Raw genomic sequence first — 57,671 nt, forward strand, 5'->3', positions numbered from 1 at the left:
TTCTGCAACGGCTGGCAGGAGAGGTGCAACGTCAACTCGCTTCCCGTCGCCGTTAATCCGGCCGGAGGGATGAATAGCTACTGGCAAATGCCGTTCCGGAAAGCGGCGCGTCTGACCGTGGAAAATACGTCGGGGGAGAAGGCGGTGCTCTATTACCAGATCGATTATACGCTGACCGACGTACCGGAGGATGCGGCTTATTTTCACGCTCAGTGGCGCAGAAGCAGTCCTGTGCCTTACAAGGACGTTCATACGATTCTTGATGGCGTTAAAGGGAAGGGCCATTATGTGGGCGTGTATCTGGCCTGGCAAGTGAACAACACGGGCTGGTGGGGAGAAGGAGAAATCAAGTTTTATATGGACGGAGACCGCGATTTTCCGACGATCTGCGGCACAGGAACGGAGGACTATTTCGGCGGGGCGTGGAACTGGGAGCAGCCCCAGGGCGAGTACGGCACCTATTCCACTCCGTATCTCGGCATGCACCAGGTCATTAAGCCCGATGGACTGTATCGCAGCCAGCAGCGCTTCGGCATGTACCGCTGGCATGTCATGGACCCGATCCGTTTCGAGTCGGAGCTGAAGATAACGATTCAAGATCTAGGCTGGCGCTCCGGCGGACGTTATCTGCCGCAGCAAAGCGACATCGCCTCAACGGTGTTCTGGTATCAGTCGGAGCCGCATGCCTCATTCCCGGCGCTTCCGGGCAATGACGAGCGGGAAGTCATCTGATTGCAGCTTGACAAGGAGCTGGCTCCCCGACAATAATAATGGCAATAACATATTGATTCGACCGGTCGTGAAGCACACCCGGCAGCGCCTTTTGGGCGTCTGTGGGTGTGCTTTTTTATATTCGGACGAGTCGGTGGAGACGAGGTGCAGGTCATGGAAGAAGACAAAGAGCGCAGTGAGCCAACGAGAGAGTATACACCACACGACGAAGCGTTCAAGAAGCTGCTGCAAACCTTTTTCGCGGAGTTTATCGAATTGTTTTTTCCTCATGTGCATGAGCTCCTGGACTACAGTCAAACACGGTTTCTGATGCAGGAGCAGTTGGTCGATGTAGTGGGAGAGCAAGCGCTGACACTGGATTTGTTGCTTGAGACAAAGTACAAGGGGGAGGACGCGTACGTCCTTGTTCATTTGGAACCACAGTCCTACAGAGGCAGCCGTTTTCATGAACGGATGTTCGTTTATTTCAGCCGCCTGTTTGAACGGCACCGGAAACGGCATAAGCTGATCATTCCGATCGCGATTTTTACAATGGATCATGCAAGGGATGAGGTCAATTCGTTAAAAATGGCGGTATCAGGCCGGACGGTGCTTTATTTTCGCTTTTTGAAGGTAGAATTGAGCAGCCAGCATTGGCGCCGGTTTATCGACTCGGACAACCCGGTCGCCGCTGCGCTGCTTGCGAAGATGAGGTATAATGAGAGCGAGATCAGAGAGGTGCGGTTCGCTTATTTGCGAATGCTGTTGCGCCTGCGGAGGAAGCTGGATGATGCTAAGCTGGCACTGATCATGTCGGTAGCCGATCTGTACAATAAGTGCGATATCCGCGAGGATGAGTCGCTGCTGCAGGAGCTTGGCGAAAAATATCCGGAGGAGGGAGATATCGTGGACAAATTGATGCCGGCATGGAGCAGGGAAGGGTATGAGAAGGGGATTAAGGAAGGTATTGAGCAGGGAATGGAGCATGGCGTGGAGACCGTAGCCATCAACATGCTGCGTGAAGGGATGGATCCCGACTTTGTCAGTAAAGTGACGGGATGGCCGGAACAGAAAATTGCCGAGCTGCGCAAAAGGTTTACCAAATGAAGATCAGGCAAGCGAAATCTAACAACATATCGAGCGGGTGACATCAGGTGGAAGTAAACTATTGTTCCGCATGCGGCGGCAAAATGGAAACAAGAGAAGTGGACGGCACGCCGAGAAGGGCCTGCACGCAGTGCAGCTTCGTCCATTGGGGCAATTATAGCATCGGCGTGGGCGCGCTTGTCGTGAAAGACGACAAAGTGCTGCTCGTGCGCAGGGCGCAAGAGCCGGGCAAGGGTTATTGGACCAATCCCGGCGGATACATCGAGCAGCTCGAGCCGATTGAGGAGACGATTGTCCGGGAAGTGCGAGAGGAGAGCGGCGTCGAGGCCCGTGTGAAGGGAATTATCGCGCTGCGGGATCAGCCTAGAAGCATTCATAACGTCTACATTGCGTTCGAGATGGATTACGTCGGCGGAGAGCCGATTCCGGACGGGGTCGAGGTCGACGCCGCCGGGTTTTACAGTATGGAAGAGATGGAAGCGATGAACGTCGCGCCTTTCACGCAATGGCTCGTTGACGTGGCGCTGCACGGCAGTATGGACGGACTGGCGATCGACAGGGAGCCGGTCGTTCCGTTAAACGGGAACGGGTTGTTTCGAGTGTAATCGGACGGATGGGGGATGGGCGATGGGGACGAGACGGTTTCAAGGAATGAGACGGGAAGCGGACAGCCAACGCGCAAGCGACAAGTCGACAGGGAGTTCTCGCGGATCGCACGGCATGCAAGCGGATCAGATGTTTGCCCTGCAGGCGTCGATCGGCAATCAGGCGACGATGGACATGATGGAAGCGACTCCTTCCGAACCTCAGGACAACCTGAAGAGCGGGATTGAAAATTTATCCGGCTACTCGATGGACGATGTGAAAATCCATCGTCATTCCGATAAGCCTGCGCAGCTCAACGCTCATGCATATGCGCAAGGAACCGACATACATGTCGCCTCAGGCCAGGAGCAGCATCTGCCTCACGAGGCCTGGCATGTCGTGCAACAGAAACAAGGTCGGGTATAACGGCTTTGACATCCCCGGTGAGAGGTGCGGCAGTGGAAGGATCAAGGAAAAAGCCGACGATGCAGCACATCGCGGATAAATTGGGCATATCGAAGTCGCTTGTATCCAGAGCGTTGTCGAACGACGCGCAGATCAGCGACAGAACGAAAGAGCAGGTAAGGCTGACGGCGATTGAATTGGGCTATCCGATCAACTCCTCGGCGGCGATCGTGCCCTCCTCGCGCACGGGCAATGTGGCGGTGTTAATGCCGCGTTCGCATCTCAAGGACGCCGAGTTTTGGGGCAAGGTCATCGGCGGAGCGGAGGAGGAGCTTCATCGCTCGGCTTTCAGTCTCGTGCTGGGAGGCATTGCGACGGACGAGCCGGTGAAGGACGGTCTGCCGAGCTGTATAACGGATCGCAGAGTCGACGGAGCGGTGATCATGGGCCGCGTTCCCGTCGGCTACATTGCCGAAGTGATGGCGACGGGGATTCCGGTCGTGTTGGCGGACGTTATGGCGGATAGTCTAAAGCTGGATCACGTGCTTGCGGACAACTTCAGAGGCGGCTGCGAGGCCGCTTCCTTCCTGTTGGAGCAGGGGCATCGGAACTTGCTGTTCGCAGGCGACTCGGACTTCTCGTTTAGCTTCGCGGAACGCAAACGCGGAGCCGAACGAGCTGTGGCGCAATTCGAGTCGACGGAAGGGAAGGCCCCCACCCTCACTTTCGTCGACCCGATTCTGCTTGAAGGAGATAAGCTGGCGCTGCCGGAAGTTGAGTTCTCTGCAGCGCTAAAAGGCGGCGTTACCGCGATCGTGTGCGCTAACGACTCGATCGCCTTCTCCGCCTTGGAGCAGATAGCGGCGCTAGGGCTGAGCTGCCCGCAGGACATATCCGTTGTCGGCTTTGACAATGTCGAACGCTGCGAATGGATCGCTCCATCCTTGACGAGCGTGGATGCGGACAAGGAGACGATCGGCAGGCGAGCCGTCGAATTGCTGCTGCGACGAATGGAGCGGCCGGATGCGCGACCGGAGACATTGTATCTTGCAACGGAGCTCATAAAGCGGAATTCTGTTGCAAATATTATTAATAATTTTATTTAACAAGTTTAAAATAATATTGAAACAACCTCTTTTTGGACGTAAGATCAGATTAGTCTAACGTAGAAAAGAGGTTATTCGTCATGAGGGAAATCGATATCGGCGGCTCGGCATGGGAAGTGAAAGGCTTCTGGCCCTGGGTTCCGATCAAAGGAACAAGCATGGAATTGGGCCAAGAGCTGCTCGGCGTGACGGATTGGCTTCCGGCTACCATACCCGGAGGCGTTCATTACGATCTATATCGTGCGGGACTGATTGCCCATCCTTACAAGGACTTAAACAGCCTGCAATGCGAATGGGTGGAAAACCGTTGGTGGCTGTATCGCACTGAGGTTTCCCGGCCGGAGCAGACTGGCGAGAGGATCGAGCTTGTCTTCAAAGGGCTGGATTACGAGGCGGTCGTTTATGCGGGCGGGAAGCTACTTGGCGAGCACAAAGGGATGTACCACGAAGCGGCGTTCGATGTTACAGCTCTGTTCGAGGAGCGGGCAACGCTCGAAATCGCGGTGCTGCTGAAGCATGCCCCCGACGAAATGGCGCAAATTGGCAAGACGTCGGAAACCTTTACGCAGAAGAGCAGATTCAACTACAAATGGGACTTCTCGACGCGGCTTGTTAACCTGGGGATTTGGGACGATGTCGTGCTTAGAGTCCATGAATGCCATTCGATCGGAGAGGTGTATCTACATACGGACGCGGATGTGGATACAGATTCAGATTCAGTCACAGCTACGCGCGGAGGGAGAACGGAAGGTGCAGGTGGGGAGGGCAAGGGCCGAATACGGCTGGACGTCGAAATCGAACAAATCGCGTCGGCCGTCGGAACAGAAGCTCAGGCCAATTTGCGGCTGATCGCGCGCTGCTACGATCCGCAGGGAAAGCTTGCAGCCGAACGAGAGACCGAGGCTCGCATCGGAGGGGAGGTCGTTCTTGAGCTGGAGATTCCGCAGGCGCAGCTGTGGTATCCGAACGGGTATGGCGCACAGCCGCTGTACCAGGTACGTTTGCTGCTTCAGGCCGATGGCGTCACTGTGGACGAGCGAGCGTATCGGACCGGCATCCGCAAGTTGGAATACGTCGCCAACGAAGGCGCACCGGCGGACGCACTTCCGTATACGGTGAAAATCAATGGCAAACGCATTTATATCCGGGGCGTCAACATGACGCCGATCGACCATCTGTACGGCAATGTGACGGACGGACAGTATGCCTGGGCGGTGCGGCTGATGGAGGAAGGCAACGTTAATCTGGTGCGCGTATGGGGCGGCGGGCTCATTGAGAAAACGCGGCTGTACGAGTTGTGCGACGAGAACGGCATTCTGGTCTGGCAGGAGTTTATACAATCCAGCTCGGGCGTGGACAACATTCCGTCAAAGAAGCCCGAGTTTCTCGAGCTGCTGGAGCGTTCGGCGCGAGCTGCCCTAGCTTCCAGACGGAATCACGTATCGCTCGTCGTATGGAGCGGAGGCAACGAGCTGATGAGCGAGCCGAATAAACCGTCGGATCTGACCGACGGGAATCTGGCGCTTCTCCGCGATCTCGTGAGAAAGTACGATCCGAACCGGCTGTTCCTGCCGACCTCCGCCTCCGGCCCGGTCGAATATATCACGGAGGAAAAAGGACTGGGCCACGACGTGCACGGACATTGGAAGTACCAGGGCAACCCTCGCCATTATGAGCTGTACGGGGACAATGACAACCTATTCCACAGCGAATTCGGGGTAGACGGACTGAGCCGGATCAAAAGTCTGCATAAATTTCTCGGCGAAGCCCATCGCGAACCCGTCTCGATGAAAACAAGCATGGTATGGAGGCATCACGGCGAATGGTGGGACACGTTGGAGCGGGATGAAGAGGTTTTCGGACCGATGAAGACGCTGGCCGATTTCTCCGACTGCAGCCAGTGGATGCAGGCCGAGGGGCTGCGTTTTATTCTGGAAGCGAACCGCAGACGCAAGTTCAACAACAGCGGGAGTATTATTTGGCAGCTTAACGAGCCGTGGCCTAATGTATCCTGTACGAATCTCGTCGACTATTACGGAGAGCCGAAGATGGCCTACTACTGGATGAAGCAGGCATTCGCTCCGCTTCACGTCTCGCTGGATTACCGGAAGCTGGACTACGGCAAAGGAGAACCGTTCCGTCATTCGCTGTACGTTCACGCCTGCGAGGCCGGCATTCCCGTTGCGGTGACGGTCGAGGTGCTGGACGTCCAAGGCACGGTGCACCATGTCGCGCGATACGAAGGAACGACGGCGAATGAGCGGGCGCTGCGCATCGGCGAGCTCGATTTTCGCATGCCGGATACGAATGACGGACTCGTGCTGGTTCGAGTGCGCTGCGAGACGGAGCGATGCGATTTCCTGCAGCAGCCCCCGTCCGTCTATTTCTTCTCGATCTCGGATGGGCCGCTGTACGCCGGGGCGCTCACATTCGCCCGCAATGCCAAGACGGCTGTGCGTCGGCATGGGGAATGGCGCTATGCAGAGGGCTTGGCGACGGCGGAGTTTGTCATCGCCAACGAAGGAACGGCAGCGGCTCTGCACGTCCATGCGGAGGAGCTGACGGACCTTTACTGGATGGATACAGACGATCAATATTTCACGCTGCTTCCCGGCGAGACAAGGGGCGTCTCCGTGCGCTGCGTACCTAAGACGGGCGGGGGATTTCTGGCCGAGGAAGTCGCCGCTGCCCAAGCTTCCGACACTTTGCCGCAAATTCGCTTTCGTTCATTTTTGGAGGAACCTACGACCGATTACGAAAGGAACGATGGACAATGACAAACAAGCAAGCGGAGTTGGGACTGTTTTTGCGACGCAGAATGGAGGAGGGCTGGGCCGAAGGCTTCGCCGTTGCCGTCACCGACGCGCAAGCGACCCGCCTGGCGGTCTACGAGGGCGAGACGGCGGCCACCTTAAACAACGAGCGGGTCAGGATCGGAGCCGATACGATCTTTAATGTCGGCTCCGTTACGAAGCCGGTGACCGCCATGCTGCTGGCCAAGCTTGTGGAAGCGGGCGAGCTGACGCTGACCGACAAGGTACGGTCGATCATCCCGGAGTATCCGTTCGAGGATACCGACATCTTTCATCTGCTCTCCCATTCGGCCGGTTACGACAACGATTCGGCCAAGCCGGAGCGCCCGCTTGTGCAGGACGGCGAAGCGGGACGACGGGCGTATTTCGATGCAATCTATCGCATCGCGGACAGGAAGAGCGAGCCGGGGCAATCCGCCCTGTATTTTACCGAAGGCTACGCAATCCTTACCGATCTGATCGAACGCATCGCCGGTACGGATCTGAACAGCTTCGCCCGCGAGATGCTGCTTGACCCACTGGACATGACGCGCAGCACCTTCGACGTCGTTGCCGCCCGCGAAGGCAGCGTCGTCTTCCCGATCGCGACGGACGGCAGAGCGATGTTGGAGCTGGCCGATTGGGCGACGACGGGAGACAGCGGTTTGTACACGTGCGCCGAAGACTTGTTGAAGCTGGGACGGCTGCTGTTGAACGGAGGAGCAGTCGATGGCCGAGCCGTGCTGCACGAGCGCACCGTTCGCTGGCTGCTGGCCGAAGCGAGCGCCGGTAGGTTTAATAAGACGCCGGCCTTTTGGGTGAAGGGTGCCGAGGATCGCTACGGCTGCTTCGGCGACCTGCATACCTCCTCCGTCGTCGGCCATACCGGCTTTAGCGGCTGCATGCTGTGGATTGATCCCGAATACGCCGTCGCTGGAGCGATCGTGACAAACAGCACTCGGCTGCATGAGGATTGGCGGCGCTATAAGAGAATCAACAATCGGCTGCTAAGCTTCGGCGGCGAAGACTGACAGAATCGCAAACGAATTCGCAGCTTTACTGCCTGTTCTCCTCCATGAATAGACCGCTAAGCTAGGATTGCAGCCTTGCAAGCGCTTTATTCTATTCATTACAAGGAGGAATTCATCTATGTTTGGCAAGCTAATGGCAGCGTTCCTCGCAGTCCTCATCATCCTCGCCGTGTCTCAAGGGCCGACGGCGTCCGCCGACCCGACGTCGATCGTTGACGAGCTCGCGGATACGTCCAAGCTGCACGCCTCGACATCCGGCTGGACGATCGACGGCTCGAACCCGGCCTATTTCGATGGCGACGCGAACCGGCTAACGAGAACGTCGACGGCGACGCAAAATGTAGTGTACCGGCTGGACGGCATGAGGACGTATTCCGTCAGAGTCCATTATTTTACCGGGGCGACCGCCGCTCTCAAGTTCTACAGCTCCCCGGACGCTTCCGTCTGGACGGAAGCGCCTTCCGCTAATAACGGCGCGACGGCCGTTAGCAGCGGCTGGTTCAAAGCGACGTATACGCCTCTGAACGATCTTCCGGCGGGAACCCGCTATCTGAAAATCGAAATTAGCGGAGGCAGCGACCACTGGGAGCTTCAGCTTGGCCGAACGGTTATCTCGACGGTTCCTTTGAGTCTGACAGACAACGCCGACAACTGGAGCTTAACGTATTCCCGTTCGGCCAACATGCTGATCGATACGAGCAGCCCGACCTATTTTAACGGAGATGCGTCCCGATTTACGAGAAGCTCAACCGCTTCGGGTTACGTTGCGTATGCCTTTCCCGGCATGACGGATTTTAAGGCGAGAATCTATCTATATGGAGCGGCGGATGCGGCCAAAGTGAAGTTTTACGCCTCCCCGGACGGAATCGCCTGGACGCAAATAGCCAGCGCAAATACGACGCCCGTCGCGACTATGTACGGGTGGAAGTATACCGATTACAGCCCGATCGCGGCTGTACCATCCGGCACCGGCTACCTGAAGGTGGAATTTACCGACACGACGGAGCATTGGGGCACGCAGCTCGGCTCGATCGCGATTCGGACGGACGGCGAAACGACTGTCGCGCCCTCGCGAATCGTACAATCCGATCTGTACAGCGTCGCGCTGGGCAAGACCATGAAATTTAACGTCTATCTGCCTAAAGGCTACGATCCTGGCGTCGACTATCCCGTACTCTATCTGTTCCACGGCTATCAAGGGAACGAGAACGGGTGGCTGAACGGTCTGCAGGTGAAGGAGAAGGCCGACGCGCTGCTGGATCAGGGGCGAATCTTCCCGCTGATCATCGTCTCTCCGCAGATGGACAACAGCTTCGGCATCAACTCGTCGCCGACCTACTCGCTGGTGGACCCAAGCGATCCGACCAATTCCCTGTACAACGGGCGCTACGAGGATTACCTTTTCCAGGATCTCATTCCGTATATCGATTCGAATTATCCGACCGTGACGACAAGGAGCGGCCGATTTGCCGGGGGACTGTCGATGGGCGGCTTCATCGCCCTCCATTCCGCGTTCACGCATCCGGAGATGTTCGCCAAGGTCGGCGGACACAGTCCCGCGGTCGTCATTAACGACGGATCGCTGACGCCGGCACAATACGCCTGGCTGTATCCGAACGAGGCGACCCGGCTGCAGCGCGATCCGCTGGCGCTCGCCCAGAGCAAGGACTTGACGGGGCTGGAAATTTACCTCGATTGCGGCAGCTCGGACGGCTATCATTTCTACCGGGGAACGGGACAGCTGGCCGACTTGCTGCAGCAGCAAGGCTACGACTACGAATACCATTTGAATTCCGGCGGGCACACGCTGGAATATTGGGGAGGCCACGTGGAAGACTATCTTCTGTTCTACGCAGGCACCGGACTGTAACGTCGACAAGACCGCGCCGAGAGACTCTCGGGCGGTCTTGTCGCATTTCCGGAGGTTGACAGGATATCAAACGATTTCGCAGTTTTAACTCATTCTATGCCGAAACGGGAAGCGTTATCATGGAGCTACTATATCCGGAAGCAAGGGAAGGAAGCGAACATGAGCGCAAACACGGGCATTAAAACGTATTCCGGGCACGGAAGGAAGCGAAGGCAATTCATTCTATACTGGCTGAGAGAATGGTCGTCGTGGCTGCTGATCGTTCCGACGCTGTTGTTTTTCTTTTTCTTCTCCTGGCAGCCGCTGTTCCAGGGGATCGTGCTTTCTTTTTTCCGCACGGAGGGCTTTAAGGGAGTCGAATGGAACGGCGTGCAAAACTATATCGACGTCATGCAAAATTCGGTGTTCCAACAAACGCTGATCAATACGTTCGTCTACGTGTTATGGTCGCTGGTCATCGGATTTTTCGTTCCAATCGTCGTCGCTATCGCGATCAACGAGATGAGGCACTGGGGGTCGGCTTTCCGCTTCTCGGTTTATTTTCCCAACATGGTGCCGGGCATCGCCGCCGCGCTGATGTGGATGTTCCTATTCAACCCGGGAGAGGGCGGCGTGCTTAACATGCTGCTCGGCTGGTTCGGGCTGCCGTCGCAGGAATGGCTGCAAAATCCGGACATGACGATCTTCCTGATCATTCTGACGATCACATGGCGGAACTTCGGGGCGACGACATTGCTGTACCTCGCCAGTCTGCAAGGCATCAACAGCGAGCTGTACGAGGCCGCTTCCATCGACGGCGCGGGCATCTGGAGGAAATTCCGCAGCATCACGTTGCCGCAGATCGCCCCGATGATCAGTCTGATGCTGATTCTGCAGGTAAGCGGCGTGTTCCAGGTGTTCAACGAGCCGCTCGTCATGACGGAGGGCGGTCCTAGCAATGCGTCGATGTCGCTCATGCTGCAAAGCTATTTCTACGCTTTCCGCTATTTCGAAGCGGGCCACTCGCTCGCGCTCGGCGTCGTCACCTTCGTCATTCTGATGCTGCTGACGATCGTGTATTTCAAGCTGGAGAAGAAATGGGAAAGGGAGTAGTGATGCGTGTATGAAAACAGGTAAAGGCTCCGGCATCATCGGGGATTTGGAGTACAAGCTGCCCGGGGTTAAGCTCGTCTACTGGCTGATCTTCGCGGGCATGCTCATCGTCTCGGCTGTGTGCATCCTTCCGGCCTTATGGGTCATTCTGTCCAGCTTTAAGGACATCAAGGAGTTTTACGCCGTTCCGCCGACGATTATTCCGCGATCGTTCCATGTCGAAAAGGTGTGGCAGACGTGGAATGAGTTCAGATTTATGAAGTATTATGTCAATACGGGTTACCTGACCCTCGGAGCGGTCGTATTCTGCCTGCTGTTCAACGGCTTGGCGGGCTACTTCTTCTCGAAGTTGAAACCGCGAGGCAGCGCGTTTATTTTCCTGCTCATTCTGTGGACGGTGCTGCTGCCCAATACGGTCGGCATGGTTCCGCTGTTCAGCAATATCGTCGATTTTCCGCTGCTGCATCTAAACCTGACAAACACATACTGGCCGATGTGGTTCATGGCCGCGGTTAATCCGGTGACGATTCTCATCTTCAAAAACTTTTTCGATACGATTCCCGTTTCGCTGATCGAGGCGGCGCGCATCGACGGAGCGACGAAGCTCGGTATCTTCTTTCGCATCGTGCTCCCATTAAGCGTACCGGTGCTCATTACGATTACGATATTGACGATCAACGGGGTGTGGATGGATTTCTTCTGGCCTTATATGGTATTGAAGGACCAGTCCAATTGGACGGTCATGGTGGCGATCTACAATCTGAAGTCGACGCTTCCTATGGATATCCAGTTCGTGGCATTGACGTTTGCGATCGTGCCGCCAGTGCTGCTGTTTCTCATTTTCCAACGCTATATTATGCAGGGCTATGCGATCGGCGGGGGCATCAAGGGATAGCGAATCCGGACAGATTAACAAACCGTTTCGCAGTTTTGTCGCCTACTTGCGGCTCTGGGCCGCGTGATAGGATAAAGGTGCCGGCACCGGGAAAGCGCTTTACAAGAGCATTCAGCAAACGACTACGAAAAGAAGGTTGGGGGAAAAGCATGAATTTCAGCAAAAGAAAAGGTTGGCAATCGGTATTCATCCTACTGTGCGTCTTCGCCTTGGTAGCTGCGGGCTGCAGCAAGGGCGACAACGGCGGAAAGGGGAGCGTAAGCGGCTCGCCTTCCGCATCGGCCAGCTCGACTCCGGCGGCAAGCGGTTCTTCCTCGCCGGAAGAGACAGATAAGCCGGTGACGATCAAGATCAGCAACTGGCCGAAGCCCAATGAAGAGGCGCAGGTCAAAATCTACGACGAATATGTCTCTCAAATGCAGCAGAAATATCCGTATATTACGTTGGAAAAGGACGAGTGGGGCTACGAGGTCAGCTCTTTCCTACCGAAGGCGGCGAGCGGCGAGCTGCCGAACGTATACGAGACGTTCTTCACCGAGGCCGACAAAATCATCAAGGCGAATTATTCCGCCGATATTACCGAACTGCTCAATAAGCATGAATGGGCAAGCTCCTTGAATCCTGAGCTGCTCAAGCTGGTTCAGAAGGACGGCAAATATTACGGCATTCCGAAGGACGGCTACGTCGTCGGCCTGCTTTACAACGTCAACCTGTTCAAGGAAGCGGGACTGGTGGATGCGAACGGCGTGCCGATCTTCCCGAAAACGTATGAGGAGCTTGCCCAGACGGCCAAGACGATCAAGGACAAAACGGGCAAGGCCGGCTTCTTCTTCCCGACCAAAAACAATCAAGGCGGCTGGATGTTCATGAACGTTGCCTGGGCTTACGGCGCGGAATTCGAAAAGCAGGTTGACGGCAAATGGCAGGCGGTGTTCAACTCTCCGGAGGCGGTCGCGGCTCTGCAGTACGTCAAGGACTTGAAATGGAAATACGACGTGCTTCCGGCCAACAATCTGGTAGACATCGGCACGGACATGTTCCAGATGTTCGGAACGGACCAGGTCGGCATGAGCTTCGGCGTTCCGGACTGGGGCAACGCCATTATTCAAGGGTTCAAAATGTCCAAGGACAATCTGGCGATGTCGGCGCTGCCGGCTGGACCGCAGGGCAATGTGACGCTGCTCGGCGGCGGCCTGTACATGTTTGCTCCGCAGTCGACTCCGGAGCAGCTGGAGGCGACGTTCAAATGGCTGCAAGTAAAAGGCTTCTCCCCGCAGGCGACGCCGGAATCGCTCGCCGGTCTGGAGACGCAATCCAAGACGGCCAACGAGCAGGGCATGATCGTCGGACCTCACGGTCTGCGCGTCTGGATCAACGAAGACCGCATCAACGCGGAACAGGAAATCATCAAGAAGTATACGAACGTCAACATGGCGATGTTTGAAGACTATATGACCAACGGCGGCAACGGCTTGCGTCCGGAAGAGCCGGTCAACGCTCAGGAGCTGTACAAGACGCTTGACGTCGTTATCCAATCGGTGCTGACGAACAAGAACGCGGACCCGAAAGCTCTGCTGGACAAGGCGGTTGCCGAGTTCCAGAAGGATTATCTCGATAAGGCGCAATAAGCTTGGTTAACGGGGCTGTCTCATAGGCTCTTCGAGTTGCTCTAAAAGATAATCGATAATAAAGGTGCAAGGTGTATATACCTCCCTCCGATGCTATACGCTCCTGAAATTTGATGGGTAAACCCGTTATAAGGTCATTTCAGGAGCGTATGAGGCAGTCTCCGAGAGGTATATACACCTTACTTTATATATCAACCATCGCAAGCAAATCTGCCTATAAGACAGCCCCGTTATGTCGTACAATGGAAAGAGGAACCCGGACGGAAGGAGGACGCGCATGTTCAAAGCCTTGGACAAACGCATCAAGCTGATTCTGATCCTCGTCGTTCTTGTCTACATCGGCTTGGCCAGCTTTATCGTATTCGGCACGATCAAGGACCGAACGATGGACATGCAGCGCCAGCTCTCCGTCCAATATACCGAGCAGCAGAATAAAAACGCGCAGCTCTATTTGCAGTGGCTGGAAGAAACGACGAGATTGGCCTTGAACCATCCCGGACTGCAGGAGGCACTAGCTTCCGAACGATACGACGATACGCTCGCTCCCGCCCTGGACGGACTCCGGTCATCGAATATGGATATTGCCGGAATCGTCATCTACGGAATCGAGGGAGCCGTTTATTCCACCAGCAACATTTCCGGAATCAAATCCTATTCCGCAATCAGGGAAGAGCCCGAGTTTGCCCGTTTTCTCGCCTCTGACGAAACGTCGAAGTGGCTCATCCAGTCTCCTTACAAGCTGGTTAGCTTCCCCGTCGATCCCCGCACGATGCTGTTCTATATCGAGAAAATTACGGACGCAAGCGGCCGAATGCAGGGCGTGCTGTTTCTGGAGTCGCCACTATCCAGGCTGCACGGTTTCTATCGCTCCGACGATCAGGCGATATCGGGCAATTCCCGAACGCTGTTTCTGACTGACGAAACCGGCGAACTGCTGGAGTCGGAAGGACTCGGCGACGAAAGAATCGAGGAAATCCGCGGTCTGGCGAACGAGCAGATGCCGGAGAACGGCATTCTGATGCGGGAGACGGAGAACGGTATCGTGCTTCTGTATCGGATGTACAAGTCGGAGGACCGCGTCGTCATCCTGATCGATACCGACAGGCTGGCCGACCAGTTGAACTGGCTCAAATACGCGCTGCTAATCGTGAACGGTGCTATCGCGGCACTGTTCGTTTTCCTGATTTTGCAGCTATCGCGGAGCATTTCGGAGCCTCTGAAGCAGCTATACCGCAAAATGCGCCGAACGATGCAGGAGCCTTGACGGCCCACCTCGGAAGTCTAAGCTTTAACGCTTCCTGGGAAAGTCAAGGCTCCTTTTTGATGCGGATATCGGCGGTCGTTCCTACGCCGGGTTCGCTTTGAATGGTGAGGCCGTACTCCCGCCCGTACTCCAGCTTGATTCTCTCGTCGACATTACGCAAGCCGTAGCCGCTCTGGAACAGCGTTTTGCCCGAATGCGGCGCGCCGTCCCCGCTGTCGGAGAAGCCGACGCCGTCGTCGACGACGGTGAAGACGATGTCCGGATCGCGGATTTCCCCTTTCACAACGACGCGGCCTTTGCCGCGCTTCTCGCTGATCCCGTGCTTGATCGCATTTTCGACCAGCGGCTGCAGAATCAGCTTAAGCAGGCGAACCTTCATTAGCTCCTCCGGAATGTCGTACTCGACCTCGAACTTGTCGGGAAACCTCGTCTGTTCGACGGTCACGAAGCTTTGGACGAGCTTGATCTCCTCCTCCACCGGAATAAACTTATCCCCTTTGTGCAGGCTGATCCGGAAAAAGGTCGCCAGCGACGAGATCAGCTTCTCGATCTCGGGCTGCTTCTTCAGACGGGCAATCCAGACGATGGCGTCCAGCGTGTTGTAGAGAAAGTGGGGATTGATCTGAGATTGCAGCGCGGTCAGCTCCATTTTTCGCTGCTTCTCCTTCTCCTCGTCGTTCTCTTGCAGCAGCTGGTTGATCCGGTTGACCATTTTGGCGTAGCTGCTCTCCAGCTCGCTGATCTCGTCGCCCTTCAGCAGAGGTCCGGTCAGTCCCTTCAGCCCCGTCTTGCCGAACAGGTTCAGCTTAGTCTTCAGTCGGGTAACCGGATGCGTAATTTTTTTCGCCAAGAAAACGGATAGGACGAGAAGGAAGACGAACGTCAGTCCCGCGAATAGCAGTGCGTACCGGTTGCCCTCGTCGATGGCGACGAACAGCTCGCGGCTGGACAGCACGCTGACGAACCGCCAATTGACGTCGAAAGCGTCCAGCTTCCGGTTCAGCGGATAGGTGATCATGAAAAAGGTTTTTCCGTCCAACTCCACGTTCCGGTAACCGGCCTCGCGGTCGGGATACAACACGTCGGTAGGCGACAGGACGCTTCCGATCCGGTTCGGATCGGGATGGGAGATGACGACGTCTTTGTCGGACACGAGGAAGGAGTAGCCGAGTCCCTCGAAGCTGGCGCGATGCAGGTTGAGCAGTACCGACTCCTTGATATAGACGACCAAGGTGCCGATATTCTGGCCGGTGTTGAAATTGCGGAATTTCTGCCCGAACGGAATATAAGCGTTGCCGAGCTCGTCCCGCTTGATCGGGCCAACGACCGGCTTGCCGGATTGCTCGATGCGGTTCAGCAGCAGCCGGTCGGGCTCCTCGATCGGCATGTCGTCCGGCTGGAAGCGGTACGTCTTGCCGTCGCGGGTCAGGATCATGACATCGCCGACCATCTCGTTGCCGGCGATCATCCGCTCGATAATGCCGCGAATTCGGCCGCTCTTCTCCGGTTCCGACAAAACCTCGTCTCCGATCGTCTTATAGATGTCGGAATTGACGAGGAAGCGCAGAGACAGCATCTGGATATCGTACACCATCAGCTCGATGCCGATGCCGACCTCCCGCTGGGTTTGCGCGATGTGGCTGTTCATGTTTTTCTTCAAATAATAATTCGAGAACAGGTTGAACACCAGCAGCACAAGACAGAGATGGACGGCAAAGCCGGCGAGCAGCACGAGCACGATCCGGTTTTTAATATTCAACCTGCGGAGCGACGATTGCAGCTTGTTGGCAGTTCTGCTCGCGTTCATTGGCTTTTAGCGAACTCGCTTGGAGGCATTCCGGTCATCTTCTTGAACACCTGGCTGAAATACTTCGAATCGCCGAAGCCGACCAGATAGCCGACCTCGTAGACGCGGTATTTCGGGTCGCGGAGCATGCGCTTGGCCATCTCGATCCGGTATTCGGTCAGACATTCGGAGAACGTCTTATCCAGCTCCTTGCGAAACAGATGCATCAGATGCGTCGGACTGACGTACACTTCGGCGGCTACCTTCTCCACCGTGACGTTATCCGCATAATGGGTGCGAATATAGGCAAGCGCGGCGCGTATCTCGCGCCGGTAGCCGTCTTCCGCTCGCTCGCCCGCCATCAGGACGCGGGCATGGCCGGAGGACGCTCGGTCGGCGGCGGAGGCAGCCGCGTCGTATGAGACGTGAAGCTCCTCCCACCGAGTCGCCTGGGTGCCGATGCCTATGGAGATTTCATCGACGGCATGCGCCAGATCCTCTCCAAGGGATCGTATGCGTGATACGGCGGAATCCGCGTCTTCCCCGAGGGAGACAATGGCCGTCCACTGGCGCGGACTCGTTCGCAGACAGGCCAGTGTTTTTAATGTATGCGCTTCCGCGTGGTGTATAATTTGCTGTTGCAAAGCGGTCGCCGATTCGAGGGAAGCGGACTCCTCCGGCTTGGCTGCGGAAATTACAACCGCAACGAGCGGGAAGATGTCGGCGGGATCGAGCTCCAGCAGCGCGAGTTTCTCGCGCAGCGCATTTTCGTTGGGGAGCTCTCCGAGCAGAAGATCATGCCAGAACCGGCCGGCGATCGTGCCGAGCTCCCGGCTTAGTAGGCCAAGCCTCTCGGAGGCCGATTGGCGATCCTTCGCCTCCCGGCCGACCTTCAGGACGGCCTCGGCCAATTGTTCGATATCGACGGGCTTCAGCAAGTAGGTGGAAGCGCCGTACTGCATCGCCGTCTGGGCGTATTGGAATTCGTCGTACCCGCTCAGAACGATAATGCCCGAGTCGAGCTTATGTTCCTTGAGCTTGGCGATCAGCTCCAGTCCGTTCATATAGGGCATGCGGACATCGGTGATGATCACATCCGGCCGATGAAGCAGCGCCAGCTCCAAGCCGTCTTCGCCGTTATCTGCCTGCCCGACGATTTCCACGCCGCGCTCCGACCAGTCGATCGTCTGGCAGATGCCCGCCCGTACTAGATATTCGTCGTCAACGACAAGCGTTTTCAACATCGGGGTCACCTCGTTTATCATGCTGACTGCGTGATTTCATTGTATCATGCGCATGCCGAACATTTCGCTGGAAACGGCCGCAAATCCTCTCGGACGGAGACGGGTCGGCAGAAAAGCAAACCATTTCGCAGGATTGCTCCCTTCGGATGCCGGGGAGGGCGTGTTAGGATGAAGCCAAGCGTTGCGGAAGCGCTTTATCGGAATGAGGTTTTGGATCGCGAAGCTTGGCGGAAAGAGGGTGTGGGGGATTTCGAAGCAGACGGGAAAAATCGCGCGCGGCCGCCGCTGGGCAGCGATCGTCCTGGCGGCCGTGGCGGCGGGGCTGCTCGCGATGTCGATCGCTTGGGCGCAAAGCCCGACCGGAACGTCCGGTGCGGCGTTGACCGTCGACGGCGAGGAGATTGCGGAAGCGGAGCTGAGGCTGCATATGGAGCGAAACCGGGCGCTGGTCGCCGAAGAATACAGAAGACAATTCGGCGCGGAGACGGACGGAGATTTCTGGACGAGGCGTTATGGCGACGGAACGCCGGGAGAGCGGCTGCGGGCTGTCGCGGGAGAGCAGGCGGTCAGAGCTAAGGTGGAGCAGATGATCGCCCGCGAGGCCGGCGTGCTGAACGACATCGGATACGATGCTTTCAGGCGGGCGCTGGAGACGGAAAACGAGAGAAGGGCCGAGGCCTCCGCATCCAAGCAGGTTGTCTACGGTCCGATCCGGTTCGAGCCGAACGTTTTTTACGGCTACTACATGAGCGGGATCAGGAACGCTGCGATTCGGGCGCTGCTGGACTCAGGGGAGCTGCGGGGGACAGAGAATGAGGCGCGCGGGGAGTACGAGGCTATGGTCGAGCGCAGGCTTGAAGCCGCGCACATCGAATGGAAGCGTTAATTAGGCGCAATAAGTAAGCGTTTCAACAAGAGGAGAAACAATCATCAGGAAATGGGGAATCGAAGTGTTGAAAAAATGGTTAACGGCGGCACTGGCGGCTGTTATGTTGATTGCGGCGGGTCTCCCGGCCGCTCGCGTTTCGGCGCACCCGGCGGTTACGCTCCACGACGAGTTGGGCGACGTGTCGAAAGTGACGGATTATAGCACCAACTGGACGATCGACGGCAGCGGAGCCTCGGCCTTCGACGGAGACGCTACGAGGGCGGTGCCGACCAATCTGAGTGCGGCGTATATCGTCTATTCGTTTAGCGATTTGCAGGATTTCTCCGTACGATTTTATTATTTTGCGGATTCTCAAGCGACGCTTCGCTTCTATGGCTCGCCGGACGGAGTTTCCTGGACGGAGATCGCCGCGGTTCACGATACGCCGACTTCATCCGGGGACGCGGCATGGAAGGGCGTTACTTACTCGCCCACCTCGGAAATCGCGGCAGGCACGAACTTCTTCAAGCTGGAGATCGACGGAAACGTCATAAACTGGCATACACAGCTCGGCTCGGTGGCTCTGAGCAACATCACTTCGGTGCCGCTGATGATCGCAGACGAGCTTGCCGACTGGTCGAAGGTCGATTCTTATACCGCGAATTGGGTGTTTGACGGCAGCGGACCGGCCAACTTCGGCGGCGACGGCACAAGACTGGTGCCTACGGCAGACACGCAGGAGTCGATCGTCTACCATCTGCACGGCATCAAAGCTTTTTCCGCAACCATTCACCGTTTTGCCGACGCCACGTCCGACATCAAGTTTTACGGCTCGTCGGACGGAAGCGTCTGGTACGAGCTTGCAGCCTCGCACGATACGCCGGTCTCGACGGGAGACGCCGCTTGGTCGGGAGCCTCATACACCCCGGCCGCAGCGATCCCTGCGGATACGAACTACTTGAAGCTTGAAGTGAGCGGGGACGACGTGACATGGCATACACAGCTCGGCTCCGTGACCGTCTCCAACCGGGCCGCTTCCGCCGGACAGGGCGACTTTTACGTCGATTCTGCGGGCGGAAATGACGGCAACGACGGCAAAACCCCGGAATCCGCTTGGAAAACGCTCGCCAAGGTGAATGAGCAGACTTTTGCGCCGGGCGATCGGATACTACTTAAGGCAGGCGGGATCTGGTCCGGTCGGCTGCAGCCGAAAGGAAGCGGAACGTCCGACAGCCCGATCACATTGTCCTCGTACGGCAGCGGCCCCAAGCCGATCGTTAACGGCGGCGGCATAGCGGGAGGAACGGTGTATCTGATCAATCAATCGCACTGGGTCATCGAAAATTTGGAGGTCACCAACTCGGCGCCGGAGAGAGGCGATATTTTCCGGGAAGGGATCTTCGTCGAAAACGCGGGAGCGGGCACGATCGAGGGGATACGCATCGCGAACAACTATGTCCACGACGTTTCGGGCAGCTTCCGTTATGCGGGCGGCGATCCCCATGCGTTCGGCGGCATTACCGTATATGCCGGAGGCGGCGCGGGGACGGATCGGTTCGACGGCGTGCTGATCGAAGGGAACATGGTGGAGCGGGTCGGACGTACCGGCATTGTCGTCTGGGACCAAATCTGGAACGGATCGGGGTTCTCTTCCGAAAATGTCGTGATACGCCAAAATTACGTCAAGGAATCCGATAGCGACGGCATTCTGACGTTCGGCGTCGACGGCGGGCTGATCGAGCACAACGTCGTGGAAGGAGCCGGCGTTTATTCCGAAGCCGGGCAGTTTAACGGCACTGCGGCGATCTGGCCGACGAGGGGCAAGAACAACGTCGTGCAGTTCAACGAAGCGTTTAATACCTACAAGCCCGAAGGCGACGGCCAAGGCTTCAACCTGGACATCGATACGACGGACAGCATCGTTCAGTATAATTACAGCCACGACAACCAGGGCGGCTTTATCCTGTTCGTCGACGCGACGAACACGCCCGGTACGGAGATGGGCTCGACAAATAACATCGTCCGGTACAATATCAGCCAGAACGACGCGAAGCATACGTTTACGTTTGCCGGCGGCGTATCGGCAGGTACGCAAATCTACAATAACACGGTCTATATCGGAACGAACTCCAACGCCAAAATCATCGATCACGAGTGGGACGACGCGGGAGACGTGAACGCTCCTTATTCCTTCAAGAACAACCTGATCTACAACCTGGGCAGCGGAGGCTACAACTTGCCGGGCGCGGGCGGCGTATTCGACAGCAACCTGTTTTACGGCAACCATCCCGCAAGCGAGCCGGCCGACGCGAACAAGGTGACGGACAATCCGCTGCTCGTGTATCAAGGGGGAGGAGCGCAGGGCTGGAGTTCCGTCGACGGTTACAAGCTGCGAGACGGTTCTCCGGCGCTTGGGGCGGGAGCCGTCATTCCGGACAACGGCGGCCGGGATTACTGGGGCAATGCGATTTCTCCGACGTCCGCGCCGAATATTGGGGCGTTCGGCGGAGCGGGGCTCGATCCATCCGGCTTGCCGACGGCTCCGGTGGACGATTTTACGCCAACCTATCAGGGGCTGAGCATTACGCCGAAAATTGCCGCAGACAAAAGCGGCCGCACCTCGCTTCTCCTCCGGTTCGCCAACGACTCGGAGTCTGCGAATCTATCGATCGCGAATATCGAATGGAGCGTCGGCGCGTTAAGCGGCAAGCTGGAGAAGGCTCCCGCGGTCGCCGCGGGCAAGTCATGGGAATATGAAATTTCTCTTCCGGGATTGGCGGAAGGGGTGCACTATCCGTTTAGTCTCACAGCCGACATCGCAGGTTACAAGCCGATTAGCGTGACGAAACAGATCGACTTCAACCGCGTTCTGCAGCTAACCGACAAGCGCGATTCGGTCATGATCGATTTGGCCAAGGGCAATCTTGTCGTCGAACCCACGTTTACCTATTCAGGCGAAGATGACCTGAGCGGCAAGCTCAGTCTGCGCTGGGACAACGACAATCTGTATCTCACCGGCGAAATTCGGGACGATGTATTTTCTCACGGCTCTTCGGGCATCGAAATTTTTCGCAACGACGGAATTCAATTCAGCATTGGACCCGGTATGCCGGGCGACAGCGGCACCTGGTACGAATACGGGCTTGCCATGACGCCTAACGGGCCGGAAATCTATCGTTGGATGGCGATGCAGGGCATGAAGACCGGCAGCGTGGAGAACGGAAGGCTGCAAATCGAACGAGACGAAGACAAGAAAACGACCTCTTACCAGCTCAGCCTGCCGTGGACCGAGCTGAAGCCGATCCAGCCGAGGGAGGGGCAGTCGCTCAGCTTCTCCCTGTTGGTTAACGACAACGACGGAACGGGCAGAAAAGGCTACATCGAATGGGGGGGCGGCATCGGCGGATCGAAAGACCCCACGCTGTTTCGCAGCATCGTTCTGATGGGACCGCTCAAGGAAGACGGCAACTCTGGCAGCAATCCGGGCAGCGGTTCCGGCGGTGTTGGAGGAGGAGGCGTTCCGTCCGGATCTTCCGCGACCGTGGGAGACGGCAGCATTACAGTGAAACAGCCTGCCAAAGGTGCTGCGGACATTCTGCTGCGGGTCGAGGACGTTCTTCGAGCTCTGGCAAAGGCCGACGGCGCGCTTAACGTTAATGTGGAGAATGACGGGACTGGTTCGCAGGCCGATGGAGCAGTCGTCCTCGTCCCCGCAAGCGTGATCGAAGCGATGAAAGGCAAAGCGGATTCGCTTGTCGTCCATATCGCTGGAGCTACGGTGTCCATTCCGCAGAAGGCTCTGGCGGCAAGCGGCGCTTCCGATGCTAAGCCGCTGTCCATCGGTCTGAAGAAGACGGATGCGGCTTCGCTGCCTGAGGGGACGCGCGAAGCTTGGAAGGGCTGGCCGGTCTACGAGTATTCATTAACGGTAGATGGCAAATCGGTCGACTCCGGCGCAGAGCCGATGACAGTGTCCGTAAAATACGCGCTGAAGGTGGGCGAGCAGCCGCATCGGATCGTCGCTTACGTCATTGGAGAGGACGGAGTTCCGGTCGTTATCGCGAATGCGAAATATGACAAAGTTGCTGGCGTGTTAACCTTCCAGACGACCCAGTCCGGTCGGTTCGGCGTGAAACATGTCGTCTCTCCTTTCTCCGACTTGGCTGAGGCGAAGTGGGCGATGGAGATGATCGAAACGCTTGCTGTACGGGGAATCGTTTCCGGCACGCCGGACGGCAAATACGAACCGAACCGGAGCGTGACCCGCGCAGAGTTCGTGCTGAGCCTTGTTCGTCTGCTCCAACTGGAAAAAGGTAACGGGCAGGCTGCGGTCTTCTCCGACATCGGAGCAGACAGCGAGTATCGCGCGGCGATCGAGATCGCCAGCGCTCTCGGCATCGTCAAAGGCAAAGGGAACGGCATGTTCGGCCCGAACGACCCGATCTCCCGAGAGGAGATGGCGACGTTTCTGTTCCGGGCGCTTCCGGGGCTGAAGAAGGGAGACGTCTCTTTCAAGGATCAGGCTTCGATCGGAGGCTACGCTCGGGAATCCGTCCAAGCGCTGCACGCTGCGGGCTTGATTCAGGGCTACGCCGACGGCAGCTTTAAGCCGAAAGGGCTGACTACGCGGGCGGAGGCGGCGTCCGTGCTCTACCGCCTGTGGAATAAGTAAGAGGCAGCGGGCCTCAGAACGTCAAGGATGATTTCGATCCTTGGCGTTCTTTTTATCTGCGTGGGTCAGAGGAATGCGGGTTTGTCGAGCGCAGCTTATTGGAGTATTTCGCAGGATTGCGCCCTATTGAAGCTTTTTTTGCGATGCTATGATGAAGGTTGACAGCAAGCCCGGGTCGCCGCGATGCGACCGGAATAACGGCTTGCCATAGACCAACAACAAGCTGCGAGGTGCCCACCAATGACTCAAACCGACGCATCGTTCCTCCCTTTCGGGTTTCAATACTATCGATCTCCTACGCCCTTTCGGGACCAATGGGAGCGCGACCTGAAAAATATTGCGGACAAAGGCTTCAACTGCGTGAAATATTGGGTGCAATGGCGCGCCAGCGTACCGGAGGAGAACCGGTACGAGTTTGGCGATATCGCCGAACTGATGGACCTGGCCGAGCGCTTCGGCCTCAAGGTTGTGCTGAACGTTATTTTCGACGTGGCGCCGGCGTGGTTTTATAAGAAATATCCGGATTCGAAAATGATCGCCGCGGACGGCTCCGTCGTCGAGCCGCGGGCGCTCAGCTACCGGCAGATCGGGGGAGCGCCGGGACCGTGCTACCATCATGGACAGGCGCAGGCGGAGAAGGATCGGTTTCTCGAAGCGGCCGTTCTGGCGTTCAAGGATCATCCCGCGCTGTGGGTGTGGGATCTGTGGAACGAGCCGGAGCTGACGACGGGAATCAAGCGCTCGCTGACGTTCGACAACCAGGTATGCTACTGCGAGCATTCGCTGACCGCGTTCGGCGGCTGGCTGGAGCAGAAATACGGGACGCTGGAGGCGTTCAACGAGAAATGGCAGCGCAATTACGCCGACTGGTCGGAGGTCGAGCCTCCGCGCGGACAGGCGGTGTTCAACGATCTTGTCGACTGGCGGCTGTTCATGTCCGATGCGCTGACCGACGATCTAATTCGCCGTGTTGATGTCGTGAAGCGCCATGATCTCGTCCATCAGGTCATGGTTCATACCGTTCCCGCGCCGATTTTCAATCTGATTACGGCAGGCTCGGACGACTTCAAGCTGGCCGAGCCGTGCGATCTGTTCGGCAACAGCCTCGGCTCTTCGGCCTGGTCGGCGGATCTGCTGCTATCGGCGGCCAAGGGCAAGAAGGTGATCAACTCGGAAATTCACGCGCTGCCCGGGCATACGGCGCTGAAGCCGAAGCCGCTGGACTTCCGCGAGCTGAAGCGGCATCTGCTGATTCCGCTGGCGCGCGGCATTACGGGCTACCTGTTCTGGCAATACCGGCCGGAGGTTCTCGGCCACGAGGCTCCAGCCTGGGGCAGCACCTATCTGGACGGGAGCGAAACGCCTTGGCTGCGCGATATGGCGAAACTGAACGGCATGATGCAGCGGAACAGGGAGCTGCTCTGCGACGCCTCGCGGCCTTCCGACGGGATGGCGATCCTGATCAGTCCGGAAAACCAGATCGTCAACTTTTCCGTCTACGCCCATCTCGACACCTACAACGATTCCGTTCAAGGCGCTCACAAGCTGATGCACGATTTGAACTATAAAGTAGAGTTCATCCATGAAGGCGACTTGTCCAAGGAGATGTTGTCCCGCTATCGCTGCTTATGGATGCCTTATCCGCTCTATATGAGCAGCGCGGCGAGCAACACGATTCGGGAGTGGGTCGGAGCAGGGGGCACGCTCATCTCGGAATGCTCGTTCGGAGCGATTCAGGCCGAGAACGGCACCCACAGCTACGAGGTGCCTGGGTACGGCTTCGGCGAAGTGTTCGGCGTCCGCGAGAAATGGATTCACTCCGCGGAGCATCTCGACCACAGCTATCATAATCTGACCCTTCGCTCGCAGGAGCTTATTCCGCTCGCCATTCGCCCGGAGGGGTGGGAAAACGCGAAATCTCGTTTGGAGAGGAGCGGATCAAAAGAGGGACCGAAAGAAGCTCTGCTTGGCACGGCCGGATACGGCTCCTACTATCAATCGGAGGTTGAACTGGCGGAGGGAACGAGAGTGCTGGCGGATTTCGCCAAGGATGGCTCGCCGGCCCTCGCCGTTGCCGCTTACGGGAAAGGCAAAGCGGTCTGGATCGGCACGCTGCTGGCAGCGGCTTATTGGAAGATGGGCCATGCTTCTACGGCGGAGACGTTGGGAAGCCTGCTGCGCGAAGAGCTTGGCTTGCGGCCCTATGTCGGCGTGACGGGAGGCTGCATTCGCGCCGACTTGTCCGTTGGCAAGGATGGGGCAAGCGAACGTAGCCTGCTGTTCGTCCACAACTGGGGCGAAACTTCGGAAGAAGCGGAGATCGCGCTGCCGTTAGCCTGCGCGTATGCCGAGCCTTGGTTCGCGGACGGCAAGGAAGCCGCGCGTCTGGATCCGGCTCGCTCCGACCGGCTGGCCGTTCGGTTGGAGGCCGGGGACATCCAGGTCTACGAGCTGCATGGAGTAGAGAAGCGATGAGCGGCTCGAATCGTTCGACGGCACTGCCTGCTCACGATTTTCCCGTCGCGACGAATTGGGACGCCTCCTTAAATGAAGGAAGGGGAGGACCGCGACCGGGAGGAACGGACGGCATCGGCGAGGTGCGTTTGAACGGGGGAGCGGTTGAGGCGGTGCTGCCGCTGCAGGACGATGATTCTGGGAATCCGTACTTGTACCGTACGGAGAAGTATGCGCTGTTCGCGGGGGAGCCTGGAGGCGAAAGGATGCGAGCGCCTGCTTACGAATGCTACATCGGAGAAACGTACAGCTTGTACCGGGTGACGGAGGAGGTTGTGCGCAAGCTGTCGGACGACTGCCTTGCGGCAACGAGGTATCCTGCCGTTGTTCGCCGCTTCGATACCGGTGCGAATGAGTTGGCCGACGTTCCGGCGTTCCAGCTCGTTCACGGCTGCGTTGTCGGAGAAGGGCAGCATCGCAGCATGGCAACCTTTATTTTGCCGCCTTATTGGCGGCCGGATTCCGTGCAGGGATATACCGCCTTGTTCAGCGGGTTTTACGACCAGAACGAAAATGTCTTCGGCAGCGTCGGTCCGCCGTTATTGAAGGCGTTAGGAGATTCGCTCAAGAGCACGGGCAGGGGCTCCGTTGGCATCGTCTGGAACGGCGGCGGATCGATCGGAACCCGAACGCTGCAAGGGTCGATCTACGGCAATCTGAACGATCTGTTCGCTGAGGCTAATCGCCGATTCAGGGTTGATCCGCATGCCATCGTCGCCGTAGGAGGGTCGCGCGGGGCGATTGCAGGGCTCGTCGCCGCCGGCAATCCGCAGCGCTCGGGTTATTCAATTCCGTATCTGGTTTGCTACAATCCTCCGCTTTTTTTCGGAGACGATCCGTCCGAGCTGCTGAATCCGGCTTTTCCTGTTCGGTGGGACGCGGTCCGAGGCGACATCGGCTACAAGGAGGCATGGCGACCAGGATGGACGGGGCCGGACGGCGAGTCGGCGATCGAGCGGTTTCTGACGCTGCAGTTTGGAACGGCCGATCGCGATCTGATCGTGCAGGAGCTGGGGCCGGCTTCCGATCGTCTTCTCCAAGGACTGAAAGACTCCGGTACGAAGGTCTGTCTGAATCACGGAACGCACGACGCGTTTACGCCAAGCTGGCCGGCGTTCGAATGGGCCGAACGAGCTCGGCGGAGGGGCGTTCCGGTGCGGCACGAGATAGGCTACCGTTTCGGTCATAACAACTGCACGGACCCTTACGCCCGGGCCGCGGAATGTCTTGCCGCTCTCGTCAAAGGAGAGGAGCTGCTCGCGGAAGGGACATGGCATTATTGTCGAGCTAGCGAAGCCGCCGATGAATGGGCGCTCTCCGAGCGGTTCGAGCCGACCGTTCAACCGGCTTTCCTGGAGGTGCCCAAAGCAGTCATTCCCGGGTTTCCGATCTATCTGGCCGTCTACGGCTCGGCCGGCATGGCCTACTCGGTGGAGGTGCTGGAGAAACGGGAAGAGACATGGGGAGAGGCATTCGTCCTGGCGGCGGGCGTATTAAGCAAGCGAGACGGATTCGCGCACGACGGCTCATATCGCAAAATCATGATGAACGTTCCCGACCGACTCATTCCCGGAACGTACGCGTACCGGTTTCGCTACCGAAGAGAGGGAGAGGCGGCTTGGAGCGAAGCTCGTTTGCTGCCCCATCCGGGTGAAGAAGGTCCTGCCGTTTGGGAGGTGCTGTCGGATATTCCGAATTTTACGGATGCGGCTTGGCTTGAGCGGACGATGCGCCATGCGATTGGGTGGGGGTTAAGCGAGCGGTAGCCGCGTGGGGCGTCTACTCGCCCGGCTATGAATTAGGCTGTTCCAAGGTCGCGAAGCGGCCGAGGGGCGGCCTTTTTTGACGCTCCGGAAAATATAAAACTTGCTATCCTTATCTGAATCGTCTTCGACAAAAACTCGATTTTGCGTCTAGAGGACGCCAAAGGCGTTTTTGTTTGGCAGCTGTAAGAATTCGTATGAGTAACTATGCATTGATTTGAAGGGAACGAGGCATTTTATAAGATTTTTCATACACGGCAGGTTCGATCAGCGCCGGATTTTTGAATTTTGTATGATACGTCATACAAATCGGCCGGGGGTGACCGAAAAAGGTGGATTTGTATACGATTTATCGCACAAAGTGCCGTAAACGAGGGCTCGAAACAGGATAGTCAGAGGACGCCAAAGGCATTTTTGCTTGTTATCGGAGCGTCAATTATGTCATCGTTTCGTTAAATGTTGCGGATTTCGTTGAAAGGCGGTGAGGTCGGCAGTATGATGTGTAAAACAAATATAAACAACATAAAACCACATCAAAACAAAATTTTCATGGACGAGAAGACGATAATAAATCATCGGCTTTCTGAATCCGTGAACGATTAGGAGGGCTATATGGACAGAAATTATTTGCTGCTGACACCGGGGCCGCTATCGACGACCTCGACGGTCAAGGAAGCGATGATGCGAGACTGGTGCACTTGGGATGACGATTACAAGGGAATCGTTCAGGATATTCGCGGACGGCTGCTGTCGCTGGCTCAAGCCGACGTGGATGCGTATACTGCTGTTCTCGTTCAAGGCAGCGGAACGTTCGGGGTCGAGGCGGCGATTGGCACGGCGGTGCCGAAGGAAGGCAAGCTGCTTGTGCTGGAGAACGGCGCTTACGGGCAGCGGATGGAACAGATCGCCGGAGTGCTTGGCATTCAGCACTGTACATTAAACGGGACGCCGGATCGAGTGCTCGACGGGGAGCGGGTAAAGGCCGTTTTGGAGGGAGATGCCGACATTACACATGTCGCTTTCGTTCACTGCGAGACGACGACGGGGATTCTGAATCCGCTCGAAGAGATCGTAAGAGTCGTGAAGGATCAAGGTAGAAAAGTGATCGTGGATGCGATGAGCAGCTTCGGCGGCATCCCCATTGCGGTTGGCGAGCTGGGTATCGACTACTTGATCAGTAGCGCCAACAAGTGTATCCAGGGGGTGCCGGGCTTCAGCTTCGTTGTGGCCAAGAGAAGCGTATTGTCCGAATGCAAAGGCAACGCCCGTTCTTTGGCGCTGGACTTGTACGATCAGTGGGAGACGATGGAGCGGGATTCGGGAAAATGGCGTTTTACCTCTCCGACGCATGTCGTACGGGCGTTTCATCAAGCTCTGATCGAGCTTGAGCAGGAGGGAGGCGCTCAGCGGCGCTGCACTCGATATGCCGACAATCAGAGGACATTGGTACGACTTATGGAGGAGGCTGGCTTCGAGGCCTACTTGCCGGTGGAGACGCAATCTCCAATAATCACGACATTTAAGTATCCGCTGCATATTCCGTTTGCGTTTGTCGGTTTTTATTATTTTCTTAAAGAGCGCGGTTTTGTCATCTATCCAGGCAAATTGAGCGATGCCGAGGTGTTTCGGATCGGCACAATCGGCGATGTGCATAAGGGCGACATTGAGCGTTTGTGCGAAGCCGTGTCCTCATATGTCACTTCCGCACAACAAGGAGGAATCGCAATATGAGACTACGGGGAATGGTTTTGGATTGGGCCGGAACGACGGTCGATTACGGCTGTATGGCGCCGGTACAGGCGTTCATGGAGGTTTTCCGGTCGCTAGGGCTCGAGCCGACGATGGAGGAAGTGCGCGCTCCGATGGGGCTGTTGAAGTGGGATCATATTAAAACGATGCTGGAAATGCCTCGAATCAGTCGACAGTTCGAGGAGCGAATGGGACGTTCTTTTACAGATGAGGATGTGGATCGCATACATGAGCTGTTCGAGCCGAAGCTGCTGGGCAGCCTGGAACGATTCTCGCATCCGATGGCCTCCGTCGTCGAAATTGTCGAGAGACTGCGGGCGGACGGCATGAAAATCGGTGCAACGACCGGCTATACCGATACGATGATGCGCATTGTCGCCGAGACGGCCCGCAAAGACGGATATGAGCCGGACTGTTGGATTACGCCGGACTCGGTAGGCGGCAAGGGACGCCCTTACCCTTACATGATCTATACCAATATGATTCGTTTGGATATGGGACTGCCGATACAAGTGGTCAAGGTCGGAGATACGGCGTCGGATATGCAGGAAGCGAGAAATGCCGGCGTATGGGCGATCGGCATTCTGAAGGGCAGCTCCATGCTGGGGCTGTCGGAGGAGGAAACGGCATCAATGCCGGCTTCCGACTTGGAAGCACTGCTGGAGAAGGCTAAGCGGCAGTATATCGAGCAAGGCGCGCATGACGTTGTGGAGATATTTTCGCAGCTGCCCGATGCCGTTGAACGGATAAATCGACGATTACTTGCAGGTGAGAGGCCATAGGACGGATAGAGGAATTGAACTGGGCGATGGGGCGAATAGAGGTGTATACTGGATAGAAGCGAACAGGAATAGGGAGGAAAACACGGGTGTCGTTGGCCGGCGAGGAAAGAAAACGGGAGATTATGACCTTGCTCAACGAAAAAGGAAAGGTCATTGCGGGCGAGCTCGCCCAGAGATTCGAGGTTTCCACGGAGACGATTCGAAGGGATCTTGACGATCTGGAAAAAGAAAACAGGCTCAAGAAGGTATACGGAGGCGCGTTAAGGATTAGTCCGAAGGTGGAGCCGCCGCTGCTGGAGAGGGAGTCTACCAACGTCGAGGCGAAGCTCAAGGTTGGCGCGTTGGCGGCGAAGCTAGTCGAGGATAACGATGTGATCGTGCTGGATGAGGGCAGCACTGTACTGCAGATGATTCCTTTCCTGGAGCATAAGCGGAATCTGACGATTCTGACCAACTCGATTCCGGCGCTGATGCGCCTGCTGGAATATCAGAAACGCGGAACGTTCGACGTTAAGATCATTCTGATCGGCGGAGTCGTGAATACGCAGCATTTGCGGGCTACCGGACCGATTGCCGAGAAAATCATCGAAGATTTCTATGTCAATAAAGCGTTTATTTCCGTCGACGGCGTATCGTTAAAACACGGCATTACGAGCTACGATTACGAGAAGGCGGTATTTACCCGCAAGCTGATCGCCGGCTCGGAGATGGCGATCGTCGTGGCGGATTATTCGAAAATCGCTAAACGCACAGTGGCCCGAATCGCCGATCTGCGAGAGCTTCATACGATCGTATCGGACGAAGCGCCACCCGAGGAATGGAAATCGCAGCTTGGAAAGCTGGAGCTAAGCTGGATTCATCGGGAGAGCGATTTGTGATTATTCTTCATGAATGCGGTGTTCGCTTGGCTGTTTGGCGAAGCTGCGAGGACTGGTTCCATGCTTTCTGCGGAATAACGCCGCGAAATGATTGTAGTTGTTGAATCCTACATCGAGTGAGGCTTCGGTAGCCGATCTGCCCATGTGACGCATGAGCAGGGCGGCTTGTCGGAGCCTCATGTCGTTTAAGTAATCAAGAATGGAAATGCCCATCTCCTGCTTGAACAGATGGGATAGCCGAGATGCGGACAGATTGACGGCGCTAGCCAGACGATCGACGCGCATTTCTTCCTGCATGCTCTTCGTCAGAAGCTGAAGCACGCGTTCTACTCGCGGATCGATCCGCTTTTCCAGACGTTGAGCTACGAGCAGCAGCACTTCCTGAATCGCATTCTCGCATAACGCGTGCCAATAAGCGGAACGCTCCCGGGAATCGCGAAGCAGACTGTGAAATGCACGGCTGGCTCTCTGGCGCGAATCTCCTTCCGGCAGCTCGACCACAAGCACGTCTTCGTCGGGGAGGTAGCCGATTTCCGATAGTTGACTGAAGTGCGCCCAGATGAATTCCCAATGCTGTCCCGGCACAGTTCCGTACTCGTGCGGAACGCCGCGGCGCATAATGGCAATCTGGTTCGCCTGACAGCGTCGTTCCCCTGACGGCGTGCGGAAATAGCCTTCCCCGCTAATGGTCAGCGCGATTAGACAATCCGGCCTCCCTGCGGGGCGTTGGATCGCGTACCGGTCATTTTCGCGAAAATGACCGGTAATAATCGTCCCGCCCGGAGCATCGTCATTTTCCGAGAATCGGTCAAAGCGTATCATGTGTCTCCTCCTTCATCAGAATCACAGCAGGATTCCAACACTTTTCAGCAGCAATCTTACTTCATCCAACATACGAAACTCGGTAAGCTAAAGTCAAGAACAAGGATATTGCTATGCAGGTTGACAGATAAAGCGAAGGCCCGATGAAATGGAGAACCTGCATACGAACAGAGGAGCGATGAAGATGAACCAGAAGCTGCAGGCTTTGACAGAGGAACAGATAGCTTTTTTTGAGAGGGAAGGCTATTTAATCGTAAAAGGGTTATTTTCCGAAGAGGATTTGCGAACGATTGACGATACGTTTGAGGAAATTAGCCGCTACCCCGTGCCCGGACATTTCGAGCCGGTGCTGGATGGGGGAGACGGAGATCCGCTAAAGAGATATCCGCGGGTAATGCACCCTCACCGCTTCAATGAGACGGCCAAACAGTACATGCTGCACAAGCCGGTCATGGAGGTGCTGGCCGATCTGTACGGCGAGGAGGCGCTTGCTGCGCAGAGCATGTTCTATTACAAGCCGCCGGGGTCGCGCGGTCAGGCGCTTCATCAAGACAATTTCTATCTTAAGGTGGAGCCGGGCAACTGCATCGCCGCTTGGACGGCGATCGACGCGGCGGATGAAGAAAACGGAGGACTGCTGGTCGTTCCGAAAACGAGTGAGCTTGAGATTTCGTGCCCGGAGCTGGCCGACTCGAACGAATCGTTTACGACCCATTACGTGAAGCCGCCTAAAGACCAGAAGGCGATTCCGGCAGTGATGGACCGAGGCGACGTGCTGTTCTTTAACGGCAATCTGATCCACGGCTCCTATCGGAACAAGACGAAGGATCGGTTCCGTCGGGCATTTATTTGCCACTATGCGAATGCTTCCGCGACGCACATCGGCACGCATTACCGGCCTCTCTTCCGTGCCGACGGGGCGGAAGTCGACCTCGAGCCAAATCCGGACGGCGGCCCTTGCGGCATCGAATTCGAGATGGCTTATCCGCATTGAATTCCCACATCATTCTGAAAACTGTGAAGATGAAAGCTGGCGGAAAGTCCGTCGGCTTTTTCTATACAAATGTATCTTTTATTCAATAAATGTATATCCTATTGATATACATTGTTGAAGGGATGCGATATAATTGAGTCATCAATTGGGTAGAGGTGTGATTACTATGGCAACGGTAACGTTGAGCAAATGGGGAAATAGCAGCGCTGTCCGGATTCCGAATCAATTTATAAAGCATCTGAATTTGACAGAGGGAGCTGAGCTTGAAGCGATTCTGACTTCCGATAATCAGATTCTGCTCAGGCCATTGAAACGGCAAGAATTGAATGAAGATCTCCGTGTACATCTTCAGTCGCTGCTTTCGCAAATCAAACCGGATTCGCCGAGACATAGAGAAATTGACTTTGGTATCGAAGGGGACGAACTCATTTGACCATTCCAGCGCGCGGCGACCTTGTCTGGATGGACTTCGATCCGCAAGCTGGCCGCGAACAAGCCGGCCGACGCCCTGCAATCGTATTGTCCGAATTGGCATTTAATCAGCTAACAGGATTTGCTGTAGTGTGTCCGATCGCGACACAAGCGAAGGGTTATGCCTTCGAAGTTCCGATTCCGGGCGGGTTGACATTTTCGGGCGTAGTCCTTACTGATCAATTCAAGAGCTTGGACGTACGCAGACGCAACGTGGAGGTTGTTGGCAATGTGTCTGTCGAATCCGATTTTCTCAGAGTTGTCTTATTAAATGTTCGTTCTGTTTTAGCCTGACTGCGAGGTGCCGGGAGTCTGATCTTTAGCTTTGTTCTGGCATCCTTGCAAAGGTGTCCCATAGAAGGAGCCCGCATGGGCGGATTCCTCTATGGGACACCTTTTCTTTACAGCACCTGAGATAAAATGTCTTCCTTAAACTGTTGGATGGCCTCGTCCGTATCGACCGTAAAGCCGCACTCCAAGCCGACGAAGCCGGAGAAGCCGGTATTTTTGATGGCGCGCAAAATGTTGACGTAGTTCATTTCGCCCGTGCCCGGCTGTTTGCGTCCCGGGTTATCGGCGATATGGTAGTGGTTGATGCGGTCGATGTAGCCGGTTGCGTTACGGATGACGTTGCCTTCCGTAATCTGCTGGTGGTAGACGTCGAACACGAGCTTGACGTTCGGGCTGCCAACTTGATCGATGACGTCGACCGATTCGTCGGAGCGCTGCAGGAAGTGCCCGGCGTGATCGACGAGTCCGTTAAGCGGCTCGACCTCCAGCACCATGCCGGCTTCCTCAAGCAATGGCGCGCAGCGCTTCAGCGTCTCCACCATCGCCTGCCGCTGCTGATCCCGCGGTACGCCGTCAAGCACATTTCCCGTCTGGGAGATGATCGAACGGACGCCGAGAATGCGGCACGCCTCGATCGTCTGGCGAACGCCTTCCAGATAATCGTCGCGCAGCGACTCGTCCACCAAACTGATGAACTTCGTGCAAGTGGCGCTAAGTCCGACGCCAATGCGTTCCTGTTCCGCCGCGAGCTTCTTCAGATCGCCTAGCTCCCACCACGCATAGTATTCCAACCCTTGGAATCCATGCTCTTTTACTTTTTCCAGATGATAGACGGCGTCTTTCCCTGGATATGCTCCGATACATAACGAAAATTTCATGTCTCTTATGCTCCTCTCTATTAAATCTTCACCGCTTGTCCGGACAGGGCCGATTCGTTCGCGGCGATCGTGATTTCGTGCGTTTTCAGCGAATCCTCGTAATCGGACAAAATGCGGGATGTGTCCCCGGTACGCAGGGCGTGCAGGAACGCCTCGTCCTCGACGTAATAAGGATTAGCGACGTTCGGATGCACGTTTGTTCCTTCGGCTGTCAGCTCGTTAAGCGCGTCGCTTCTCAGCTCCAACACTCCGTTGCCGGTGTAAATATCCAGTCCGACATGGTGGCCGATCGGCAGCAGGCAGGTGTTCGAGATCGTCGCGACCATGCCGTTAGCCAGCTTCAGCGTCACCGTGCCCACGTCGGGAACATCGGTGCCTTCGACTTTCTCCCCCATTACTTGCAGCGCGTAGGCGGCGTACACTTCGCTAACTTCGCCGCACACGTAGCGGAGCAAATCAACGATATGCGTCGTCTGCTCGACGAACTGTCCACCGGACCCGGATTGTACTCTCCACCATGGAACCATCGGCATTCCGCCCATCCAGTAACCGAGCGCCATGCCGGGCTTGCTGTCCGCCAGCATTTTTTTGGCAAGCGCTGCAGATTCATTATACCGCCAATGGTAACCGACGGAGGTAATTAGTTTGCTATTTTTCACCTTGTCGCCGATGGAGCGAGGAATCTCGCGGTCGATGCCTAGAGGCTTCTCTACCAAAAAAGGAATGCCGCGCTCGACGAGACGCTCTTCCGCTTCCCCGTGAGCCATCGGAGGGACGCATACATACACGCCGTCCAACTGCGAGCCGTCCAACATATCGTCCAATTTCGAATACGCTTTCGCGCCGGCGTGCTCGTCTGCAGCTTTTTGCGCCCGCTGAATGTCGACGTCGTAGAATGCCGCCAGCTCGACGCCCTCCATCTGCACCAAATTGCGAATGTGATGATTGGCAATGCCTCCGGTTCCGATAAAACCAAGCTTTAACGTCATGCGCTGATCCGCTCCCTTACAAGGTAGGATGTCGTATAATTCAACTTACGGTTTCATTGTAGTCCATGTTATAGTCAAATTAAATATAAGATACTTCCTATATGGTATCGAAAAATGAAACAAGAGGGGGTTGGGAAGGTGTACTATGGAAGGCATTTTGTAACGACGGAGTGGGGGCGGCGATTGCCGCTTCATCTCACTAGCATCGGCTATACCGATCAGTCGCCGATTCATCGGGAGCACGGGTTTCAGAGCTTTCATTGGCTGCATACGGTCGAGGGTAGCGGGGAGTTTACGGTTAACGGTGCGACGGTGCGGCTTCAGCCGAATCAGGGGATTTTTGTGAAGCCCAATGTGCCGCACAGCTATGTCCCGGATCCGGATGTTGTCTGGTCCACGTGGTTCATGACGTTCGACGGAGCGCTGGCCAGTCCGATCGCGGCCGCTATGGACATCCCGATGATGACGCCGATCGGTTGGGACGAGGACAGCCCGCTCGCCGTCGTTCACGATCATTACCGGGAGAGAATCGGCCACAGTTACGACTTCGCAGGCATCAGCGGCTCGCTTGAAGTGTACGCTTTTCTCTCGTGGCTGAAGCAGTATGGCCGATCGAGCGGCCAGCCGTCGTTGTCCAAGGGGCATGAGAGGCTGACTCCGATCTACCTGCTCATCGAGGAGCAGTATGGCGATCCGGATCTTGGTCTCGGCCGCATGGCGGATACGCTGGGCGTCAGCCCGCAATATCTCAATACGTTGTTTCGCAAAAGCTGGGGGATCAGCCCCTATCAATATTTGGTCCAGTTTCGGATTCAGAAATCTAAGGAGCTGTTAATAGCTGATCGAGCTCGCACGGTCAAGGACATCGCCGCCTCGGTCGGCTTCCAGGACGACAGCCATTTCGTGTACACCTTTCATAAGCTGTCGGGGATGACGCCGGTTCAGTTTCGGATGCAGTATGGGGAGTGAGGGGATTGGAGACGTGTCGATCAGGAAATTATGAACAAACTCGATGCTTCCGCAGAGAAGCTAAATACGACACGTTCAGATATCGTTCGCAAAGGGATTGAGAAGGTGTACGACGATCTCCAAAAATAAAGAAGAAGTAGCGAGCATCCCGAGAAGAATACCGCTACTTCTTGCACGCAATCGCTACGTGAGCAGATTCAACCCGACGAGACAATTGTGCCGTCTCATCCGGAGTATCGACCGTTAGGCCGGTAAATTCAAGCTCGGGGCTAACATGATCTTTGAGGTTATGAGCAGACGCGAGGATCTGGTTTCGAATGCAGCTTCAGGCTTGTCATTATGATGAAAATAGAGATAAATCGCTTGAGATGCAGGTACTTCCATATTCTATGAATCTCTTTTTTAGTTTGTTATAATACGGATGTACAATAGGCTTGGGTGGGGAAGTATCGCCTCCAGAGTGGAGGTGATGCTCATGCAATTTTCGCTTACAGAAGTGATTATGCTCGGCATGTTTTTGCTGACGTTGCTCACTTATCTGAAAAAGCGAAAATAACCCGCCCAGGTTAGCGCCAGGGGAACGGGTTATTTTCAAATAAGTCTTCTCTGGGGAGGCTTCCCACCCAAATGTTGTACAGGGGAGTCGGATGGCGTCCGGCTCCTTGATTCTATTCTTATGATAGCATGAGGCAATTATACGTGCAACTGGTGAGAAGCATTACCCTAGGGCGTGTCTTCAAACCCGCTCGGGGGCATCTATCGTCCCCTGCTGCGTCACTTTTGCTTGACGTACCTCCCGTACGCCTTCACAAAAGTCCCTTGCATGGAACGAAAATTCGGCAATATCTGCTATCCTTCCGGCCGGTGCGCCAGGTTGATCGAAGCCTGGAGAGAGGACTCGGGAGGACGAGAGTTTCCTTTCCTCTACGTGGAACTGCCCGACTACTTCGGAGGGACGGAACAGTGTGAAGCCGTTCGGGAAGCTCAGCGACGAACGCTGGAGCGAGTAACGAACACGGGAATATCTCTATTCGCGACCTGGGCGAAGCGGATAACCTTCATCCCTGGAATAAGAGTCCCGTCGGCGAGCGATTGGCCGGCGTCGCGGCACGACATGCGGCTGGAGAATAACTAAAAACCCGGAGTCTACCGCGGCAGATTCCGGGTTTTTAGTTGTCTTACTTCCAGAGCGTAAGGCCATTACCCAGCTTTTGATATTCATGATCGGCGATAGCCCGCATAATGTCGTCGTAGGCCCAGAAGTCGGCAGGAACGTCCGATAGCTCCCGATGCTCGAACTTCTCCTGCGAGGTCAAGCCCAGCATACGGTTAAGAATGACGACGGCTTGAGCGCGAGTCAATTTCGAATCCGGATTAAACGTGCCGTCCGGATTTCCGTGGATCAGCCCCGCTTGCTCCGCGAGAAGAATGGCTCCTTTCGCCCAATGCCCGTCGATATCGCGTAGGGAAGATTCACCATTCCCTTGCGACAGTTGATTGGCTCTGACCAGCACGACGGTGAATTCGGCGCGCGTAATCGGTCGGTCTGGTCCGAAGGTACCGTCTGGATAACCGCCCATCAAGCCTTGCTCGGTCAATTGTGCGATCGCTCCGGCAGCCCAGTTGGTAACAGGAACGTCGCTGTATTCGACGGCTGAAGCTCGAGGCTGGAGCCCTAGCGCCTTCAGCAGCATGGAGGCCAATTCGGCTCGCGTTACGCCCGCGTTCGGCCGGAACGTTCCGTTCGGGTAGCCGGAGACGAACGCTTGTAATACCCCTTTTTCCAATACTTTTGCTTGTAGAGCAAAGTTCAACTTGACGGCGGTTTTGCCGACATGGAGGATTGAGCTGTTGCCGTCGTATGTTTCGTAACCTTCTTTTTCGGCAATGACGTAGTAATCTCCATCGGGAGGAAGCAGCCAGCCGAATTGCCCATCCGTTGCCGTCGACTGAAGATTCGCATTTCGGTTGGCCATCCCTTGGACTCCAGGCAACTCAACACGGGTGTTCGGCTTACGGCCCATGCTGCGGTTTAGTTTCGTATCCGCCCAATAGACGGAGACTTTTACGCCTTGAAGAGGCTTATTGGTCAGAGCGTCTGTCGCCGTGCCGTAGGGAGCTATGTCCGCGAGGGTTACCTTTGCGGCATTCAATTCGTCTACCGTAAGCTGGGCGATCTGACCGGCTAGTTTCGTTCCATCGTCCGCCAATAAGTACAACACGAGGCTGTAGCTGCCGGGTTTCAGGGTATTAAATTGGAACCTCCCTGTTGCGTCTACGGTAACTCCGGACTGTATCGGGGTTTTCCCGTCCGAATCGAAAATATCGATGCTGACCGCGATGTCGTTGCCTATCGATTGAGTGATTCCTTCGGGAAGCGTGCTTTCGTTTTTGCTTGGACCGCCTCCATATGAGCCGCCCGAACCGGAGCTGCCGGGGCGTTTTCTCGTGACGCTCAGCGAGTAAGTATTCGTGGAGCCGTCTTCAGCTTTCACGTCGATCTCGATCACGCGAGCCGTTCCCGGAGTCAGCGCCAAGCCCGAGATCGGCCCGGGCGATTGGGCGGTGCCGTCCACCTTTACGGATTGCAACGTCTGCGTGCTTGGCTCGTCCAGCGTCCAGTCCACGTCGATGGAGGCCGTTGCGTTCGGCACCTCGATGCTATAGCTGGAGTCGGTTTTAACAAAACCGGATACCAGCGTGCCGTCTATGTTCAAAGCGCTCAAGTAGCCGTTCGCGGAAGGCGCGGCTTCATTGACGGTGATCGTGTATGTTTTAGTTGTGCCGTCTTGAGCGGTCACGATGATCGTGATGTCGGTCGATCCGTCCGCGTCCAGCGTAACGGAAGTAGTCTGTCCGTCGGTTCTGCTCATCCCGTTGACCGTCATCGTTGCTTGAGGATCCTGCATCGTCGGCGTGACGTTGACCGAGGTCGTGCCGAATGGAACTTCGACCGTATAATTCGTCGTCGCTGCATTAAACGTCAACGATCCCGGCGAGATCTGGAGGTTGCCAAGCTGCGCGTTGTTCGGCTTCTTTCTCGTGACGATTAGCGTGTAGGTGTTCGTGGAGCCGTCTTCAGCCTTGACAACGATCTCGATCACGCGAGCCGTTCCCGGAGTCAGCGCCAAGCCCGAAATCGGCCCGAGCGATTGGGCGGTGCCGTCCACCTTTACGGATTGCAACGTCTGCGTGCTTGGATCGTCCAGCGTCCAGTCCACGTCGATGGAGGCCGTTGCGTTCGGCACCTCGATGCTATAGCTGGAGTCGGTTTTAACGAAACCGGAAACCAGCACTCCGTCTATGTACAAAGCGCTCAAGTAGCCGTTCGCGGAAGGCGTGGGTGCCGTAAGGAGAAGGCCAGAGCTGCCGACGGCGATCGCTTTCCCGTTGGCGACGGCGATCGAAGTCACCGTCTTCGCACTTCCTCCCTTGATCTCCTTCGAGAAGTCTGAACCGTTTGAAGAAATTAAGATCGTTTCACTCGTTCCCCCGATATAAAATTGACCAGCTCCATAAGCGACGGTGGTAAAGCTAACAGCTCCGGTATCATCTGGCGCTGTCTTTGGTTCCCAATTCACGCCATCCTCCGATACATAGAGATATCCGGCCGCACCGCAGGCGACAAACATGCCGGCTCCATAGTCAATTCCGTACAATTGCTCGGACGGGGCGGGGGTCACCTTATTCCATGTTTCTCCATCTTCTGAAGAATAGATGACACCGCCGCTGTTGTCTGATGACTTGCCGACCGCGATGAATTTGCCTTCCCCATAGGTGACAGCGTTAAACCCGCTTACACCGACGATGATCGAGCGATCGACCCAATCGTGTCCGTAAACTGAGGAAAGTACCGTGCCGCCCGAATCTCCCACGACGACAATCACATTGCCATCGGTGGCAATCCCGACCAACCTGCCTGACTTGCCGGTGTCTCGCGGGAGCCAGTTGCCTACGATTAACGGATCTTGTCCGTCTGCCAAAGTGTAGATCTTCGTATTGTCGCAAGCAGCGAGCCACTGTGTGCCGACGTGCTTCGCTTCTATCACTGTACATGGGAAAACCGACCCCGACTTTTGAAAAGCAGTTCCATAGCTGTCTACTGACTTTCCAAACTCCCCCGATTGCGAAAATAGCAGCCAAGTTCCGTTTCCGTAGGCGACCTCATTGCCGAATGATCCTACTCCAAAGCCGGGATTGAACGAAGTCCAAGCTGCAGCCGCCGCAGGCTGTATCTTTCCTTCGAGCCCTACGGAAGAGAAGATCAGTATAAATGCAAGAACTAGTCTGGTTAAACTTTGAATATGCCGTCTCACTTTCAATCCTCCGGTTTCCAAATAGTCCTTCTGTGCTTCTCCAGAAGGCTTAGATAGATTGTACCATCAAACTCGAAGAGACGGATGATGAAAGAACGCTGCACATCCACACCCTGCAAAAAATCTATGAGATGGGGCAATAAATAGAAGAGGCTTGCCCGCTAAGACGACGCCAGCCAATTATGCTTACAGCTTAAATTTATCCACTTCCCGTTGGAGCTCGGAAGCCATTCGGCTGAGCTGCTCCGCTGAAGACGAAATCTGTTCGATAGAAGCCAACTGCTCTTCGCTGGCTGAAGTTACGGATTGCACGCCGTCCGAAGCTGATTTCGAGATGGATACCATTTCGTCCATCGACGCCGTTACCTGCTGAGTTCCGGCAGACATCTGCTCCGATTCCGCGGAGATTTCCTGAATTTGCTCGGCGACATTTTGCACGGAGTCCACGATCGTACGGAAAGCTTCTCCCGCATCGCTAACGGCGACAATTCCCTTATCTACTTCGAGGACGCCTTGTCCCATTGCCTCGACGACATGCCCAATCGAACCTCGGATCTCTTCAATAAGCTTGTGAATTTGCTCGGCCGACTGGCGAGATTGCTCCGCCAGCTTCTTAACTTCTCCGGCCACTACGGCAAAGCCTCTACCTTGCTCTCCCGCACGCGCGGCTTCTATGCCGGCGTTCAGCGCCAAAATATTCGTCTGTTGGGCGATTCCCGACATGACGGACACGATGGCCTCGATCTCCACCGAACGCTCTCCAAGCTCCCGAACCCGCTCTGCTGAGTCGCCGACAGACCGACTAATGCTGTTCATCTGCTTGACCGCCTCTTCCAGCGTCCGGTTTCCTTCCAATGCATTCTGGCCTGCTTCCGTTGCCGCATCCGATACGACCGATGACGATTCTGCGACCCTTTGAATGCCGACGGCCAGTTCACTCATCGTTTTAGCGCTCTGCACCGCACCCTGAAGCTGATTCTCGCTTCCAGCGGCAACCTGCTCCATAATTCCGACGATCTGGTCGGAAGCCATACGGGTCTGCTCGGCGCCCGAATCGAGCAATTCCGCCGTCGTGGCCACCTTGCGGGAGCTGTCGCTCAAATGCCCGATCGTCGTCCTCAAGGCAATGGTCATCGCCTGAAGATCGTCCGCGAGCTCGCCAATCTCATCCTTATTTCGGATCTGCTCCCGCTCTCCTGTCAAATCCCCTTCGGCAATCCGCTTTACTCTCCGAGCGATTTTGCCGATCGGCTTTGTAATCGAGAAAACAATAAGAATGGCCACGATAATGGTGACAACCGCCGACACCAGCAAACTCGTAAAGAAGACTTTCTCCGCTGTACCTTGACCATCCAAAATACTGTTTAACGGCATGTGAAAATAGAGCTTAAATCCCGTTTCCGCCACGGGGGAGAGCGTTACAAAATAAGTCTCTCCCTCGTAGGAGTATTCAGCCTGGTTGTTTTCCAGCTCCGTTTGGGACAGAATACTTCTCAACTCGTCAGGCAAAGCGGAATTTTCCGGCTTGAGACCGACCGCCTCTTGCTGAGGCGCATATCGGATAAAGCCATAATCGTCGATGACGATCGGATAGCCGTCGCCTTTGGCTATCACCATATCTTTAAAGAAATAATCCATCATCAGATCGAATCGAATCACGTTGGACAGCACCCCGACCGTCCTCTGATCCGAGGCGTCATGAACAGGTACAGCGACGGCGAGAAATGGCTTTCCTGTATCCGGAGAAGTCATAATGTCGGATACGTCCGGCTGGCCGTCGACGGCGTTTTTAAAGTAAGACTTGTCTGCGACCGGTTCCACTTTTTGCTGCAAATTGCTATGTACAAGCAGATTGCCCGATTTATCGAACAGCAGCATGTCGCTGCTCGTACCCGAAAGTGCCTGAAGAACATTCAGGTATTTCACTTGAGCTTGGCGATCTTCCGACCGCAGCACTTCGTTCCGTGAAGCCAACACCAATTCCGCTGCCCGTTGATCTACCCATTCGACCATGTCTTTGGCCTTATTGTCGGTCAGGTTGTTATAGATCGTCAATTGGCTCGTCACTTGATCGACTGCTGCCGTGTTATAGGTCGTTACCGTACTAACCGTTAATGGGACAAGGCCGATAATTAGGAACCAAAAGGTAAGCCGCACCCTTAAGGAATGGAACCATTTTCGATTTCGGAGCAGCTCTCCACGAGTCAGGCTTGCCGATCTGCTAGTTGAATTCATACGAGTATCCTCACTTTCGCCGAGTAGCTTTCGGTTAAAACCAATTGTAGCCTCAGTCCCGCCCTATGTATTCGGACCTAGGAACAGCTTTTTCCCCAGACAGTTTCTTTGAGCAACCCGGACTAAAGTCGGGGCCATAAATAGAGTCCGAAATCCCTTGCGCATGAATAATGCTTTGCCTTCATGACTATTCTCAACCCTAATATAGCAGAGTACTTGGCCTTGTTTGTAAACGGAAGTCCGTCTGTTTATTAAATCTATGTAATATATTTCAAAAAGACCTTCGCCTGAGATAGCGAAGGTCTTGCTGGAGTTCGAATCTTCTAATTTACTTGTCTTGGGTATGCTCAAGGCAATTCCTTCCGGGAATCGTTCTCCCATTGCCGGCGATATTGGCTAGGGGTAGTTCCCATGCGACGCTTGAAGATGGTGTATAAGGAGTTGACCGCGGAGAACCCGGTTTCCTGCACAATGTCCTCAATCGACTGCTTCGTCTCCGTCAGCCGTCGTTTCACCTCGTCCAGCCGCAGATCAGTGATATATTCCGATAGGGACTGGCCAGAGAAGTCTTTGAATAATTGCCTGATATAGGTGGAGGAATACTTCAGTTCATCGGCGATCATCTTGGTAGACAAATTCGGGTCATACAGATGCTCCTGCACGACTTGCTGGATGAGTGCTATCAATTGGTTCTGGCCGGCGGCAACAGATTGCAGCTGCAACTGCTGGAAGATGCCGCTCAAGGTCTGATGCAGCCATTCGACCAACTGCTCCTTCGTCTCCAGCAGGTCGAGCATCTGCTCCATTCGCTTGAGCGAGCCGAGCGAGCTTTGGTCCAGTGCGAGATGAAGCTGCTCTGCGATCTTGGACAGGTTAAGAAGTAGCTTCAGGAGGGAGAGACGAATCTCCGAATAGGAGAATGGCAGAATGGCTTCAATAAACTTCTCCAGATGATGCTCAACCTGCTTCTGATGGCCAAGCTTTAATTCGCTGAGCAGCTGCCGCTCGCGCTCTTCCGGGTAGCTGTACTCGCTCTCCGTCGCCTCTATGTCGCCTCCCTTAACCCAACATTTCCCAGACCCGCCTTTAAACCGCTCATTCGTCAGTTCAAGCACCTGTATATACTCGCTGCTCAGGTCGTTCACATTATCGATTGGCAGGCTGACTGCCGCGGTAAGCGAAATTTTCAGCAGCTCGACGCATTTATTCTGTACAGATCTGGCGATTGCCGGGAAATCGTCCCCCGTGCCGCTCCTGGCCTCGCATATTGCAACGATATGACCGGACTTCATGTCGACTGTTTCTACAGGGGCAACCTCGCTGATCAGCTCCTGGGCGACATTGCATATTGCGAAATAAATAAGGCGCTGGTCGGAATAGCGAAATTGCTTGGCGAATTTACCATAGTTATCCACTCGAAACACAATGATTACAAGTTGACTAATTGAAACGGCCAGTTCATACCCCTTGAATAAAGCTGCCGCCGAGGAAGCGCTATAGTGGGTAGGACGGTGCAGCAGGTCGCGAATAAAAATTTCTTTGCCTTGCTTGGTCGATTTGATCAGCTTGTTTTGAAATTTGGATATTTCCTGCTTCTGGCTGCGAAGTACCTGCGACAGCACAGCCAAGTCGGCGGAAGAAGCAATGGCGTCATCGGAGGGATGCGAATGCACCGCCTCTTCAATCAAGTTTTTGATCGGTTTATAGATGCGGCGCGACACTTTCCAGACAGCGAACAGTGTAATGGCAAGGATAATGCTGAAAAACCAGTACGTTAGCGTACGCAGCTTATACAGGTTGTGCAGCACGGAGTCGAGCGGAAGCGTTTGCACAATTGTCCAGCCCGATGCCGTAAAGAAAGAGAACGGAGAATAGACGACCATTTGCTGCTGATCTTTGTACCAGCGATTGTTTGTGCTATTGCGCATAAGGTGGTAAGGCTGCTGAAATTGTGCCGAATCAGGACTGGAGACGACGCGCTGCTCGCGGTCCAGAATATACAGATTGCTGCTAGCAGGCAGCCGCTCGCGTGTAAAGTATTCATAAAGCGCATTACTATCAATATTTACCACAAGGGCGGAAGCTTGGCCTTGGAAGTAGGTAACGAAGGACAGATAGTCCGTCTCGTAACGCAGGCTGCTGCGATAATAATCGGCCCGCCGTACATAAAGCCTTTGCCCGCGAAAGCCTTCTTCTTGGTCCAAGGCGGCCAGCAGCTGCTGGTCAGGATATTCGCTGCGCTCATACATGCCGACCTTGGAATCGACTATTGTACCGGTGTAATAGTTTTGCATAACGATGGATTCAATAATGGGCTGATTGTCCTTCAGCTCCTTGAGCTTCCTCCATGCTTGATAATTCAGGAACGGATCATTGTCTCTGGAAAGGGCGTAGCTAATCACCTCTTCATTATGTACGGTCTTCTGTATGTAGTCGAGCAGGTTGGACATTTTCGCGGCAAAATTAATGGATTGTTCATCGAGCAGTTTCTGCGTATGGCTGCCAATTTCATTCATCGCTGCTTTGGAGAATTGATTGTACAAGAACAGGATGCTGGCAAGCATAATGGCAAGGCATACGAAAATAAACGATACCAGAATGTGGATGAATATTTTCTGATTTTTCATGACCTGCATGAAGGAGATTTGTCTGGTCATCTTTGGCATTCTTGGCATCGGCGGCCCCCCAACCCTATTCTCAAATAAAATTGTAGCATAAAGCGCCGGAATCAGGCGCGAGGTTAGGGCGAATTACTGCCCGATCCGTGGATTTATTAGCAATCATCGTTTTTTGAAGCTTGAATTTCCGCTGATTTGGCAATGTTCAGAGGTTCTGGATATTGGCCGGAACCTTCCGATTGGGCGATTATAAAGCCATGAGAGCGTGAAGGAGTGAAGGGGATAAATGGAAAAACAGGGCACGATGACATTGGCGGAAAGGAGTATAGGCGTACGCCCGGGGAACAAGCAGAGGAGGAGCAAGACGCCCCTGTGGCGGGATATGTTACGAAGCCCGTTCCTCTATATTATTGCCCTTCCGGGCTTGCTGCTGTATCTGGTATTTTCATACATTCCGATGTACGGCATTATTATCGCTTTCAAGAAGTTCAATATTCGCGAAGGTATCATGGGCAGCGAGTGGGTAGGCTTCAGCAATTTCACGTTTTTCCTAAAGTCGGGAGACATAGGGCGGATCGTCTACAATACCTTGTTTCTCAATGTGCTATTTATTACGGCGACAACGTTCTTCGCTGTCCTGACAGCCATGCTGCTTAACGAGGTGCGCCACAAATATTACAAGCGCGTCTCGCAGTCTATTATTTTTCTACCTTTCTTTATGTCATGGGTTGTCGTTAGCATGATGGTAAACGCGATGCTGAGCGGACGGAATCCGACGGTGAATGTATGGCTGGAGGCGCTGGGCTTGCCGCCTGTCGACTGGATGTTCAGCCCGGTGCTTTGGCCCTGGATTCTGACCGTTATTCGGGTCTGGCAAGCGACAGGCTACGGAACGATTATCTATTTGGCAACGATTTCAAGCATCCCGGGCGAAATGTATGAAGCGGCGCGAATGGATGGAGCTTCCCGTAGGCAAATTATGGGCCGCATTACGCTGCCTATGCTCGTTCCGACGATATCGATCCTAACCTTGCTCTCGGTAGGGCGAATTTTCTACGGGGATTTCGGAATGATCTATGCCCTGCTTGGGGACAATCCGATTCTCTATTCGACGACAGATGTCATTGACACTTATGTGTTCCGCGCCCTGCGCACGCTGAATAACTTCGGGATGTCGGCGGCAGTCGGGCTTGCACAATCAGTGATGGGGCTTGTGCTCATTCTCACTGTCAATATGATAGTCAGGCGTGTCTCCAAGGAATCATCATTATTCTAGTAAAGGAGGTGAGTTAGCAAGTGTCAATTAAGGAATCGGGAATGGATCGGCTATTTCTTGTGTTCAGCAACGTATTTATTGGCGTCTTCGCCTTGTTCTGCTTTCTGCCATTCTGGATGATGCTGATGGGCTCGATTACCAATGAGACGGTGATTCTGTTAAAAGGGTATTCGCTGTTCCCCGAAGCATTCTCACTGGAGGCGTACCGTGTGTTGTTCCGGTCGAGCACCATTCTGCGCGGATATGGCGTAACGAGCTTCATCACCGTCGTCGGTACGGTGTTAGGAGTGGCGATCAGCGCTTTGCTCGCGTATTCGATCGCCAACAGGCGTAATCGGCTGCGCAACCATTTCGCCTTCTTCGTCTATTTTACGATGCTGTTTAATGGCGGGCTAGTCCCCTTCTACATTATGATCAGCAATTGGTTAAAGTTGTCGGATACGCTGTGGGCGATTATTTTGCCGGCGCTGCTTCAGCCGTTTCTGGTTTTCCTTATGGTCAGCTTTTTCCGTACGCTGCCTGTAGAGCTGGAAGAGTCGGCGCGGATCGACGGGGCCAATGAGCTGAAAATTTTCGCGATTATTATGGTTCCGATCTCCAAGCCAATCATCGCCACTGTCGCGTTGTTCTACGCATTGACCTATTGGAACGAATGGTTCTACGGCTTGTTGTTTCTCGCAAATGACCAGATATATCCGTTGCAACTGCTCCTGCGGCGGATGATCTCCAATATGATGGCCGCCCGCAATCTGATTCCTGCCGGAGCAGCGACTGTCAATGTCCCGAGCCTGGGCATCCGGATGGCGATGACGGTCATTACAATCGGGCCGATTATTTTGCTCTATCCGTATATGCAGCGTTATTTTGTCAAGGGTTTGACGATTGGGGCAGTGAAAGGTTAGCCTAGCGGCAACACCCTATTCATGCTATTCATTTTTATTCATTCGGAGGGGTTAGGAAGATGACAAAGATAACCGATTGGGTAAGTCGAGGCAGGTTGGCAGCGTTAATGCTGGCCATAGTCCTTGTAGTAAGCGCATGCAGTAGCAACAGCGGCGGCACGAATAACGGCAGCCAGCCGTCGCCTGGCGGGACGAATACCCAGGACGATGAGGGCGCGAAGCAGCAGGCGCCAGCCTCGCAGGGAACAGTTGAGCTAATTGCCTATTTCCCTGGAGATACGCCGCAGGATTTTGACCGTGTACTTGGCGAGGTGAACAAGAAGCTGGAAGCGGACGGCATAGGCGCGAAGCTGAACATCAGCTTTATCCCATGGGACGACTACGGCCAAGTTACGCAGCTGCGGGCAACGGCCGGCGAGAAATTCGACATGTTCCTCGAGGCTCAATGGCTGCATATCGAGCCGATGATTGCAGACAAGGCGATCATTCCGCTTGATGAATATGTTGCCAATTCCCCGAATTTGCTGGCGTCCATTCCTGAGCTGATGTGGGAGCAGAACAAGTTCCATGATCGAATTTATGGCATTCCGCTCGGCACGACTCAGGGCAACTGGCGCGGCTTCACCATCCGCAAGGATCTGCGCGAGAAGCACGGCTTCCCGGAAATTACGACGGTCGAGCAATTGGAAGCGTTTTTATACTTGATGAAGGAGAAGGAGCCAGCCCTCATTCCATTCGGCATCGACGGGCGTTATGCGAATGACTTGCCTGCGATGTTTGACCCGCTTAACTATAGCGGCGAATACCATAACTATGAGCACTTGGGCTCCCAGGTTTCGCTTGATGTGAAGAATAACCGGGTGCTGTCCAACTTCGAGATCGGCTTCTTGCAAGGAGCTATGGAGCGGATTTTCCGCTATGTCAATGATGGCATTCTTGACCGCAATTTGCTGCAGGAGCAGAACAGTGTGGAGTTGTTCAACAACGGGCAGTTCGCGGCTACGATCTATGAGGCCACGGGTGTGGAAGGATTAAAATATCTGCCGCTGATGGAGAAGGTGGAAGGAGCCGAGCTGGAATTCATCTTGCTTGAGGCTGAGGGCGTCAAGCCGATCTCTCGCTTCGAGCAGTGGAACTTCCTTTCTGTCCCTGCATCCTCCGATCATCCGGAGAAGGTAATCGAGGTCATGGATTGGCTGTCAATCCAAGAGAACCACGACCTGCTGGAATACGGCATTGAGGGCGTTCACTGGGAGGCTGTTGGCGAGGACGCTTACCAAGTGATCAAAGGCACTTCCTATGAGTTCCCTGGCTATGTAATGACATGGCGCCCGGATCTGGTCAGAATGCCGAGCCATATGCATCCGGACGACAAGAAATATTTCGAGATGGCTCGCCATGCAGATACCTTCCAGCGTGCGGTCAGCTCGGGCTTCACCCCTGATTTGACGAGCCTCAACACGGAAATCGCCCAGTTGAACTCCGTCCTGACGACGCTGAATCAGCCGTTGTCGGTTGGTCTGCTTGATCCAAAGAAATATTACAGCCAATTGGTAGAGCAAGTGAATGCTGCCGGCATGGATCGAATTGTCGAGGAAATCAGGCAGCAGTACGAGGCATTCACTCAAAAATAATCGAAGGAGTGAAACTATGACTAGAAGGTGGCCAGGCACAAAAACATGGGTCTCAATGGCATTATCTTTATCCCTCTTAGTAAGTGTAGCCCTGCCTGCGGCTGCGAACGGCAACGGAGAACCGGAACTGGCGGGCATCAGCCCGCAGTTCCCTGTCCCGCAAAGCGATACTTTGCAGGATACGGGCCCCGATCAGCGTCGCTGGCTCAGCTTGCCGGAAAGCCGGCTGATCGTCAATCCTTACCGCTTCGGCTATGACCATTTCAATACGAATCCGTATCAATACAGCACAGGCGCACAATTGCCGCTTAATATCGGCTACTATACCGGCCCCGCCGTGTTCGAATTGTCGGATGCCTTGGGGCTCTACTACAAGAAGGATATCCAGGGCTCTTTGTTAACCGCCTTCGAGGAAACGTTTGATGATGTACAGCAGGTTCGTTCCTCCTGGGTGGTGGATTCTAACGTCGACTTGGCTGTTGATAATGGCGCGATGCATATCAGCCTTGCCGGCAGCGGCGGCGACCCATGGGGCGGCATGCGCAAGTCGGTAACAATTGATCTGGATGAATCCCAATATATTGAGATCGACATTCCGAAAGTTGCCGGGGGCGCCTACTGGTCGTTGAAGCTCAACGACGGCAGCTTGTCGCGTGATATTGAATTGGTCAACAACTTCTCGCAGTCGGGCAAGTATTTGTTCGATATCAAGGAGCAAACCGGCTGGTCGGGCACGAAGACGTTCACCATCATCATCTTTACCGTAAACGGCCGGACGACTGTGGATAATTTGCGCATTCTCGGCGTTGCCGGACAGTTGAAATCAGCCTCTTCTTATACGACGGAGTGGTATCCGCACCAGATCGCCTATTCGGCGGACTATCCGGATGGAGTCTCGGTGGCAGTAGAGGATTTCTTCTACGATACCGATACGGTGACGCGGAAGATGACGTTCAGCGAGCGTCCCGAGCCAGGAGAGGGCAACGGAGGAGGACCGGGAGAGCCGGCGCCAGGCCCGGTAGTCAGCTTCGAAGAACCGTTCGATGACCTGGCTGCGATCGAGCAGAACTGGAGCCCGGACCCGAACTCTAATTTGGCGGTAGACAATGGCGGCTTGTTGCTCGGCATCGAGCCTGGCGGCGATCCTTGGGCAGGCATTCGCCGCTCGGTTACAGTCGACCTGGATGAGACGCCGTTCATTGAAGTGGATGTGCGCGGCGTGCAGGGCACATGGTCGATTAAGGTCAATGACGGCCAGGCAGTCGACCTGCAGCTCGGCTTAGGCAACGGAAGCGGCAAGCAGCGTTACAATATCGCCGATCTGACTGGCTGGTCCGGCGAGAAAACATTTGAAGTCATACTGTTCACGATCGAGGGATCGACGGCGTTTGATCATTTGAAAATTTTTAACGGTATTGAAGAGCAGCCGGAGGAGCCAGGAGAAGAACCGGGACCGTGGGGGCTGGTGGGAAAAACGTTCACGCTCAGCGGGGAATATAGCGGCAGGCTGCAATGGAACGATGCGCAACGTACCTTGACCGTGGAAGGCACAGGCTATGCGCTGGCTATTTCCCTCGGCGGCAACTATCCGGTCGAAGCTAAGCGCTATCGTACCCGCCCCGAACTGCTGACGGGGCTAGCCGCCGACACAGCGATTGCCGAAGGTTACTGGAGCCTAGATATTCCGCTCGATGAGCTGGATGGTGCAAGCGAGGCGGTCACAATCGCCTTCTCGCCACAGCGAACCGGCACAGCCCAGGCCACGCAACTGGCGCGCGCGCCATTCGTGCAGGACAATATCGACCTCAAGCATGCTGAGACGGAGCAGTTCTGGAACGATTATTTGCAAAAGGTGCCGCACCCGTACAACTTTGACCTTGAAATCGCAGATACGCTAGGCGTTACGGCAGAGAGGACTTATCTGGATTATTATCGCGCCTGGGTATTCCTCGCAGCTAATATATTGCCGGCGATGCCGGAGGGCGGCTTCCTGTACAGCCAGTTTGCTACCGGCAAACCATCGATGTGGGGAGACGGGGCAGAGGAAGCGAAATATGCGTCATCCTGGGAGAGCTTTCTGGCGATGCAACTCTATGCATTTGTTGATCCGGATTTGGCGTGGGATGGCTACAAGGGGATGATGTCCCTGGTCGATGATGAGGGCATGCTGGGCGGAGAGAGCTTGCCGTCGCGCAAGGCGGAGACCGCGATGATTCTGTACCAACTGACGGGGGATATACAATCGCTGCACGATGTGTATCCGGCACTCAAGCGCTATCTGAACTGGCGCATTGACAACCCGCGCTGGATCTATCTGCCAGCCAACAAGAACAATGTGTATGAGCGCGATGCGGATTTCGTCTTCTCGGGCCTCATCGACCTTGGGCACGCAAGGGACATTGCAACAATCCTCGGTCTAGAGGACGAAGCGGCGGACTGGGAAGCCACTAGGCAACAATTCTATACCGATAGCCTGGAATGGTTCTGGGAGACTCCGACCTCGCTGCCTAATCAATACTATTACTTGGATAGCGAAATTCGCCATGAGGGGACGACGCTCTGGGTTGCTCAGGGGGTCTATGTCGACTTGCTGTCTGGGGACTATCTCACCAGTTTGATGAATCGCTTCTACAGCGATTATGATGTGAACAAGTCGTTCGTAGGCATGGGAATGCCGAAATACCCGAATATCAGCTTCCTGATTTACGGTTTCCTGGAGAAAGGTTATCTGGAGGAAGCGCAGCAGGTGCTTGAGGTTTCTATGCGCGATGTCGTGCGTGCTTATGAATTCGCCGAGCAATATGATGTCAGCCATCCGCCGCGTCCAACGGGCGTCCGTCCTTCCGTATTTGGCGCAGGAATGCTGATTGATACGGTACTGCTTAAGAATGGCTACAAGCTAGACAAGGGCAAGCCGCAGTTTGTCAATATTTTCGGCGCTGATGGCGGTGTCGAAAATCTGATGATTCGCGGGCATCAGCTTAATCTGGTGCTAGACGGACAAGAGGAGACAGTTACACTAACCGGCAGCCTCGTAGGCCAATCGCCGCTGGAGCTCGACGCAGCTCTGGGCGATATTGTGACTTACCCGCATGCGCTGCCTGGCGACAACCCGCCGGCGATGCCGGTTGCAGTGGCTTATCCGCTGCTGCCTACGAACCAGAATGTCACTGTGGAATTGTTGCCTCCTGCACCGGGGTTGAGTCTGGAATACCGGCTGGCAGCCGAGTCGGCATGGACCACTTATTCTGGTCCGCTCTCCATTAGCGCCAATACAGTCGTGTACGCCCGTGCTGTCGCCAGCGATGGCGGGCGGTCTATGGTGAAAGCGGTTACGATCAATCAGATCGACCGGACTGCCCCGACGGCTACGGTGTACTACAGCACAACTGCCGCCAACGCAACATCCGTTGACGCCTATCTGATTGTCGACGAGCCGGTATCGGTCACGAATAACGGCGGCGCGTTCCGTTACACCTTCACGGCGAATGGCAGCTTTACTTTCCAATTCGTGGATGCTGCAGGCAATACAGGCAGCGCGACGGCAACCGTCAGTAATATTGCTTCGGGTTCAACCGGCGACTGACGCGTACCTAGGCCGCGGTGCTGTTGTACAAAATTTAGACGAGCTTGGAATTTGCAGGGAAGTGAAGAAAGGGAGCGAGCAAGATGAAAGATGACCGTTTGCTGCTGGACGGCAATGACTGGACGCTTACCGGATGGTATAGCAACCAATGGCATATGGCGCGGTCGATGGAGCTTAATTTGAGCCTACATCCGGTTGTGCCGGCTGTGGAGGCGTCCGTGCCTGGCGATATTCAGCAGGACTTGCTGCGGGCAGGCGTTGTGTCCGACCCGAATATCGGGCTGGACAGCCGCCATAACGAGTGGGTGAACAACCGGGAGTGGGTGTTGGAGAAGCGTTTTGCCGTCGACGAGGTCTGGCTGGGGCAGCGATGCGAGCTGGTGTTCGAGGGGATTGACTACGCCGGGGAAATTTATCTCAATGGCGAGCGGCTTGCCAGCTTTGAAGGGATGTTCAAGCCGACCAGAATCGATGTCTCCGGCCGGCTGCGCGGCAAAGGCGGGCAAACCGGGCATGGTGGCCGACATGGGGGGAGTGCTGGAGCCGGGGATAGCGATGGGAGCGAGGGGGCGGGTCCCAACCTGCTGCAAGTATTCATTGCGCGAACACCTGAGGTCGACGGGCAGGTTGGCTATTCCAGCCGCATCCGTACGTTGAAATCGCGCTACAACTACGCTTGGGACTGGTGCCCGCGCATCGTCTCGTCCGGTATCTGGCGCAGTGTATACCTCGCAGCCCATGGCGATGTGAGCATTATGGACTTCTATCCAAAGGCAGCGCCGGCACAGGAGGGCGGCCCGCGGGAGCGGGCTGCCACCCTCACCTGCTTTGCACAGCTTGATGTGCGGCAGCCTGGGCAGTACACGTTGGCGGCGATGGTCTATGGCCCGGAAGGGGATGCCATCGCCGAGCAGCGGACGGCAGCGGAGTTGGGCTACGGCCTGGCCAAGCTGGAGCAGCATCTGGAGCTGGCCAGTGCCAGCCTTTGGTGGCCGGCAGGCTATGGGGAACAGCCGCTCTATGAGGTAAAGCTGTCCGTATATGATGCGGGCGGTCAGCTATGCGCCGAATCGGAGCGGAAGGTCGGATTTCGCACCATCACATGGGAGCAGAACGAAGGAGCGCCCGCGGGCGCCTTGCCGTATACGATCGTTGTGAACGGCAAGCGAATTTTCATGCGCGGGGTCAACTGGGTGCCGATAACGCCGTTCCACGGTGCGATTACTGCGCAACAATACGAGCACCAGCTAGGGCGGCTGCGGGAGATGAATACGAACCTGGTGCGCGTATGGGGCGGCGCCATTATCGAAAAGCCGGAATTTTATGCCGTTTGCGACCGGCTTGGCCTGCTGGTCTGGCAGGAACTGCTGCAATCTTCCAGCGGTATTGACAACACCCCGCCCGATGATCCGATGCTGCTGGCAGAGCTGGAGGAGGCGGCGCGCCTGGCGATCATTGAGAAGCGCGCCCATCCGTCCCTGGCGATTTGGTGCGGAGGTAATGAACTGATGATGGAGGGCTTCGTGCCGATCGACGAGCGCCATGCGAACATTCGCATGCTGAAGCGCGTAGTCGAGGAGCTCGACAGCAGTCGCCGGTTCCTGCCCGCCAGCGCCTCAGGTCCGGCATTCACGGCTGAGTTCGGCAATTTCGGCAAAGGGCTGCATCATGATGTACACGGTCCATGGCTGTATCTGGGCGAGGGAACCCATTATGACTACTACAATCAGGATGACGCCCTGATTCGTACCGAGACGGGCACGCCAGGCATCCTGCAAGCGCATCGGCTGAGGCAGTTTGCAGGGCAGCATCAGCCTTGGCCGCCTACCGCCTCCAACCCGCTCTGGCTCCATCGTGGGGCATGGTGGATCCAGTGGGAGCAACTGGGGGCGCTGTTCGGTCCCTGGGACGAGAAGCTGGATGAGCTGGAGAGGTATGCCCTGGCCAGCCGCTACATGCAGGCGGAGTCCCTGCGCTATGCGATCGAGTCCGTGCGCAGGCGCGAGCCGGAGAGCTCCGGGTTCCTGATCTGGATGGGCAATGAGCCCTACCCGAACTTCGCGAATACTTCTGTGCTGGAATACGGCGGCATTCCGAAGCCGGCCTATTATGCGGTGCAGCGGGCGTTCTCGCCGCTGTTCCTGTCCGCGAAGTATGGCAAGCTTGGCTACCGGAGCGGGGAGACGTTCGTTGCAGAGGTGTTTTTGCATAATGAGCATTCGGCACCGGGCGACTATAAGGTTAGCGTGCGGCTTATCGGGCTGGGCGGTGACGTGCTGCATGAAGCCAGCGCGGAGGTGACACCGGCTGAAGCTACCGCCGGTGTCCAGCAGGTGTGTCGCGTTCAGGCCACAATGCCAGCCGTTCAGTCGAATGCATTCCTCCTGCGACTGGAGCTTGAGCGGGATGGCTTAGCGATTCCCGGGGCAGGCAATACGTATGTGTTCACAGTCGATGCCGATTACCCGCTGGCGCCGCTGCGCCAGCTGCGCGGAACACAGGTGGGGCTTAGGAGCCGCGATGCTCATACGTTTGTGGTGCGCAACACAGGAGAGGAAGCGGCGATCGGGGTATGGCTCGCGGATACTAGCGAAGGCGAGGCGGCGGCATTCTATCCGAACCACCTTGTGCTGATGCCAGGGGAAGAAGTGCTGGTGGCGTGCTCGGCGAAAATGTCCGCGAGTGATGTGCAATTGGAAGGTTTTAATATAAAAGTGGAATGTGGATAACATTCGCACGATGGGGTGCCGGTTACACATCTGTTGCAGGGAGGAAATCATGTTAACGAACACGACAACTACGTATAGGGCGTACACCAGTAAGGCAACGGCGGACAGCGCAATCACGAGCCGGGTACGCACGAGCCTAAATGGCACATGGCAGTTCTTCCCGGATGTCGCTGGCGAAGCTACCTTGATCCGCTACGACTCTGGCGATGCCAACTGCTCCGCGATTATCGGGCTTCAGCAAGAAACCGGCATACCCCACTATGCCCGCATGAAGCTGGACATCCCTGCTTCTGCGAACGGCCAGATTCGCTATGCCAAGCTGCTGGCCCATCTGCATGTGGGAGACCGCCTCGCCCAAACCGAAGGCGCTGACGGCTATTATGTGCTGGCCAAAGTAAATACCGGGCAATGGCATGCGGTCGACCTCGCGCCTTATATGAACAATGGCGATCACTGGGTCGAACTGCCTGTCGTGAATGAGGACCTGGTTTGTGGAACAAACGAAATCATGTTCAGCTCGACCATTGCCAGCTCAGGCAGCCTTTCCCCCCACTCGCTCGACTTGCTGGGTTCAGGCCCGGCCGCAAACGGGGCGCGCGCCTGCACGAGCCAGGATGGCGTAGCCTGGGAGCCTGTAGAAGACGGTAACTGGCATGTGCGGCTGCAATATTCCGGCCAGACATACGCCTCTTGGCAGCCAATCGAGGTTCCCGGCGTATGGGAAGGCAATTTTACGTATGAGCATGTGAACAACAAATTCGTTCAAGCCCAAATCAACAGCCATGAATGGCTTTCCTGCTCGTTGAACGCCGTTGCCGGCGAAGAGCGCTGCTGGCTGGAATTCATCGTGCCCGCCAGCTATCTTCAGGCCGGCGCCAATACAGTCGTCCTGGACTCCACCATTGCCAATACCGGCAATCTCGTATCCGGATCGCTGGATTTGCTCGCCAGCGCCCATCCGTCAGGTCGGCATAGCTATGTTTCCCACGATCTGGAAACCTGGGATCTGCTCCCCGACCGGAACTGGCATATGCGGCTGCTCGTGCAATCCGCTTCTACTATGCAATGGCAGGAGTATAAGCATGATGACGGCAGCTGCGATTTAAGCACTGTCATCGGTCTCTATACCCCGAACCAGAAAAATTACTATGAACGCACCGACTTTGAGTTGGCGGAAGCTGCCCTTGCCGATATTGTCGCTGCCAAGCTGGTGATTGAGGTCCATCTCGGCTCCGAGCTGGCATCCAGCTTCACGGACAGCTTGCGATTCGATGGCGTCGGCTGGTATCGGACTGAGCTGCCGTCGGCAGCATTGACGGAAGGTGCCATCCATTGGCTGCATTGCGACGCCGCCGATTATCGGACAGAGGCTTGGTTGAACGGTTATTTTATCGGGAGCCACGAAGGCGGTTACACCCCTTTTCGCTTTCAGTTGCCTCCGTCTGTCGTTGATGCTGGAGGAACCAATGAGCTTGTAATGCGCATAACCGACCAGTATGACCCGCGGACCGGAGACGGGCATGGGCATATTCCGATCAAGGAAACGCCAGCCGGCTTCTTGCAAGATTCGGTTGGCCTGAATTACGGGGGCTTGTGGCAGGACGTATACGTGGAAGCGACAGCGCCTCTGTACATGGAGCATTTATTCATGAATCCGGATATCGACAACGCCCAAGCGGAGGCAATCGTTACCCTATACAACAAGGAAGCCTCGCCTGCCGCGGTCGCCATTGAAGCGAAAGTGGCGGCGCGGGGCGAGGAACAAGCTGTAGGAACCAGCCGTTGCGAGCTGCTGCTTTTACCCGGCGAGCGGCGAACCGTCACCCTCCTCGTGCCGATGGAGGAGCCGCGACTGTGGTCGCCTGCCCAACCTTTTCTGTATACAGCCACTGTAACGCTCATGAGCAACGGCCATGCGGTCGATTGGCAGTCCACCGATTTTGGCATGCGTGAAGTGCGCGTATCCGGCTATCAGGTGCTGGTGAACGGGGTCCCCGTACAACTGACCGGCATGCTGCATTGGGGACTTTATTGGGAGACGATTGCCGAGAAGCCAACTGTCCAACAGGTCCGGACTGAAATCGCCGATCTGAAGGCGGCCGGCTTTAATGCGATCAAGTTTTGCCTGTTCGATCCGCCAAACTATGTGCTGCATGAGCTGGACCGGCTCGGCATGTATGCCTATGTTGAATACCCGATATGGAACCCGGTGCTGACAC

The 57,671-nt window shown here is 55.6% G+C and carries 38 protein-coding genes (2 of these 38 running past the window's edge); 30 read left to right on the forward strand and 8 right to left on the reverse strand.

What is annotated here, in order from left to right; translation table 11 throughout:
• From DFP98_RS07555 to DFP98_RS07610, 12 genes are all read left to right on the forward strand, one after another.
• Window positions 1–732, forward strand: the 3' portion of a protein-coding gene (locus tag DFP98_RS07555) for a glycoside hydrolase family 172 protein (RefSeq protein ID WP_116059961.1). Its footprint begins 351 nt before the window's first position; only the last 732 of its 1,083 coding nucleotides appear in the window; its start codon lies beyond the left edge, outside the window; it ends in the stop codon at window positions 730–732.
• A gap of 153 nt (window positions 733–885) precedes the next feature.
• Complete coding sequence (locus DFP98_RS07560) at window positions 886–1,818, forward strand: Rpn family recombination-promoting nuclease/putative transposase (RefSeq protein ID WP_116059962.1); 933 nt, start codon at window positions 886–888, stop codon at window positions 1,816–1,818.
• Between the two features lie 47 nt (window positions 1,819–1,865).
• Entirely contained in the window at window positions 1,866–2,423 is a 558-nt protein-coding gene (locus tag DFP98_RS07565; protein ID WP_116059963.1) for an NUDIX hydrolase, read from the forward strand.
• Between the two features lie 22 nt (window positions 2,424–2,445).
• Window positions 2,446–2,829: an eCIS core domain-containing protein gene (locus DFP98_RS07570; protein ID WP_220377063.1), complete on the forward strand. Its 384-nt coding sequence runs from the start codon at window positions 2,446–2,448 to the stop codon at window positions 2,827–2,829.
• A 32-nt stretch (window positions 2,830–2,861) separates the two neighbouring features.
• The gene (locus DFP98_RS07575; RefSeq protein ID WP_116059964.1) at window positions 2,862–3,914 is read left to right on the forward strand and encodes a LacI family DNA-binding transcriptional regulator; all 1,053 of its coding nucleotides are present in this window, start codon (window positions 2,862–2,864) and stop codon (window positions 3,912–3,914) included.
• A gap of 80 nt (window positions 3,915–3,994) precedes the next feature.
• Complete coding sequence (locus DFP98_RS07580; RefSeq protein WP_116059965.1) at window positions 3,995–6,691, forward strand: glycoside hydrolase family 2 protein; 2,697 nt, start codon at window positions 3,995–3,997, stop codon at window positions 6,689–6,691.
• A complete protein-coding gene (locus tag DFP98_RS07585) occupies window positions 6,688–7,737 on the forward strand; it encodes a serine hydrolase domain-containing protein (protein WP_116059966.1) in 1,050 nt (349 codons plus the stop codon). The genes DFP98_RS07580 and DFP98_RS07585 overlap by 4 nt, the downstream gene beginning before the upstream one ends.
• Before the next feature lie 118 nt (window positions 7,738–7,855).
• Window positions 7,856–9,607 carry an alpha/beta hydrolase gene (locus tag DFP98_RS07590; RefSeq protein WP_116059967.1) on the forward strand — a complete coding sequence of 584 codons (1,752 nt, stop codon included), beginning with the start codon at window positions 7,856–7,858 and terminating at the stop codon, window positions 9,605–9,607.
• Between the two features lie 159 nt (window positions 9,608–9,766).
• Entirely contained in the window at window positions 9,767–10,699 is a 933-nt protein-coding gene (locus DFP98_RS07595; protein ID WP_116060012.1) for a carbohydrate ABC transporter permease, read from the forward strand.
• Window positions 10,700–10,709: 10 nt separating this feature from the next.
• Window positions 10,710–11,594, forward strand: coding sequence for a carbohydrate ABC transporter permease (locus DFP98_RS07600; RefSeq protein ID WP_116059968.1), 885 nt, complete (start codon window positions 10,710–10,712; stop codon window positions 11,592–11,594).
• 149 nt (window positions 11,595–11,743) lie between these two features.
• A complete protein-coding gene (locus tag DFP98_RS07605; protein WP_116059969.1) occupies window positions 11,744–13,222 on the forward strand; it encodes an ABC transporter substrate-binding protein in 1,479 nt (492 codons plus the stop codon).
• Window positions 13,223–13,499: 277 nt separating this feature from the next.
• Window positions 13,500–14,486: a cache domain-containing protein gene (locus DFP98_RS07610; RefSeq protein WP_116059970.1), complete on the forward strand. Its 987-nt coding sequence runs from the start codon at window positions 13,500–13,502 to the stop codon at window positions 14,484–14,486.
• 43 nt (window positions 14,487–14,529) lie between these two features.
• On the opposite strand, the gene DFP98_RS07615 is transcribed toward DFP98_RS07610, so the two are convergent.
• Window positions 14,530–16,293, reverse strand: a complete 1,764-nt coding sequence (locus DFP98_RS07615; RefSeq protein ID WP_116059971.1) for a cache domain-containing sensor histidine kinase — start codon at window positions 16,291–16,293, stop codon at window positions 14,530–14,532.
• Complete coding sequence (locus tag DFP98_RS07620; protein WP_181917548.1) at window positions 16,290–17,516, reverse strand: response regulator transcription factor; 1,227 nt, start codon at window positions 17,514–17,516, stop codon at window positions 16,290–16,292. The genes DFP98_RS07615 and DFP98_RS07620 overlap by 4 nt, the downstream gene beginning before the upstream one ends.
• A 181-nt stretch (window positions 17,517–17,697) precedes the next feature.
• On the opposite strand from DFP98_RS07620, the gene DFP98_RS07625 reads away from it, so the two are divergent.
• The 7 genes from DFP98_RS07625 to DFP98_RS07655 all read left to right on the forward strand — a co-directional run bounded on the left by DFP98_RS07625 (window position 17,698) and on the right by DFP98_RS07655 (window position 30,742).
• Window positions 17,698–18,402: a hypothetical protein gene (locus tag DFP98_RS07625; protein ID WP_116059973.1), complete on the forward strand. Its 705-nt coding sequence runs from the start codon at window positions 17,698–17,700 to the stop codon at window positions 18,400–18,402.
• A 64-nt stretch (window positions 18,403–18,466) separates the two neighbouring features.
• Window positions 18,467–23,056 carry an S-layer homology domain-containing protein gene (locus DFP98_RS07630; protein WP_181917549.1) on the forward strand — a complete coding sequence of 1,530 codons (4,590 nt, stop codon included), beginning with the start codon at window positions 18,467–18,469 and terminating at the stop codon, window positions 23,054–23,056.
• Between the two features lie 240 nt (window positions 23,057–23,296).
• Window positions 23,297–25,531: a beta-galactosidase gene (locus DFP98_RS07635; protein ID WP_116059975.1), complete on the forward strand. Its 2,235-nt coding sequence runs from the start codon at window positions 23,297–23,299 to the stop codon at window positions 25,529–25,531.
• On the forward strand, window positions 25,528–27,336 hold the full coding sequence (locus tag DFP98_RS07640; RefSeq protein WP_116059976.1) for a hypothetical protein: 1,809 nt from the start codon (window positions 25,528–25,530) through the stop codon (window positions 27,334–27,336). Before DFP98_RS07635 ends, DFP98_RS07640 begins: the two co-directional genes overlap by 4 nt.
• A gap of 609 nt (window positions 27,337–27,945) precedes the next feature.
• Window positions 27,946–29,064 carry a 2-aminoethylphosphonate--pyruvate transaminase gene (gene phnW, locus DFP98_RS07645; RefSeq protein WP_116059977.1) on the forward strand — a complete coding sequence of 373 codons (1,119 nt, stop codon included), beginning with the start codon at window positions 27,946–27,948 and terminating at the stop codon, window positions 29,062–29,064.
• Window positions 29,061–29,864, forward strand: a complete 804-nt coding sequence (gene phnX, locus DFP98_RS07650; protein ID WP_116059978.1) for a phosphonoacetaldehyde hydrolase — start codon at window positions 29,061–29,063, stop codon at window positions 29,862–29,864. Before phnW ends, phnX begins: the two co-directional genes overlap by 4 nt.
• An 86-nt stretch (window positions 29,865–29,950) precedes the next feature.
• A complete protein-coding gene (locus DFP98_RS07655; RefSeq protein WP_116059979.1) occupies window positions 29,951–30,742 on the forward strand; it encodes a DeoR/GlpR family DNA-binding transcription regulator in 792 nt (263 codons plus the stop codon).
• Here DFP98_RS07655 and DFP98_RS07660 read toward each other — a convergent pair whose 3' ends face one another.
• Entirely contained in the window at window positions 30,743–31,564 is an 822-nt protein-coding gene (locus DFP98_RS07660; RefSeq protein WP_116059980.1) for a helix-turn-helix domain-containing protein, read from the reverse strand. It abuts the gene before it with no gap.
• Between the two features lie 184 nt (window positions 31,565–31,748).
• On the opposite strand from DFP98_RS07660, the gene DFP98_RS07665 reads away from it, so the two are divergent.
• The 3 genes from DFP98_RS07665 to DFP98_RS07675 all read left to right on the forward strand — a co-directional run bounded on the left by DFP98_RS07665 (window position 31,749) and on the right by DFP98_RS07675 (window position 33,323).
• Complete coding sequence (locus tag DFP98_RS07665; RefSeq protein ID WP_116060013.1) at window positions 31,749–32,558, forward strand: phytanoyl-CoA dioxygenase family protein; 810 nt, start codon at window positions 31,749–31,751, stop codon at window positions 32,556–32,558.
• 166 nt (window positions 32,559–32,724) lie between these two features.
• Complete coding sequence (locus DFP98_RS07670; RefSeq protein WP_246016444.1) at window positions 32,725–32,991, forward strand: AbrB/MazE/SpoVT family DNA-binding domain-containing protein; 267 nt, start codon at window positions 32,725–32,727, stop codon at window positions 32,989–32,991.
• Window positions 32,988–33,323 (forward strand): type II toxin-antitoxin system PemK/MazF family toxin, encoded by a 336-nt coding sequence (locus DFP98_RS07675; protein WP_116059982.1) that lies wholly within the window; start codon window positions 32,988–32,990, stop codon window positions 33,321–33,323. Before DFP98_RS07670 ends, DFP98_RS07675 begins: the two co-directional genes overlap by 4 nt.
• 107 nt (window positions 33,324–33,430) lie before the next feature.
• Here the strand turns inward: DFP98_RS07675 and DFP98_RS07680 are convergent, their stop codons facing one another.
• The gene (locus DFP98_RS07680) at window positions 33,431–34,198 is read right to left on the reverse strand and encodes a TIM barrel protein (protein WP_116059983.1); all 768 of its coding nucleotides are present in this window, start codon (window positions 34,196–34,198) and stop codon (window positions 33,431–33,433) included.
• Window positions 34,199–34,218: 20 nt separating this feature from the next.
• Window positions 34,219–35,187, reverse strand: a complete 969-nt coding sequence (locus DFP98_RS07685) for a Gfo/Idh/MocA family protein (protein ID WP_116059984.1) — start codon at window positions 35,185–35,187, stop codon at window positions 34,219–34,221.
• A 138-nt stretch (window positions 35,188–35,325) separates the two neighbouring features.
• Between DFP98_RS07685 and DFP98_RS07690 the strand changes: the two genes are divergently transcribed.
• Window positions 35,326–36,156, forward strand: a complete 831-nt coding sequence (locus DFP98_RS07690; protein WP_181917550.1) for an AraC family transcriptional regulator — start codon at window positions 35,326–35,328, stop codon at window positions 36,154–36,156.
• Between the two features lie 823 nt (window positions 36,157–36,979).
• Window positions 36,980–37,291, forward strand: coding sequence for a hypothetical protein (locus DFP98_RS07700; protein WP_116059986.1), 312 nt, complete (start codon window positions 36,980–36,982; stop codon window positions 37,289–37,291).
• Between the two features lie 43 nt (window positions 37,292–37,334).
• Here the strand turns inward: DFP98_RS07700 and DFP98_RS07705 are convergent, their stop codons facing one another.
• From DFP98_RS07705 to DFP98_RS07720, 3 genes are all read right to left on the reverse strand, one after another.
• Window positions 37,335–40,472 (reverse strand): cadherin-like beta sandwich domain-containing protein, encoded by a 3,138-nt coding sequence (locus DFP98_RS07705; protein WP_116059987.1) that lies wholly within the window; start codon window positions 40,470–40,472, stop codon window positions 37,335–37,337.
• Window positions 40,473–40,658: 186 nt separating this feature from the next.
• Entirely contained in the window at window positions 40,659–42,707 is a 2,049-nt protein-coding gene (locus tag DFP98_RS07710) for a methyl-accepting chemotaxis protein (RefSeq protein ID WP_116059988.1), read from the reverse strand.
• A gap of 347 nt (window positions 42,708–43,054) precedes the next feature.
• Window positions 43,055–45,382: a helix-turn-helix transcriptional regulator gene (locus DFP98_RS07720; protein ID WP_116059990.1), complete on the reverse strand. Its 2,328-nt coding sequence runs from the start codon at window positions 45,380–45,382 to the stop codon at window positions 43,055–43,057.
• A 229-nt stretch (window positions 45,383–45,611) separates the two neighbouring features.
• Between DFP98_RS07720 and DFP98_RS07725 the strand changes: the two genes are divergently transcribed.
• The 6 genes from DFP98_RS07725 to DFP98_RS07755 form a co-directional block, all read left to right on the forward strand.
• Window positions 45,612–46,601, forward strand: coding sequence for an ABC transporter permease (locus tag DFP98_RS07725; RefSeq protein WP_246016445.1), 990 nt, complete (start codon window positions 45,612–45,614; stop codon window positions 46,599–46,601).
• A gap of 20 nt (window positions 46,602–46,621) precedes the next feature.
• Window positions 46,622–47,503 (forward strand): carbohydrate ABC transporter permease, encoded by an 882-nt coding sequence (locus DFP98_RS07730; RefSeq protein ID WP_246016446.1) that lies wholly within the window; start codon window positions 46,622–46,624, stop codon window positions 47,501–47,503.
• A gap of 59 nt (window positions 47,504–47,562) precedes the next feature.
• Window positions 47,563–49,137: an extracellular solute-binding protein gene (locus DFP98_RS07735; RefSeq protein WP_116059991.1), complete on the forward strand. Its 1,575-nt coding sequence runs from the start codon at window positions 47,563–47,565 to the stop codon at window positions 49,135–49,137.
• A gap of 16 nt (window positions 49,138–49,153) precedes the next feature.
• Entirely contained in the window at window positions 49,154–52,723 is a 3,570-nt protein-coding gene (locus tag DFP98_RS07740) for a hypothetical protein (RefSeq protein WP_220377064.1), read from the forward strand.
• An 83-nt stretch (window positions 52,724–52,806) separates the two neighbouring features.
• Window positions 52,807–55,452, forward strand: coding sequence for a glycoside hydrolase family 2 protein (locus tag DFP98_RS07750; RefSeq protein ID WP_147310144.1), 2,646 nt, complete (start codon window positions 52,807–52,809; stop codon window positions 55,450–55,452).
• Between the two features lie 49 nt (window positions 55,453–55,501).
• On the forward strand, window positions 55,502–57,671 hold the 5' portion of the coding sequence (locus tag DFP98_RS07755; protein WP_181917552.1) for a glycoside hydrolase family 2 protein. The gene runs 1,856 nt beyond the window's last position; only the first 2,170 of its 4,026 coding nucleotides appear in the window; the start codon lies at window positions 55,502–55,504; its stop codon lies beyond the right edge, outside the window.

Source organism: Cohnella phaseoli, from assembly GCF_003386235.1.
Lineage (GTDB): Bacteria > Bacillota > Bacilli > Paenibacillales > Paenibacillaceae > Cohnella > Cohnella phaseoli.

Coding starts and splice junctions, on each gene's coding strand:
- DFP98_RS07720 (WP_116059990.1), bottom strand. CDS start 45,382: ATGCCAAGAATGCCAAAGATGACCAGACAAATCTCCTTCATGCAGGTC.
- DFP98_RS07660 (WP_116059980.1), bottom strand. CDS start 31,564: ATGATACGCTTTGACCGATTCTCGGAAAATGACGATGCTCCGGGCGGG.
- DFP98_RS07665 (WP_116060013.1), top strand. CDS start 31,749: ATGAACCAGAAGCTGCAGGCTTTGACAGAGGAACAGATAGCTTTTTTT.
- DFP98_RS07710 (WP_116059988.1), bottom strand. CDS start 42,707: ATGAATTCAACTAGCAGATCGGCAAGCCTGACTCGTGGAGAGCTGCTC.
- DFP98_RS07620 (WP_181917548.1), bottom strand. CDS start 17,516: ATGTTGAAAACGCTTGTCGTTGACGACGAATATCTAGTACGGGCGGGC.
- DFP98_RS07605 (WP_116059969.1), top strand. CDS start 11,744: ATGAATTTCAGCAAAAGAAAAGGTTGGCAATCGGTATTCATCCTACTG.
- DFP98_RS07640 (WP_116059976.1), top strand. CDS start 25,528: ATGAGCGGCTCGAATCGTTCGACGGCACTGCCTGCTCACGATTTTCCC.
- DFP98_RS07570 (WP_220377063.1), top strand. CDS start 2,446: ATGGGGACGAGACGGTTTCAAGGAATGAGACGGGAAGCGGACAGCCAA.
- phnW (WP_116059977.1), top strand. CDS start 27,946: ATGGACAGAAATTATTTGCTGCTGACACCGGGGCCGCTATCGACGACC.
- DFP98_RS07685 (WP_116059984.1), bottom strand. CDS start 35,187: ATGACGTTAAAGCTTGGTTTTATCGGAACCGGAGGCATTGCCAATCAT.
- DFP98_RS07635 (WP_116059975.1), top strand. CDS start 23,297: ATGACTCAAACCGACGCATCGTTCCTCCCTTTCGGGTTTCAATACTAT.
- DFP98_RS07700 (WP_116059986.1), top strand. CDS start 36,980: ATGGAACGAAAATTCGGCAATATCTGCTATCCTTCCGGCCGGTGCGCC.
- DFP98_RS07735 (WP_116059991.1), top strand. CDS start 47,563: ATGACAAAGATAACCGATTGGGTAAGTCGAGGCAGGTTGGCAGCGTTA.
- DFP98_RS07725 (WP_246016445.1), top strand. CDS start 45,612: ATGGAAAAACAGGGCACGATGACATTGGCGGAAAGGAGTATAGGCGTA.
- DFP98_RS07750 (WP_147310144.1), top strand. CDS start 52,807: ATGAAAGATGACCGTTTGCTGCTGGACGGCAATGACTGGACGCTTACC.
- DFP98_RS07590 (WP_116059967.1), top strand. CDS start 7,856: ATGTTTGGCAAGCTAATGGCAGCGTTCCTCGCAGTCCTCATCATCCTC.
- DFP98_RS07615 (WP_116059971.1), bottom strand. CDS start 16,293: ATGAACGCGAGCAGAACTGCCAACAAGCTGCAATCGTCGCTCCGCAGG.
- DFP98_RS07600 (WP_116059968.1), top strand. CDS start 10,710: ATGAAAACAGGTAAAGGCTCCGGCATCATCGGGGATTTGGAGTACAAG.
- DFP98_RS07740 (WP_220377064.1), top strand. CDS start 49,154: ATGACTAGAAGGTGGCCAGGCACAAAAACATGGGTCTCAATGGCATTA.
- phnX (WP_116059978.1), top strand. CDS start 29,061: ATGAGACTACGGGGAATGGTTTTGGATTGGGCCGGAACGACGGTCGAT.
- DFP98_RS07670 (WP_246016444.1), top strand. CDS start 32,725: ATGGCAACGGTAACGTTGAGCAAATGGGGAAATAGCAGCGCTGTCCGG.
- DFP98_RS07680 (WP_116059983.1), bottom strand. CDS start 34,198: ATGAAATTTTCGTTATGTATCGGAGCATATCCAGGGAAAGACGCCGTC.
- DFP98_RS07580 (WP_116059965.1), top strand. CDS start 3,995: ATGAGGGAAATCGATATCGGCGGCTCGGCATGGGAAGTGAAAGGCTTC.
- DFP98_RS07560 (WP_116059962.1), top strand. CDS start 886: ATGGAAGAAGACAAAGAGCGCAGTGAGCCAACGAGAGAGTATACACCA.
- DFP98_RS07610 (WP_116059970.1), top strand. CDS start 13,500: ATGTTCAAAGCCTTGGACAAACGCATCAAGCTGATTCTGATCCTCGTC.
- DFP98_RS07585 (WP_116059966.1), top strand. CDS start 6,688: ATGACAAACAAGCAAGCGGAGTTGGGACTGTTTTTGCGACGCAGAATG.
- DFP98_RS07595 (WP_116060012.1), top strand. CDS start 9,767: ATGAGCGCAAACACGGGCATTAAAACGTATTCCGGGCACGGAAGGAAG.